The sequence below is a fragment of the Methylobacterium sp. Leaf94 genome (assembly GCF_001426045.1).
GTDB lineage: Bacteria > Pseudomonadota > Alphaproteobacteria > Rhizobiales > Beijerinckiaceae > Methylobacterium.
Genome location: NZ_LMRM01000006.1, coordinates 1 through 55,849 on the forward strand (window position 1 = coordinate 1; position 55,849 = coordinate 55,849).

A 55,849-nucleotide genomic window follows, 5' to 3' on the forward strand; every position below is an offset into this window, starting at 1 on the left:
GCAGATTGGCCTCGTCCCAGGTGATGCCGGGCTTTGCTAAACATGTTTTCATACGCCTTCGCGCTCCTGCTGCCGGGCTTTGCTAAACATGTTTTCATACGCCTTCGCGCTCCTTGACCTGACCGGTATTTTGGACCGAGCCGATTGAGAGGCTACTGCATGGTGGCGGCCATGGGTAGCTGGAAGGCCAGATCCGGGAGGGTGACAGGCGCCGGTGGCCGGTAGCCCAACGACGAATGCGGCCGAACACGGTTGTAGGTATTCTGCCAGATCCCAATCACGGTCTGTGCCTCCTTGAGCGCGTAGAAGATTTCTTGGCGTAGGCACTCGTCTTTCAGCTTGCCATTGAAGCTTTCGCAGTCGCCATTCTCCCACGGCGATCCTGGTGCAATGTACTGGATCTGCGGGCCGGTTTTGGCGACCCACTTCCGCAAAGCCTTCGCGATCATCTCTGGGCCGTTGTTGCGACGGATGTTCCCCGGGATGCCATGCAGACACATCGCATCGGCCAGGGCCTCGATCACGCCCAGGCTGTTGATGCGCCGGGCCACCTTCAGGGCGAGACAAGCCCGGCTGTGCTCGTCAATCAGCGTCAGGATGCGCAGGCTTCGCCCGTCGTGGGTCTGGCCTTGCACGAAGTCGAAGCTCCAGACGTGATTGCGATGGAGCGGCCGCAGCCGCACACAGGAGCCGTCGTTCAACCACAACCGGCTTCGCGGCCGATGCTTTTGCGGGAGCTTGAGCCCCTCACGACGCCAGATCCACTGAAGCCGGTTCTTTCCCCACCTGCCACCCCGCTGCCTGCAGCAGCGCGGTGACGCGGCGGTAGCCGTAGCGTCCGTACTCGGACGCCAAGGCGACGATGGCGCGGGTCAGCGCATCCTCGTCAGCCGGCACGGTCGGTATGTAGCGTTGCGTGCCCCGGTGCTGGCCGACGATCCGGCAGGCATGGCGTTCTGAGAGACCATACTTCTCCCTGATGCCGTCGGCGGCCTGCCGGYGTCGCTCCGGGGCTAGATGGGGTATTCGGGGTGCGTCGCGCGGTGGAAGCGGCATGATGGTGCTCTGAACCAACCTCGGAGCCCTGCCATGGACCAGCAGCACCACGTCGGCCTCGATGTCTCCGTGAAGGAGACCGCGATCTGCATCGTCGATCCCCACGGCAAGGTCGTACACCGCGCCACGGTCGAGAGCCATCCCGAGGTTATCAGCCGGCATCTCAGCGACCTCGGACACAGCTACGGGCGTGTCGGCCTGGAGGCGGGGCCGCTCTCGCCTTGGCTCTACGCCGGCCTGGTCGAGGCAGGGCTCCCGGCGATCTGCGTTGAGACCCGTCACATGCACGCTGCCCTCTCGGTGCGCATCAACAAGACCGACCGCAATGACGCCATGGGCATCGCCCAGATGATGCGGGTCGGCCTGTTCAAGCCGGTTCACGTCAAGACGCCGGCCAGCCAGCAGCGCCGCCTGCTCCTGACCTCGCGCAAGCTCCTGCAGCGCAAGGCCTACGACATCGAGAGCGACCTACGCGGCCAGTTGCGCAACTTCGGCCTCAAGGTCGGCGTCGTGGGGGCTGCCGGGTTCGAGCAGCGCGTGCGCGACCTCGTGCTCGATCTGCCGTTCGTCGCGGCCGTGGTCCTGCCGCTGCTAGAGGCACGCTCCGCGCTGCGGACCCAGCTCGCCAAGCTGCACAAGATGCTGCTGGACCAGGTCCGTACCGATCCGATCTGCCGGCGGCTGATGACCGCGCCTGGCGTCGGGCCGATCGTGGCGTTGACCTACCGCACCTGCGTCGACAATCCGGCTCGGTTCGGGCGCTCGCAATGCGTTGGGGCACATTACGGTCTGACGCCGCGGCTCTACCAGTCCGGCGAGACGATGCGGATCGGACGGATCTCGAAGTGCGGGGACACGATGATGCGTGCCGCGCTGTATGAGGCCGCGCTCGTGCTGCTAACCAGCCCGCGCGGCCGGTGGTCCTCGCTGAAGGTCTGGGGACTGGCGGTGGCCAAGCGGCGGGGCATGCAGAAGGCGCTCGTGGCCGTCGCCCGCAAGCTGGCGATTGTGCTGCACCGCATGTGGCGCGACGAGACGGACTTCCGCTGGTCGGTCGCGACCGCTACGGCGGCCTGAGGCCCGCACACCAGCATAACGTAACACCGAGCTCCTCCGGCGTGGAGGAGGTCCCTGTGGGGACGACGGGAGCGGGTGAGACCGAGGAAACTCGAGCGTCGGTTCTGCCGAGCGCGCGGCTTAGATGGCTCCACTCACTCCCTCTGATCCCATCATGAGGCGGCCCACGTCGACCTCGGAGAGAAGCAAGAGCTCCACAGGACCGTTCACGCGCCGAACCAGGATGCGCACGAAAGGGAGTTGACCGATGAACCCCGAATCGAGAAAAAGTTTCCCGCGGCGACGTCCGCCAGCACCTGCTTCTCCAACGATAAGTCAGCCACGAGCCGGCGCAATCGCGCGTTCTCGCGCTCCAGATCCTTCATCCGGCGCGCCTGGTCGATTTTGCAAGCCGCCGTACTCCTTGCGCCAGCGTGAGTCGCTTTGCTCGGAGATCTCGACCTCCTTGCAGGCCAGGGCTAAACTCTTGCCCTGCGCCGTCTGAACCTCGATCTGGCGAAGCTTCAGCACCACCTGCTCCGCACCCGTCTTCTGACCTCGCCGCATGTCCAGCTCCTTCAGTCCTGGCTGATCCTCTCAATCAGCCCGGTCCAAAGCCAGCCAGTCAGGTCAGGTGCTCCGCACCCGTCTTCTGACCTCGCCGCATGTCCAGCTCCTTCAGTCCTGGCTGATCCTCTCAATCAGCCCGGTCCAAAGCCAGCCAGTCAGGTCACTTCGAAGACGACCCACCCGGCGACTTCCACATCGATCTGGCTGAGGTCCACGCGGCGGAACGGCGGCTCTACCTGCTCGTCGCCATCGACCGCACGACCAAGTTCGCCTTCGTGAAATTGCATGAGAAGGTACCGCGGAGGGTTGCGGGTGACTTCCTCCGCCATCTCATCGATGCGGTGCCGTACAAGGTGCACACGGTGCTCATCGACAACGGCACTACGACACCCGGCAACGTTGCCTTGGCCCCCTCCATCATCAGGCAGGCGATTGCCGCCGGAGAGACCTTCCGAGCCGACAGCTTCGAGTCTGCCTGCGCCCGAAACGATATCAACCATCGTCTGACCAAGCCGCGGCACCCCTGGACGAATGGGCAGGTCGATCGGATGGACCGCACGATCAAGGACGCGACGGTCAAGCGCTACCACTATGAAAGCCACGAGCAGCTCCGCGCCCGTCTGGCCGACTTCGTCAGCACCTACAACTTTGGCCGGCGCCTGAGTCGCTGCAGGGTCTCACGCCCTACGAGGCCATCTGCAAAGCATGGTCCGCAGAGCCCGGTCGCTTCAGGTCAAACCCGCTTCACCAAATGCCGGGGCCAAATAACTAGGGCGACGCCGTTCTTTAAAATCCTACTTAAGATCCTTTCGATTTTGCTTCTGGCGGCGGGCTCACTTGTTATGCAAATGCCCCGCCCTCCATCGCCCGAACCAGCGCCGTCAGCACCTGATTGACCGGCGTGGCGATCCCGGCCGCCTGGCCTTTGTGCAGGATGAACCCGTTGAGATGGGCGATCTCGCTGGGCCTGCCTCGTGCCAGATCCTGGGCGGTGGAGGAGATCTGGTCCGGCATGGTCGCCGCGAGGGCGAGGACCTGGATCAGGATGTCGGGCGCCACCGCGATGCTCGAGGCTTGCGCGACGGCGACGCATTCGGCCACGAGGTCCGTCATCACGGCGTCGATGCCCGGTACTCCGAGAAGCCGGCCGTAGGGCAGCCGCGTGATCGCCGAGAGGGCGTTGTAGGCGCAGTTGACGATCAGCTTGCCCCAGAGGGCGTCGAGGGCGCGGTCGGAGACCTCCGTCGGGATGCCGGCGGCGGCGAAGAGCGCGGCCACCTCGGCGCTGCGGGGGAACGGACCCATCACCACGTCGCCCCGGCCGTAATGCCGGACATGGCCGGGGCCCGGCATCCCGGTCGCGACGTAGACCGCCACCGGCACCACCGGCCGGCCGAGAACCGCCTGGAGCCGCTCGGGGTTGTCGACGCCGTTCTGAAAGCTCAGCACCGCTGCGTCGGGCGTCAGGAACGGGGCGATCGTCCGGCCGACCGTCTCGGTGTCGCCGGACTTGACGCAGACCAGCACCACGTCGGCGCCGGCCACCCCCGCCGCTTCGGTCGTGGCCTGCAGGCGCACCGCCTCCTGCCCGGCCGCGGTCTCCAGGAGGAGGCCGCGCGCCTGGATCGCGTCCACGTGGACCGCCCGTCCGACCAGGGTGACGGTGGCCCCGGCGCGCGCCAGCAGGGCGCCGTAATAGCACCCCACCGACCCCGCCCCCATCACGGCGACCTTCATCACAGGCTCTCCCTCTATGCGATCCAGGCGGGTGGCTTACGGCAGGGCGACGCGCAGGGCCAGCGTCGCCCCCGCGAGGCTCCCGGTCGGGACCATGATGCGGGGCGTCGAAGTTCGCCCGCGCGGTCCGCGCCGATCACCGGGACCTCCGTTCTCGGCAGGGCCGGCCCGCGCTCGGGCGCCTGCAGAATCCGCAGGCCCGCCTCCACCAAGGAACGGCCGAGCAGGGGCCGCCCGAGACCACCGGTCACCGCCGCCCGGACGCCCATCGGCGTGATCGCCGTGCAGGCGGCGCCCCCGGATGCCGTGCCGAGGCAACGGAACCCCGAAAAAAATTGGTCGCGGCCCGGAACCGCACGCAAACGACGACGTTTCGCGCGTGCGGGGCTCGATGGCCCGCGATCAGGGCGCCGGCGCACGCGTCCGGCGTCCCTCGTCATCACGTTGCTCAACGGAGGATGTGGTCATGAGGACTTACGATGTGTCACCCCTGTTCCGGTCCTCGGTCGGCTTCGACCGGCTGTTCGATCTGCTGACCCAGGCCGAGCGGGTTGAGGCCTCGACGGCCTGGCCGCCCTACAACATCGAGAAGGCCGCCGAGGACAGCTATCGCATCACCATGGCGGTGGCCGGCTTCACGCCGGACGAGATCGACCTCGTCCAGCACGACACCACCCTGCTGGTCTCCGGCCAGAAGACGGGCCCGGAGGGCGAGCGGCAGTATCTCCACCGGGGAATCGCGTCTCGGTCGTTTCGCCAGACCTTCAACCTCGCCGAACACGTCACCGTGCTCGGGGCGTCCCTGGAGAACGGGCTCCTCACCGTCGACCTCAAGCGCGCGGTTCCCGAGGCTCTGAAGCCGCGCCGCATCGCCATCGGCGGGGCCCCGGGCGCCGTCGGACAGGATAACGCGCCGGCCCGGATCGGGGAACCCGAGCCGAGGGAAACGCAAGAGCCCGGCGCTCGGAGCGTCGAAAGCCAAAGGACAGGCGAGAGCACCCACGGCCAGGGACAGCCCGAGGCCGCCTGATGCCCCGCCCGGTCGCCGGGCGATCCGAATCCGGCCCCGTTCGGACATCCGATCCCTCGCGGACCCGTGGTGCCGTGAAGACCTCCGGGCCCGCGAAAAACCTTTGGACGTCAACCCTGCTGATGGAGTGCACATGAGTGTGAGAGATCTTCTTCCCTGGACGCGCAACGCGGGGGCCGCCGTGCTCGGGCCGATGCGGTCCGAGCCGCTGAGCCCCGTCCTGACCCTCCACCGCGAGATGAACCGCCTGTTCGACGACGTCTTCAGCGGCCTGAACGGCGCCTCCGCCCTCGGCCGGGGCGCCGCCGGCTGGCCCAGCGTCGAACTCGTCGAGACGGACCAGGGCCTGCGGGTCTCGGCCGAGCTGCCGGGCCTCGACGAGAAGGATGTCGAGGTGCTGATCGAGGACGGTGTCCTCACCCTGCGCGGCGAGAAGCGCTCGGAGACGAGCGACGCGGCCCGCGGCTACACGGAGCGCGCCTACGGCCGCTTCGAGCGGACGATCGCGCTGCCGTTCGCGGTCGAGAAGGACAAGGCGGAGGCTACCGTCCGGAACGGCGTCCTCAGCGTGACCCTGCCCCGCTCGGCCCAGGTTCCGGCCTCGGCGCGCCGCATTGCGATCACCGGCGGCGTGCAGACCGGGACGGCCCATTGACCGGCGCCCGAGCCCGGGCGGCCTGACGCGGCGGGCGCGGACCCTCGGGTCGCGCCCGCCGATCCCGCGCTCCCGAGGAGATCCCCGTTCACCCAGAGACTCTTGCTCACGAAGAGACCCTTGCTCACGAAGAGGAGGATGTCATGCAGTTGCTGGACACACCCATCGAGCGCCTGGGGCCGCTGGCCTCGGCGACCCTCCGGGCGACGGCCGTCGATCCGTTCGAGGCCTTCGTCGCGCCGGGCGACGTCTTCCGGCACCCGCGCGAGGTGCTGACCTATCCGGGCCTGTCGCTCGCCGAGAAGCGCGCCGTCCTGGCCTCCTGGGCCTCGGATTCGCGCGCCGTCGAGTCCTGCCCGGCCCTGCGGTGCCTCGAGGGCTGCCGGGCCGAGCCGGTGCCCCTCGACGCGGTGCTGGCCGCGCTCCAGGCCCTGGACGCGGTACCGGTGGCGGGGATCTGCGCCCGCGACGGCCAGGCGGGCGAGGCCGCTGCGGCGGACGGTCTGAACTGAGGGCGGAGGTGCGGCATGCCGACCTTTCCGCTGAAAAGCCCGCCCCATCGGCCGGACGGGCACCGCCGGGCCGGGATGCCGTGGCACGGCGCCGACGTGACGCGCCTTGTCGACGGGGTCGTCACAACAGGCCTCTGCGTCGGGCTCGCCGTGCTCCTGCGGGCGTGGCTGGCCGGGCCGGCCCTGGCGGGCGCGACCCTGGCAGGGCTCCTCACGGGCGCCGGCTATGTCTGGCTCGCCGTGGCGATCACCGGGGACGACGCACCCGGCGATACCCGGCGCGCGACGCCCTGGGACGTCACTGCCTGGCATGTGACCGCCTGGGATGTGGCCCTGGTGATCCTCGCCGCCAGCGTCGCCGTGCAGGCCGCGGCGCCGCTCGGTGCCTGATTGGAGCGCGAGACCCCCATGCGTGACACCATCCTCGCCGTCGGACACAGGTCGCCGCCCGTAGCTCCGGACCCTGGACGCCGCGACCCGGACTGGGAGCGTGCGCTCGTCAACCCGGCCGCGGTGTTCGGCACCGTCCGGGCCGTCCTCGATCACCCGCGCCTGATGCGCGGCGTCAAGCGGGAGATCCTGCGGCGCTGGGCCTGGGACGAACACCTCAAGGAGGTGGCGGCCTCCGAGGGCATGGCGGAGGGGGAGCCCTCGTGCCTGGACGAGGTCCGGGCCGCCCTCCTCAGCCTCGACGCGGCGTGGCGGCCGAAGCCCTCCGCCCCCGCGGCGGCCATCCCGCTCCTGCGGGAAGCGGACGACCGCCTCGCCGCCTGATTCCCCCATCGCGGCCGGCCCCTCCCCGCAGGTACCGTTCGGGCCTGTTCGGCCGACGCGCTCCGGCGCGGGTCAGTCGATGACTTCGACCACGCGGCGGGTGCCCGGCTCGACCAGCACCGGGTGGTCGTTGACGATGGTGTAGTTGTAGCCCTTCAGCGCGAATTCCGACGGGACGTCGTAGTAGACCACGCCGTCTTCGGGCAGCACGGCGCCGACCCGGACGGTGCCCTGATAGGCGTAGGACGGCCGCCGCTCGGCGCTGGCGTAGATCCGGAAGCGTTCGCGCCGGTCGACGCCGAGGATACCGTTGGCCGTGCCGACGGCGGCGCCGATCGCGCCGCCCACCACCGCGCCGAGGGGGCCGGCCGCCAGCTCGCCCCGCGCGGCCCCTTCCTGCGCGCCCTGGACGAGGCCTTGCGCCTGGACCGGGCCGAGGCTCGCCAGGACGAGGGCCGAGGCGGCGAGGATCTTGAGGGTCATGGGGCGGGTCTCCGGTGCGGATGGATGCGGCTGCGAGCGGGCAACGCGGCCCGGCCCGTCCGGTGCCGGTGGTCGTACCGACAAAGCCGACCCGTGTCGCGCCGGACACAGCGGCGTCACGAGGCGTCTCCATGAGGGGCCAGGTTTCGCGCGTACAGATCACGAGGATGGGACAGGAAACCGATGGCGGCCGTCGAGACGATCGAAAAGCTGGAGCGCATCTACGGAGCCCCCGGGGCCGTCGGGGAGGCCTCGACCACCAAGGTCGCGGACCACATCACCCCGGATTACGGGCGCTTCATCGCGGTCGCGCCCTTCGTCGCCCTGGCGACCGTCGGCCCGGAGGGGCTGGACTGCTCGCCGCGCGGCGATGTCCCGGGCTTCGTGCGCGTCGCCGATCCCCGCACGCTGATCCTGCCGGACCGGCGCGGCAACAACCGGATCGACAGCCTGCGCAACGTCGTGCGCGACCCGCGGGTGGGGCTGATGTTCCTCATCCCGGGCATCGGCAACGCCCTGCGGGTCAACGGCCGAGCCGTGGTGGAGGACGATCCGGCCCTGCTCGCCAGCTTCGCGGTGGACGGCAAGGCGCCGCGCACCGCCCTCGTGATCACCGTGGGCGAGGTCTACTTCCAATGCGCCCGCGCGTTGATTCGCTCGGGCCTGTGGCGCCCGGACAGCCACGTCGATCCGAAGACCCTGCCGAGCCCCGGCGAGATCCTGGCCGGGTTGAGCGGGGGGCGCGTCGGCGGCGAGGCCTACGACGCGTCCTGGGCCGAGCGGGCGCGCCAGACGATGTGGTGACCTCCGGGGCCCGGGTCCGCGGATGCGAAAACGGCACGGCGTCTGGCCGGCTTGGCGCTGATGATGCATCTGAGCCGCCTCCCGTTCCGAAATCCCCTGCCCTGAAGTTCCCCGCCCCGAACTCCCCTGCCCCGAAGTTCCCCGGACCTAATGATCGCCCTCCTCCCGCCCCGCCACACCGCCGACCCCTCCGCCCGCCCTGCCCCGCCCCGGACCGGGACGGCGGCGCGCCCGGCGCGCGGCACCGTGAGGCGGGTATGAGCGAGCTCGACGGCTGGGCCGAGCGCCGGCGCATCGCCGAGCAGGGGCGCGGCGAGCGGCCCTGGTCCCTGTGGGGCCCGTATCTCAGCGAGCGCCAGTGGGGCACCGTGCGGGAGGATTACAGCCGGGACGGCAATGCGTGGCGCTCGCTGCCGCACGACGAGGCGCGCTCGCGGGCCTATCGCTGGGGTGAGGACGGGCTCGCCGGCCTCTGCGACGAGCGCGGGCAGATGTGCCTCGCCCTCGCCCTCTGGAACGGGCGCGACCACATCCTGAAGGAGCGCCTGTTCGGCCTCGCCAACGAGGAGGGCAACCACGGCGAAGACGTCAAGGAGGTCTACCACTACCTCGATGCGGTCCCGAGCCATGCCTACCTGAAGTTCCTCTACCGCTACCCGCAGGGGGCCTACCCCTACGACGACCTCGTGCGCGAGGGGCTGCAGCGCGGCCGCGACCAGCCGGAATACGAGATCGAGGACACCGGGCTGTTCGCCGAGAACCGCTTCTTCGACGTCACGGTGGAATACGCCAAGGAGGACGTCGAGGACATCCACGTGGTGATCACGGCGGTGAACCGCGGCCCCGAGACGGCGGACCTGCACATCATCCCGCAGATCTGGTTCCGCAACACCTGGTCCTGGTGCGAGGCGGCGGCGCACCGGCGCCCGGCTCTCACCCTGCGCCCCGACGGCGGCATCGCCTGCGAGCACCCCCGCCTCGGGCTCTACCGCCTCAGCTTCGACGGCTATCCCGACCCGCTGTTCTGCGAGAACGACACCAACCTGCGCCTGCACGGCTGGGAGCCCGACGCTCCGGGCCCGTTCAAGGACGGCCTGCACGCGGCGATCGTGGACGGCGACGACGGGGCCGTGCGGCGCGATGCCGGCACCAAGCTCGGGCTGCACTACTTCCGCCAGTTGGAACCGGGCGAGACCACCCGGGTGACCTTACGCCTCGCGGCCGGCCCGCGCCTGCGCCCCGTGGACCGCGAGGGCACCATCGTCCATCGCCGGATCGCCGAGGCCGATGCCTTCTACGAGGCGCTGCAGGACGGCATCGGGGATGCCGATTCCCGCGCCATCTACCGGCAGGCCGCCGCCGGCCTGATCTGGTCGAAGCAGCTCTATGCCTACGACGTCCGGCTCTGGCTCAAGGGCGACCCGCTGCAGCCGGTGCCGCCCAAGGAGCGCGACAACGGCCGCAACGCGCATTGGCGCCACTTCGCCGGAGCGGACGTGCTCTCGATGCCGGACAAGTGGGAATACCCCTGGTTCGCCGCCTGGGACCTCGCCTTCCACTGCCTGCCGTTGGCGCTGCTCGATCCGGACTTCGCCAAGAAGCAGCTCCTGCTCCTCACCCGCGAATGGTACATGCACCCGAACGGCCAGCTGCCGGCCTACGAGTGGGAGTTCGGCGACGCCAACCCGCCGGTCCATGCCTGGGCCACCTACCGGGTCTTCGAGATCGACCGGGACCGGCGCGGCGGGCGCGGCGACCTCGCCTTCCTGGAGGGCGTGTTCCACAAGCTCCTCATCAACTTCACCTGGTGGGTGAACCGCAAGGACGCGGACGGCCGCAACGTCTTCCAGGGCGGCTTCCTCGGCCTCGACAATGTCGGGGTGTTCGACCGCTCGCGCCCGCCGCCGGGCTTCGGCCGCATCCACCAGGCGGACGGCACCGCCTGGATGGCGATGTACGCCCTCAACATGATGCGCATCGCCCTCGAGCTGGCGCTCCACAACGACGTCTACGAGAGCACCGCCTCGAAGTTCTTCGAGCACTTCCTGCTCATCGCCGAGGCGATGACCGACATGGGCGGCGAGGGCTTCGGCCTCTGGGACGAGGAGGACGCGTTCTACTACGACGAGGTCGACATCCCCGGCGGCGGCATGCTGCCCCTGCGGGTCCGCTCGGTGGTCGGCCTGGTGCCGCTCTTTGCCGTCGAGGTGATCGAGCCCTGGGTGCTGCAGCGCCTGCCCGATTTCGCGCGGCGCCTGAACTGGCTCCTGGAGCACCGCCCCCACCTCGCCTGCCTCGTCTCCCGCTGGGACGAGGGCGGCGTGCAGGACCGCAAGCTGCTGTCGCTCCTGCGCGGCCACCGGATGAAGGCGCTCCTGCGCCGGATGCTCGACGAGGCCGAGTTCCTCTCGGCCCACGGCATCCGCTCCCTGTCGAAGGCCCACCGCGACCAGCCCTACGCGCTGAACGAATTCGGCGCCTCCTTCACGGTGCGCTACGACCCGGCGGATTCCACCTCGAACATGTTCGGCGGCAACTCGAACTGGCGCGGGCCGGTCTGGATGCCGATGAACTACCTCATCATCGAGGCCCTGCGCCGCTTCCACACCTATTACGGCGACGACTTCCTGGTGGAGTACCCCACCGGCTCCGGCGACCACCGGACCCTGGCCGCCATCGCGGACGCCCTGGAGGACCGGCTGATCGCCCTGTTCACCAAGGATGCGGAGGGCCGCCGCCCGGCCTTCGGCGACCGGCCGCCGATCCCGCCCGCCCCCGGCGCCGAAGAGGCCCTGCTGTTCCACGAGTTCTTCGACGGCGACACCGGCCGCGGCCTCGGCGCCTCGCACCAGACGGGCTGGACCGCGCTGATCCTCAACCTGCTGCACACCCGCGCCCGGCGGCCGGCGGGATAGGAAGCTGGGGAGCGCCGTGGGGGACCGACCCCTCAGGCGATGGGCTGGCTCAGATAGGCCACCATCATCTCGGCGACGGCGCGGTCGGCGTAGTCCGACACGCTCTCGCGCCAGGCGACCGGGAAGGCCTCGACCACGCTGCGGCCGGCCAGGACCTCGGCGAGTTCGTGCGGCAGGAGCCCGTTCTCGATCGCCGCGGCGGCCGCCGCCCGACCGTAGCTTCGCCGGACGTTGTGCGGTCCGGCCAGGATCGCGGGGTTCGCGGCCCCGGTCGGCTCAAAGGCTGTGGTGTGAAAGCTCATGGTCGTTATCCCCGCCGAACTGTTGCCCTGTCTGCGTCGCGTTGCGTCCTACGCAGCGGCGACAGGGGGCGGGGCGGAAGGCGCGGCGGCGGTGATGCTGGGACGGCTGGCTCATGGCGTCGGCTCCGATCGTCGGCGTATCCGTGCGGCCGATGGAAGAGACGATAGCCGCATCGCCCGGGAATGTGCTCCCAAAGATCCGGCGCGGCGGAGAGGGGCGTCTCACCGAAGACCGTTTCGGCGAAAGGCTCAGGCGGCCAGGCGGTCGCCGAGCTGGTCGGCCACCGCCCGGGCCAGGGGGCGGGCCGCGTCGCGGATGTCCGGCACCGCGATGCATTCCCAGACCACGCCGCGCAGCATCGGCCCGAAGGCCCAGATCGGGGCGTCGTGCGACGCGCCAGCGACCCGGCCCCCGGGGCTCGCCGCGATGCCGAGGCCGAACGGGCCGGGCCGGACGAGGCCGCGCGCCAGCAGGTTGCGGATCAGCGGGTCGTCAGTCTCGGCGAGCCGGCTGAAGCCGGTGGCGTCGAGGATGCCCTGGACCGCGATCCGCTCGCGTCCGTCGGTGCCGCGCGGGCGCAGCGTCACCACCGCTCCATCCGGGGCCTCGTCGATGGCGAGGATGCGCCCGGCCCGGACCACGAGGCCGCCGCTGCGGATCTCGGCCACGATCGCCTCCGCCGCCGGGGGCGCCGTGCGGTGGCGGTGCACGTCCCAGTAGGGGCGGACATGGCGCAGGATTCGCGCCTGCTCGGCCCGCGGCAGCCCGGCCCAGAGGGCGTCGGTGATCGGGCGCAGGGCGTCGATGACCCCGCGCCAGTCGGCGTCGGCGGCCTGGGCCACCGCGATCTCGCGCCGGATGGCGGCGACGAGTGCGCGGGCGGAGCTGCGGATTTCGGGGGTGAGCTCGGGGCGCCGCGCCGCCGGGACGGCGGCGTGGGGCTTCGGCAGCAGCCCCCGGCGGGACACGGCGACGATGCGGCCGGCGAACCCTTCGCGGCGCAGGGCCGCCACCGAATCCATCATGGTCAGGCCCGTGCCGATCACCAGCACGTCGCGCGCCGGGTCGAGGGTGCCGAACGCCTCCGGGTGCCACGGATCGAGCCGGTGCCGGCCCGGCGCGAGCGCCGGGCCCGGAAGGTTGCCCATCGCCAGGACCAGGCCCGCCACGACCCGGGGCGGCACGCCCGCGCCGTGCAGCCGGAAGCCCTCCGGCACCGGCTCCACGTCGCGGATCGCCGCGCGCAGGGGGATCAGCCGGTCGCCGGCCCCGGCCGCCACGCGGTCCCAGCGCTCGGCGAGGTAGCGACCGTAGAGCCCGCGCGCCGCAAAGGTGCCGGCCTCGGTCTCGCGAATTCCCTGCCGCTCCGCCGCACCCAGGGGCGTGCACGCCAGCCAGTCCGCGAAGTCCTCGGGCCGCTCCGGGTCGGCGCTCATCTGGCTCGCCCGAAGGTTCAGGAGATGGTCCGGGTTGGGGGTGGCGTAGGCGAGCCCGAGGCCGAAGGGGCGGCTGCCCTCGCAGAGCAGCACAGGGCGGTCCACCGGCAGTGCGCGCAGCAGTTGCTCCGCCGCCATCAGGCCGCTGAAGCCGCCGCCGATGATCGCGATGGGAAGCGGCCGGTGGGTGGAGGTCATGGCGATGGGCTCCCGGGTGGTACTCCACTGGGCTCTTACGGGCGTTCGTTTTAGAGAACAAGCGTGTATTCGGGCGGCGACGCAGTCGGAAGGCATGCGGCGATTTCCGCCGAAACGGAGGCTGCGGGGAGCATAGACGCAGGATATTCCAGGATACCGATGCGACGTGGGATGGTCTCCTCCGTCAATTGGTTCTTTAAAAAGAACGTTCTCGTTGACTCGCGGGGCAGTGAACGGGACGATGCAGGCGGCTCGGCGAGCCCTGGCCGAGCCCGGCCGCCCGTCGCCGACACATACCCTTGAGAGGGACGTCATGAGCTTCCTCGAACCGGACGCCGTCGAGTTCATCGGCTTCGCCGCCCCCCGCGAACAGTCGGAGATCCACGCGCCTACGGGCCCGGCCATCGACCGGGACTACCTGCGCCTGCTGGCCCAGGCCCATGAATGGGGCGGGTTCGACCGCATCCTGGTGGCCTTCTACGCCACGGCGCCCGACGCGCTCCTGCTCGCGGCGCAGGTCGCGGCGGTGACGGAGCGCATCGGCCTGATGATCGCCCACCGCACGGGCTTCACCGCGCCCACCGTGGCGGCGCGCCAGTTCGCCACCCTCGACCAGCTCACCGGCGGGCGCGTCGCGCTCCACGCGATCAGCGGTGGCGACGACCGCGAGCTGGCCCGGGACGGCGACCACCTGACCAAGGACCAGCGCTACGCGCGCACCGACGAGTTCCTGGCCATCGCCCGGCAGGTCTGGACCGCCGCGCGCCCCTTCGATTTCGCCGGCGCGCACTACCGGGTCGCGGGCGGTTTCTCCGAGGTGAAGCCCGTCGATCCGCGTGGCATCCCGGTCTATTTCGGCGGCGCCTCGCCGCCCGCCATCGCGGTGGCGGGCCGGCACGCCGACACCTACGCCCTCTGGGGCGAGAGCCTGGATCAGGTCCGCGAGGCGATTCGGACGGTCCGCGCCGCGGCGGCGCCCCACGGGCGGTCCCCGCGCTTCAGCCTGTCGTTCCGGCCGATCCTGGCCGACACCGAGGAGGCCGCTTGGGCCCGGGCGGAGGACATCCTGGCCCGGACCCGCGCCACCCGGGCCGCGCAGGGGCTCGGCCCGGCGGCGACCCCGGAGAACGAGGGTTCGCGCCGCCTCCTGGCCGCAGCGGCGCAAGGGAACCGCCTCGACACCCGGCTCTACACCGCCATCGCTCGGGAAACCGGGGCGTCCGGCAACTCCACCGCCCTGGTGGGCACGCCCGAGCAGGTCGCCGAGGCGCTGCTGGCCTATCACGACCTCGGGGTGCGCACCTTCCTGATCCGCGGCTTCGACCCCCTGGAGGACGCCCTCGCGTATGGCCGCACCCTGATCCCGGCGGTCCGCCGGCTGCTGGCCCGGCGCGGTCCCCGGGCGGAGGCGGCGTGATGCGGCTTCCCCTCGCGGTCCTCGCGCTTCTGGCCCTCGCCGGTCTCGCCCGCGCCGACGAGGCGGTGCTGCGCGTCGGCGACCAGCGCGGCAATGCCCGCGCCCTGATGGAGGCGGCCGGCGTGCTGGCCGACCTGCCCTACCGCCTCGACTGGAGCGAGTTTCCCGCCGCCGCGCCCCTGCTGGAGGCGCTGAATGCCGGGGCGATCGATGCCGGCGGGGTGGGCGACGCGCCCTTCACCTTCGCGGCCGCCGCCGGGGTGCCGGTGAAGGCGTTCCTCGCCTTCCGCAACCGGCAGGACGGCCTCGCCATCCTGGTGGCGAAGGATTCGCCGATCCGGACGGTCGCGGACCTGAAGGGGAAGAGCATCGCCACCAATCGCGGCTCCATTGGCCATCAGGTCGTGCTCGCGGCCCTCGAAGAGGCGGGTCTGCCGGCCAGCGCCGTGACCCTGCGCTTCCTGCCACCGGCGGACGCCAAGATCGCCCTGGCCAGCGGCAGCGTCGACGCCTGGGCGACCTGGGAGCCCTACACCTCCACCGCCGAGCTCGCCGGCCTCGCCCGGGTGGTCCGGGACGGCAACGGCATCACGCCGGGCCTGAGCTTCGCGGTGGCGAGCGACGCCGCCCTGACGACCAAGCGGGCGCAGCTCGCCGATTTCGGGCGGCGCCTCGTGGCGGCCCGGGACTGGGCCCTGAAGGATCCCGCCCCCTACGCCGCCGTCTGGTCGAAGCTCATCGGCCTGCCCGAGGCGGTGCCCCTGCGCTGGTTCGCCCGGGCGCAGTACCGGGCCGTGCCGATCGACGAGGCCGTCATCGCCGACGAGCAGCGCAACATCGACCTCTACGTCCGCTCCGGGCTGATCCCGCAGGCCCGCGCGCCGAAGGCCGCGGCGATCCTCGATCGCAGCTTCGAACCGGGAGCCGCTGCGGTACGATAGGCCGCGAAGTCCAGCGCGAGAGGCGAGCCATGCACGGCGACCACGACCACGACCACGACGACAACCACGATCATAACCACAGCCACCACGACCACGCCCACGCGGCGGCCGAGCGCTGGAAGCACGACGGCGTGCGGGTGATCCCGGGCGACAAGCTCGACGCCAACACGGCCCAGACGCCGGGCATGTTCCGGCAGGCGGCGATCAACCAAGCCCGGGTCGGCGCCCAGAAGATCTGGGCCGGCACCGTGGCGATCGCCCCCGACGCCAAGACCGGCGTCCACCACCACGGCGCCCTGGAGAGCGTGATCTACGTGGTCTCGGGCCGCGCCCGGATGCGCTGGGGTGACCGGCTCGAATACGTGGCCGAGGCCGGCCCCGGCGACTTCATCTTCGTGCCGCCCTACGTGCCGCACCAGGAGATCAACGCCGATCCGGACCAGCCCCTGAACTGCGTCCTCGTGCGCTCCGACAACGAGGCCGTGGTGGTCAACATCACCGAGGTCGAGCCCGTCGAACGGCCCGAGACGGTCCACTGGGTCGACCCCATCCACAAGCATCCCTGACGAGACGAGACCCCATGATCCATCGCCGCCACGCGTTGCGCGCCGCCGCCGCGCTCAGCCTGTTCGCCCTGACCCTCGCCCCCGGCTCCGGCCGGGCCGCCGAGGGGGGCAAACTCCGCATCGGTTTCCAGAAATCCTCGACGCTGATCGCCCTGCTGAAGGAGGAGTCCGCCCTGGAGAAGGCCCTGGCGCCGCTGAACGTCACCGTCACGTGGCACGAGTTCACCAGCGGCCTGCCGATCATGGAGGCCCTGAATGCCGGGCAGATCGACGTGTCGGCGGATGTGGCCGACACCGTGCCGATCTTCGCCCAGGCCGCCCAGGCGCGGATCGCCTACATCGCCCAGGAGGCGGCCTCGCCGACCGCGCAGGCGGTCCTGGTCGCGGCCGATTCGCCGATCAGGACGGTCGCCGACCTGAAGGGCCGCAAGGTCGCGGTGACCAAGGGGGCCGGCAGCCACTACCTGCTCCTGGCCGCCCTCGCGGCCGAAAAACTGCCCTTCAAGGCGATCAGCCCGGCCTACCTGACGCCGTCGGACGGGCGCGCGGCCTTGGCCAGCGGCAGCGTCGAGGCCTGGGTCGCCTGGGACCCGTTCCTGTCGGCGGCCGAGCAGCAGACCGGCGCCCGCGTCCTGCGCGACGGCACCGGCCTGTCCCAGTACAAGCGCTACTACCTTGCCGGGGCCGACTATGCGACGCAGCGCGCGGACGTGCTCGCGCTGCTTTTCGGCAAGCTGCGCGAGACCGGGGCCTGGGTGAAGGCCAACCCGGACGCCGCCGCCGCCCGGCTCGGCGCCCTGTGGAAGCTCGACCCGGCCATCGTCCGGCAGGCGAATGCCCGGCGCAGCTACCAGGTCGAGCCCGTCACCCACGCCGCCCTCGCCGAGCAGCAGACCATCGCAGACGCCTTCCGCGCCGAGGGCCTGCTCCCCCGCGCCGTCGACGCCGCTTCCCTGCCGATCTGGGCGCCGCCGGGTCTCTGATCGGGCCGGCCTCGCAACGCCCCGTCGGGGCGCCCGAGGCCGGACCGTTCAGCGGATGCCGCCGCTGGCGGTGATGTTCTCGCCGGTGAGCCAGCGGGCCTCGTCCGAGGCCAGGAAGGCGACGACGTCGGCGATGTCGCCCGGGTGGCCGGCACGGCCCAGCGGCGTCTGGGCAACGAAGCCGGCTTCCATCTCCGAGCCGGTGATGCCGGCCGTGTGCGTGCCCTCGGTGACCACGTAGCCCGGGCTGACCGTGTTGACGCGGATGCGGCGCGGGGCGAGCTCGTTGGCGAGGACGCCCGAGATCGCGTTCACGGCGCCCTTGGTCCCGCTGTAGACCGCGGCGGCCGGGGTGCTCACATGGGTGATGGCCGAGGAGATGTTGACGATGCTCCCGCCCTCCCCGAGGTGCTTGGCCGCCGCCCCGGAGGCGAGCAGGACGCCCAGCACGTTGACGTCGAAGAGCCGGCGGTAATGCGCCTCCGTGACCTCCTCGATCGGGGCGAATTCATAGACGCCGGAATTGTTGACCAGCACGTCGAGCCGGCCGAACTGCGCCACCGCCGCCTCGATCAGGGCCTGCGCCTCCGCGGCCTTCGAGACGTCCGCCCGCACCGCGATCGCCCGCCCGCCCGCGGCGGTGATCCCCGCCACCACCGCCTCCGCGCCCGCCTGGCTCGACGCGTAATTGACCACCACCGCCGCGCCGTCCCGTGCCAGCGCCGTGGCGATTCCCGCGCCGATGCCCTTCGACGCGCCGGTCACGACGGCTACCTTGCCCTGAAGCTTCGACATCTCAGCATCCTTCGACCCTGGGCCGGCGCCGCCATGGCGCCCTGCGTCCCATAGTTCTGAAGTTCGGAACTTCCGAAGCTGGGATCAAGCCCCTAGACGTCGAAACCATGAGACCGATGTTTCACCCCGCGCCCGAGGACCTGCAGGCAAGTGCGATCCTGCACGCCCTGGCCGACCCGAACCGGGCCGCGATCTTCGCCAACATCATGCGGGCGGGCTGCGTCGAGGCCTGCACGTCGCTCGCGGCTTTGGGCGACCGGGTGATCCCGAAATCCTCGCTCTCCAACCACTTCAAGGTGCTGCGCGAGGCTGGGCTGATCCGCAGCGAGCGCCACGGCATCGAGATGCGCAACCACGCTCGCTGGGACGAGGTGGAGGCCCGCTTTCCGGGCCTGCTGCGGTCGATTCTGAACGCCTATGCGGGCGAGGGGCCACGGGGGGAGCCGCCCCTGCCTGCCTCCGATCCCGACTAGCTGCGGGCGTTCCGATCGCCGACAAATCCGCGCCGTCATTCCGGGGCGCCGAAGGCGAGCCCGGAATCCAGAGCCGCCGACAGTGCAGGTCCTTGCACCACATGTGTTTCTGGATCCCGGGTTCCGCTGCGCGGCCCCGGGATGACGGGGTGCTTCAGGTGGAGGGCACGGGGGGTGATGGAGCTGCCCCTCGGCCGACCCCCTCACCCTGCGGCCGCCAGCGCCTTCTGGAACTCCGCCTCGGGCAGGAGCGCCCCGCCGGTGGTCCACACCACCTGGGTGGCGTCGCGCCAGTCCGGCCGGGTCGCGAGCGTCGGGCGGACCGCTGCGAAGGCGGCGGCGGCGGAGGGTTCGAGGCGCAGGGCCGCCCGCTGCCAGAGGTCGCGGACCCCGGCGAAGAGCGCGGAATCCGTCACCGTGACGATTCCCGCGACGAGCGGGCCGACGGTGCCGGCGACGAGGAGCGAGGCGCTCGACACCGCGAGGCCGTCGGCGGCGGTGCGGTTGTCGAGGCCGATGTCGTAGACGCTGACCGGCCGGTCGAGCCCGGCGGCGAGCTGCACCAGCATGCAGGGGGCGGCGACGGGCTCGACGAAGACGCAGTGCACCGCGTCGCCGAACAGGAGCTTCAGCCCGAGGGTGACGCCCCCCGGCGCCCCCCCGACCCCGCAGGGCAGGTAGACCACCAGGGGATGCGCGGCATCGACCGGGATGCCGGCCGCCGCCAGCTGGCGCTCCAGGTCGAAGGCCGCCGCGGCGTAGCCGAGGAACAGGTCGACCGAGCTCTCGTCGTCGACGAAATGCGCGTCCGCCCGGTCCCCGAAGGCCTCCCGCGCCGCCGCGACCGCGCTGCCGTAATCGCCCGCATGCTCCACCACCCGGGCCCCGATGTCGCGCAGGCGCTGCTTCTTCCAGGCCTTGGCGTCGTGGGACATGTGGACCTCGACCTGAAAGCCGAGCGCGCGGGCCATCACCCCGACGCTGAAGCCGAGATTGCCGGTGCTGCCCACCGCCACGGTGAAGGCTCCGAAAGCGGCCCGGATCTCGGGCTCGGCCAGGCGCGCGTAGGACTCGCCCGCGCGCAGCCAGCCCCGCGACAGGGCCAGCCGCTCGGCCGTGACCAGCACCTCGTAGACGCCGCCGCGCGCCTTGATGCAGCCCGTCACCGGCAGGTCGTGGTCGGCCTTCACCCAGACGGCCGGTGCCTCGCTGCCGCAGAGATGGGCGGCGACCTCCGGGGCCAGCGGCAGCAGGGGCGAATCGATCCGCCCGGTCTCCAGCTCGGGGAACAGCGCCTTCAGCAGCGGGTCGCACCGGCGCCAGCGCGCCTCCGCGTCGCGAACCTCGGCGAGGCCGAAGGTGAGCCCGGGCAGGACCTCGGCCGCCGACCGGACCTGCGGGTTGCACCAGACCGTCGGACGCCCTGCGCGCACGGCCTCCGGAATTCCCTGCGGTTGGTCGGACATGGGGGTGGACCTTTATCGGTGGTTGGAAGCGTGAGCGCGACGCAGCCCTCCTCCCCCTTGTGGGGAGGAGCTGAAGGTAAGGGTGGTTGGGCGACCAGCGATCTTAGGACACCAGTGGAGCCACCCCCCACCCCTGACCCCTCCCCACAAGGGGGAGGGGAACGCGCCCTGCGTCCGGGCCGTGCGTCGGGCGAAGCCGGCAGCCTTCTCAACAAGCCACGCGGCCCGGTCGCAACCGGTCTCAAATATCCAGCGGCGCATTGTCGACCACCTCCTTCATGACGAAGAAGGTCCGGGTCTGGCGGACCCCCGGCAGGGCGATCAGGGTCGCGCTGTGGAGGCGGTTGAAATCCGCCATGTCGGAGACGCGGATCTTGAGGAAGTAGTCGAAATCGCCGGCCACGAGGTGGCAGTCGAGCACCATCGGCATGGCCCGGGCCGCGGCCTCGAAGGCGGCGAAGCTCTCCGGTGTCGAGCGGTCCAGCACCACGCCCACCATCACCAGGGAGCCGCGCCCGACCTTCTCCGGCGCGATCTGCGCCCGCACGCCCCGGACGTAGCCCTCGTCGAACAGGCGCTGGATGCGCCGGTGGCAGGTGGCCGCGCTGGTGTTCACCCGCTTGGCGATCTCGGCATTGCCCATGCGCCCGTCGGCCTGGAGCAGGCGCAGGATCTTCAGGTCCATGCGGTCCAGCCCTGCGTCCATGAAAGATCCTTTCGCAAGGGGCACTATCGACGAAAGCGATGCCCGTCGCGAGGGGCTGCAAGCCGAACATTGCAAAATCCAAACCCCGATTTCGAGAGCACCTTTCGCAGCCTCTTTGCTAGCGTTTGTGGGCTGACCACGAAGGACCCCGCCCATGCTGTCGCAATTCGAGCGCTATCCCCTCACCTTCGGCCCGACCCCGATCGAGCACCTGCCCCGCCTGACCGCCCATCTCGGCGGCGACGTGCTGATCTACGCCAAGCGCGAGGACTGCAATTCCGGCCTGGCCTATGGCGGCAACAAGCTGCGCAAGCTCGAATACATCGTGCCCGACGCCATCGCGAGCGGGGCCGACACCCTGGTGACCATCGGCGGCGTCCAGTCCAACCACACCCGCATGGTGGCGGCGGTGGCGGCCAAGATCGGTATGAAGTGCCGGCTGATCCAGGAGGCTTGGGTGCCCCACGAGGACGCCGTCTACGACCGCGTCGGCAACATCATGCTGTCGCGCATCATGGGCGCGGAGACCCAGCTCGTGGAGGACGGCTTCGACATCGGCATCCGCGAGAGCTGGACGAAGGCCATCGAAGACGTGAAGGCCAAGGGCGGCAAGCCCTACGCGATCCCGGCCGGCGCCTCGGTGCACAAGTTCGGCGGCCTCGGCTTCGTCGGCTTCGCCGAGGAGGTCCGGGCCCAGGAGGCCGCGATGGGTCTCCGCTTCGACTACGTCGTGGTCTGCACCGTGACCGGCTCCACCCATGCCGGCATGGTGGTGGGCTTCGCCGCCGATGGGCGCGCCCGCAACGTCATCGGAATCGACGCCTCCTGCACCCCGGCCCAGACCAAGGCGCAGGTGCTGGAGATCGCCCGCAACACCGCCGAGCTCATCGGCGCCCCGGCCATCACCGCCGACGACATCGTGCTCAACGCGGACTACGCCTACCCGGTCTACGGCGTGCCCTCGAAGGAGACGGTCGCGGCCATCCGCCTCTCGGCGCGCCTGGAAGGCATGATCACCGACCCCGTCTACGAGGGGAAGTCGATGCAGGGCATGATCGACCTCGTGCAGAAGGGCTTCTTCCCCAAGGGTTCGAAGGTGCTCTACGCCCATCTGGGCGGCGCCCCGGCGCTCAACGGCTACAGCTATACCTTCCGGAACGGCTGAGTTGCCCGGTTCGTCATGGGGCTGACACCTCCGCCCCCGTTGAAAGCCGGGTGCTTCCTTTCGGGGCGGCCGCACGACATGGTCCGTCCCCGACGATCGAACCCGCGCGACCTCAGCCAGGAACAGTCTCCCCCATGCCGGAATCCCTGCCGGACCGCGACGCCCTCGCCCCCTTCGAGGCCCTGCTGGGCTCCGGCGGGGTCCTCACCGACCCCGCCCTGACCGGGCGCTACACCCGCGACCAGCGCGACCTGATGCAGGGCGAGACCCCCGCCGTGCTGCGCCCGCGCAGCGTGGAGGAGGTCCAGGCGCTCGTCGGGCTCGCCCGGGCCCAGGGCTTCGGCCTCGTGCCCCAGGGCGGCAACACCGGCTATGTCGGCGGGGCGACGCCGGAGCCCGGCCGGCGCCAGCTCGTGGTCAGCCTGGAGCGGATGACCCGCATCCGCGCCGTCGACCCCCTGAACTTCACCCTTTCGTGCGACGCCGGCACCATCCTGGCGGACGCCCAGAAAGCCGCCGAGGCCGACGGGCTGTTCCTGCCGCTGAGCCTCGGCTCCGAAGGCAGCTGCCGCCTCGGCGGCAACCTCGGCACCAATGCGGGGGGTCTCCAGGTCCTGCGCTACGGCATGGCCCGCGACCTCGTCCTCGGCCTGGAGGTGGTGCTGCCGGACGGGACGCTGTTCTCCGACATGCGGACCCTGCGCAAGAACAACATCGGCTACGACCTGAAGCAGCTCTTCATCGGTGCCGAGGGGACGCTGGGCATCATCACCGGGGTCGTCCTCAAACTCTGGCCGGCCCAGGGCCAGCAAGCCACCGCCTGGCTCGAACTCGCCCCAGGGGCGCCGATCCCCGAGATGGCCGCCCTGGTGCGCCGGGAAACCTCCGACCTCGCCTCGACCTTCGAGCTGATCTCCGCCTCCTCCCTCGGCCTCGTCACGGAGATGCGCGGCGCCGAGACCGGCCTGAAGGCCGGCCCCGGCGGGGCGGTGCTCCTCGAGCTCACCGCCTCCTCGGACCGCATCCCCCTCGACGACGTGCTGATGGGATGCCTGGAGGCCCTGATGGAACGGGGCTGGGTGGTCGACGCGGTGCTGGCCCAGTCCGAGACCCAGCGCCGGGCCTTCTGGGCGGTGCGCGAGACGATTCCCGAAGGGGAGAAGCATGCCGGCGGATCGGTCAAGCACGATATCGCCGTGCCGATCTCCCGCCTGACCGATTTTCTCGCCCGCGGGGCCGCCCTGCTCGCCGAGCGCCTGCCGGACGTCCGGCTCTCGGTCTACGGCCATGTCGGCGACGGCAACCTGCACTACAACCTCGTCGTGCCGGCGGGCCGCGACCGGGTCGCGTTCACGCGCGAGATCGAGGCGGATTTTGCCCACGACCTCTACACGATCGCGCTGGAATACGGCGGCGGATACAGCGCGGAATATGGCATCGGTCGCTTTAAGCGCGACCTGCTGGAACGCTACTCGGATCCCGCCCGCCTGCGCCTGATCGCGGCGGTCAAGCACAGCCTCGACCCGGACGGGATCATGAACGCGGGCGCGCTGGTCTAGGGACGCCTCAGTGCTGGAAGGAGAGCGTCGCCCGGGTGCCGATCGGACCGCCGCCATAGACCAGGGCCGAGCGCAGGTTCGTCGCCATCGCCCGGATGATCCGAGAGCCGAGGCCGGTGCCCCGCGGCTGGCCCTCGCCGGTCCAGCCGATGCCGTCATCCTCCACGGTCAGGGTCAGGCCATCGCTGCCCTGCCGAGCGATGGAGACCCGAATTTCCCCTGACGCCTCAGGAGGATAGGCGTATTTATAGGCGTTGGTCACGAGCTCGGTGACCACGACGCCGACCGAGACGGCCTTGTCGGTGGCGAGCCGCACCGGCGCCGCGTCGAGGCGGATGGCGTGGTCGCGCCCGGCCGCCTTCATGGCCGCCTGGAGCTCCTCCACGAGGCTCGCCAGGTAGGCGTCGAGGTCCACCGCTTCCACGTCGTCGGAGGTGTAGAGCCGGCGGTGGATGCCCGCGATCGCCGAGATCCGGGCCTGCATCTCCTGGAGCGCGGCCTTCGCCGCCGGGTCCGTTACCGCGTTGGTCTGCATGTGGGTCAGGGCCGCCACCAGCGCCAGCGAGTTGGCGACGCGGTGGTTCACCTCCCGCAGCATGATCTCGGCCCGGTCGCGCGCCTCCCGCACCGCCTGCTCGGCCCGCTCCTTGTCCCGCCGCAGAGCCTCCTGCCGCAGAGCGGTATCGATGGCCTCGCCGAGGAGCTCGCGGAACTGGCCCTGCAGGTCCTTCCAGACGTAGTCGACGGCCCCCGCCTTCAGGGCCGCCACCGCGACGCGGCTGTCCTCCGAGCCGGTGACGTAGACCACCGGCGGCGCCTCCGGCAGGGCGCGGATGGCCGGCAGGATGTCGAGACCGGTCTGGCCGGGCATGTGATGATCGAGGGCGACGACGTCGATGTCGCCCTGTCCGAGACGCGCCAGTCCGGCATCGCCGTCGAGGGCGAGCTCCACGGCGTAGCCCCGCGCCGCGAGGGCGCGCTGCACGAGCCGCCCCAGGCCGGGGTCGTCGTCGATGTAGAGGACGCGACCGCGGCCTGGAGGCGCGGGCTCGGTCATGTGCGGTCCGATGTCATGGGTTTTCCGGCACCTGCATCACGGAGAAGAACAGCCCGAGCTGCCGGATGGCGTTGGCGAAGCCCTCGTAGTTGACGGGCTTGGTGATGTAGACGTTCGCGCCGAGGTCGTAGCAGCGCTGGATCTCGCGCTGGTCGTCCGTCGTGGTGAGGACGACGACGGGCGAGCGCTTGGTGTGGGTGTTCGCCTTCACCTTCTCGAGGATGTCGATGCCGGTCATGTCCGGCAGGTTCAGGTCGAGAAGGATCAGCAGGTGGCGCTTGGCGCTCGCCTCGCCGGTGCCGTCGGCGCCGAGGAGATATTCGAGCGCCGACGTCCCGTCCCGGAAGGGCAGGATGGTGTTGTTCACACCGGCGCGGCGGATGTTACGCTCGATCAGGCGCGCATGGCCCTCATCGTCCTCGATCATGACGATTTCGACGGCGTTCACGCTTCGCTCCGCACCTATTCGGCGGCGAGCCGCATCGGCGGCCCGTCCTGTCCCTGACCTGTAGCGGTCTCGCGCGGCAGCGTCACGCTGAAGGTTGTGCCCACCCCCAGTTCCGACGCGACCTCGATCCGGCCGCCGAGGGACCGGACCAACGCCTTGACGTGGGCAAGCCCGATGCCCTCTCCCGGCCGATCCTGCGCTCCGGAGCGTCGGAACAGTTCGAACACCCGTGCATGGTCCCGCTCGGCGATGCCCCGGCCATTGTCTGCGACGCTGTAGCGGACGCGGCCACCCCCCAGCACTTGTGCCTTGATCTCGATCCGCCCCGGCCGTGCCGGGTCGAGATACTTGACCGCGTTGTCGATGAGATTGCCGAAGATCTGCTCGATCGCCAGCCGGTCGGCGACGAGACGCGGTAGGTCCGGCGCGATGACGACGCGGGCGCCCACCTGCTCGGTCTGGTGGTGCTGTGCGTCGGCGAGGCGGCACAGCAGGCTCGTCATGTCGAGGCGTTCCGGCGTGAAGCTGCGCCGCCCTTCCCGCGACAGCTTCAGGATGGCGGCGATCAGGCGCTCCATGCGCGTCACCGCGGCCTTGATGAAGCCGAGAGCCTCGCCGAGATCCGCGTCGATCCGCTCTGCCTGCGGATGCCCCTGCAGGGCGGCGCGCACGTCCTCGCGGGTCGTTTCCAGCTCGCTCGTGAACCCCATGACATTCACGAGGGGCGCGCGCAGGTCGTGGCTCACGATGTAGGCGTAGCGCTGGATCTCCTCGTTGGACTCGCGCAGTTCGGCTTCGGCTTGGCGCTGCTCGGTGATGTCGGTGTGGACGCCCACCCATTCCCGGATCGACCCGTCATCGTGAAAGACCGGCACGGCGCGGATGGCGTAGTGGCGCCAGGCGCCATCGGCGGAGCGCACCCGGTGCTCGTGAACGAAGGTCCGCCGCGCCCGCACGGTCTCGTTCCACGCTTCGATGCTGGTCTGCTGATCGTCGGGGTGGACGGCCTTGGCCCAGCCGTAGCCTTCGTACTCGGCCCGGCTCTGCCCCGTGATGGCGCTCCAGCCCGGCTGCTCGCCGAGCATCCGGCCCTCCGCATCGTTGGTCCAGAGCACGCCACGCACGGCCTGTACCGCGGCGCGGAAGCGCCCCTCGCTGGCCTGGAGGTCGCCCTGGACCCGCTGCTGGTCGAAGGAGGAGGCGAGCATCGCCAGGAATAGGATCAGGAAGGTCGCGCCGGCCACGGCCAGCGCGAGGTTCTGCTGCACGGTGCCGAGACCGATCGCATGCGCACCGGCGCCTTCGGGCGAGAAGGTCGCCGCGGCCATGCCGGTGTAGTGCATGCCCGCCACCGCGAGGCCCATCACGGTGGAGGCGATGAGCGTCTGCCACACGCTGTTCCGGCGCAGGGTGAGCCAGAGGGCCGCCGTCGCTGCCGTGACCGCGATGACGACCGACAGCGCCACCAGCGGCCAGGCATAGGTGAGATGGCCCGGCATCTGCATTGCTGCCATGCCGGAGTAGTGCATCGCGGCCACCCCCAGGCCCATGACAGGGCCGGCGACGAACAGGTCGCGTCGCGTCGCGCCCGGCCGGCTGATCCACGCGAAGGCGGCACCGGTGCAGGCGATGGCCAGCGCGAGGGACAGGGCCGTGGTGCCGAGGTCGTAGGCGACCGGCATTCCCATCTCGAAGGCCAGCATGCCGACGAAGTGCATCGACCAGATCCCGCCGCCCATCGCGCAGGCGGCGGCAGCGATCCAGGCCCAGCGGCGCCTGCCCGCCGAGCCCCGGCCGCGGCCACCGAGATCCAGCGCGGTGTAGGAGGCGAAGATCGCGATCGTGACGGACAAGGCGACGAGCGCCGGATTGTAGCCGGTGTGGACCATCGGGGGCGCGGAAAGACCGTTCTGACCGTGAAAGCGCCAGCCTAGCGGGTCTTCGCCTCGAGGACCATCGGCGCCGAACGCGGAGGACGCGCCGGCCCGGTGCCGGGCTGCACTACCCCTCGGGGCGCACATGCCGTAAGGCCGCAGCACCCGCCCGAACCTCCGTGAGCCCGTGATCCGCATCCCATGATCCGCCTCGAAAAAATCGGCAAGCAGAACGGCCGCCAGATCGTCTTCATCGAGGCCTCCGCCGCCCTCCAGCGGGGCGAGAAGGTCGGTCTGGTCGGCCCCAACGGTGCCGGCAAGACCACTCTGTTCCGGATGATTACCGGCGAGGAGCAGCCCGACGAGGGCCAGGTCGCCGCGGATCGCGGCATCACCATCGGGTATTTCAGCCAGGACGTCGGCGAGATGTCCGGCCGTACCGTCGTCTCCGAGGTGATGAACGGCGCCGGCCCTGTCAGCGAGATCGGCGCCGAGCTGAAGGAGGTCGAGCAGGCCCTGGCCGACCCCGACCGGGCCGACGAGATGGAGGCGCTGATCGAGCGCTACGGCGAGGTCCAGGCCCGCTTCGAGGAACTCGACGGCTATGCCCTGGAGGGGCGTGCCTACGAGGTGCTGGCGGGCTTGAGCTTCTCCCAGGAGATGATGGACGGCGACGTCGGCAAGCTCTCGGGCGGCTGGAAGATGCGCGTGGCGCTCGCCCGCATCCTCCTGATGAACCCCGACGTCATGCTCCTCGACGAGCCGAGCAACCATCTCGACCTGGAGAGCCTGATCTGGCTCGAAGCCTTTCTCAAGGGCTATGAGGGCGCCCTGTTGATGACTTCGCACGACCGCGAGTTCATGAATCGCATCGTCACGAAGATCGTCGAGATCGACGGCGGACAGCTCACCACCTACTCGGGCGACTACGCCTTCTACGAGCAGCAGCGGACGCTCAACGAGACGCAGCAACAGGCCCAATTCGAGCGCCAGCAGGCGATGCTCGCCAAGGAGATCAAGTTCATCGAGCGTTTCAAGGCGCGGGCCTCCCACGCTGCCCAGGTGCAGAGCCGGGTGAAGAAGCTCGACAAGATCGAGCGGGTGGAGCCGCCCAAGCGCCGCCAGAGCGTCGCCTTCGAATTTCTGCCCGCCCCCCGCTCCGGCGACGACGTCGTGATGCTCAAGAACGTGCACAAGCGCTACGGCAGCCGCACCATCTACGAGGGTCTCGACTTCTCGATCCGGCGGCGCGAGCGCTGGTGCGTGATGGGCATCAACGGGGCCGGCAAGTCGACGCTCCTCAAGCTCGTGACCGGAACCGCCAAGCCCGACGACGGCAACGTCGCGGTCGGTGGCAGCGTCAAGCTCGGCTACTTCGCGCAACACGCCATGGACGTGCTGGACGGCGACCGCACGGTGTTCGGGTTCCTGGAGGATTCCTTCCCGCAAGCGGGCCAGGGCTCTCTCCGGGCGCTGGCCGGCTGCTTCGGCTTCTCGGGAGACGACGTGGAGAAGCGCTGCCGCGTGCTCTCAGGTGGCGAGAAGGCCCGCCTCGTGATGGCGCGAATGCTCTACGACCCGCCGAACTTCCTCGTCCTCGACGAGCCCACCAACCACCTCGACATGGGCACCAAGGAGATGCTGATCGCCGCCCTTGCGAACTACGAGGGGACGATGCTGTTCGTGAGCCACGACCGCCACTTCCTCGCCGCCCTGTCGAACCGCGTCCTCGAACTCACGCCGGACGGAATCCATCAGTATGGCGGCGGCTACACCGAGTACGTTTCACGCACGGGGCAGGAGGCGCCGGGACTGCGGAGCTGATGGTCGACGCGATGGGACGGCCGGCATTGTGGCTGATCCGATGCTGGCTCGCAGCGGACAGGTCGACCTCGCTCGCATCACGAGCCTGCAGGCAGCGCGTGGAGGAGGAATTGTCGTACGGACGGCCCCTTGAGGCTGCCATCGGACCCAAGGCGACCGTTGGAAGCGAGGCGCTCGCCATCCCTGAACTTGAAATGAACAAAAAGTCTGATTAACTGAATATGAACGAACAGCCTTCCACACTCGGCTGCCACTCACCAACCAGGAGTACGGATATGTCCAGCGGACTGTTCCAGAACCTGCCGGGCGCTCATGAAATGGGAGGGCTTCAGGCCCTTCCGAGTGAGCCGTGGCTTCTCCCGATCTCGGACCGAATGGACGCCGCGACGACGGATACCGATCGACTGGAAGCGACTGTGCGGCTGTCCGTTCGTCCCTTCCAGCGGGCTGCGAACGCCCTTATGGCGGCGCTCCTGCTTCTCCTGTCGGTGCAGATCTGTGCGGATTTGATGAACGCTCGAACCCCGCATCCGACCACAAACCAGATCGCGGACGCGACGCCGCCGGACATGCCGGTGACGAAGGCCACGCTGACCATCAACAACTGAGCGCTTTTCGGGCCGGTCGCATGACCGACCCGCTACCGAGCTGGTCGTGAGGCCGCCCACTTATTCGTCGCGGCGGCGGGATCGACCCCTCCTTCGGAACGACCTCAACATCGTGAGATCGTTGTTCGCCGGCCGCGTCATCCCTTGATGTGCGAGACGATCGGCACCTTTCAACCGCCCCCCTCTAAGGTTCCCTGATCGCGTTCTGAGCCCAGTCAACGGCCGGGTGTCGGCGCGCGGTTAGGCCGGGTCAAGCGGTGACCGAAGCCGGCTGCAAAGCTGCGGTCGATCGCGGGTCACCATCCTCCTCCTCGGCCAGTCCGGGCTTTCGCCGCGAAAGCGTGAGGATGAGCACCGGCAGGATCAGCAGGATGAGGAGCGGCGCCAGGCTCATGCCGCCGACGACGACCAGCGCCAGGGGCTTCTGAACCTGCGATCCGACACCATTCGAAAAGGCGGCCGGCAGGAGGCCGACGCCGGCGACCACGCAGGTCATCACCACCGGCCGGAGCTGCGTGTGACAGGTCCGCAGCATCGCCCGCACCCGCTCCTCTCCCTCGTTAATCAGACCGTTGAAGTGCGACAGCACGATGATGCCGTCCATCACGGCGATGCCGAGGAGCGCGATGAATCCGATCGCCGCCGAGACGCTGAACGGTGTGTCGGTGATCACCAGGGCGAGCACGCCGCCGGCCGCTGCCATCGGGATGACGCTGAGCGCAAGCAGCATGTCGATCGCGGAGCCGAAGTTCATGAACAGCAGGATCGCGATGAGGCCGATGGCGATCGGGACCGTCACCGACAGGCGCGCCAGGGCACCCTGCATGTTGTTGAATTCGCCCACGAGTTCGAGGCGGTAGCCCCGCGGCAGGGCCACCTCGGCGTTCACGCGCTCACGTGCCTCCAGGATCGCGCTGCCGAGGTCGCGGTCGCGGACGCTGAACTTCACCGGAAGGTAGCGCTCCTGGCCCTCCCGGTAGATGTAGGCCGGCCCTGAGACGAGGGCGACCTGGGCGACCTCGCTCAGGGGCACCTGCATCAGCGTGCCGTTCGGCCCCTGCCCGGAGATGCGCAGGTTGCGGATGGAGGCCACGCTCTGGCGGAACTGCTCGGCGAGGCGGATGACGATCGGATAGTGACGATCCGAGCCGCTGTCGTAGAGGTCGCCAGCGCTGTCGCCGCCGATGGCGGTGCGGACCGTGGCATTGATGTCGCCGGGGGTGAGGCCGTAGCGTGCGGCACGGACCCGGTCGACGTCGATCTGCACCGTGGGCTGACCGAGCGACGTGAACACGCCGAGATCGGTGACGCCGGGCACCTTGCGGAGCACGGCCTCGACCCGATTGGCGACCGCCGTCAAGGTTTCGAGGTCGGATCCGAACACCTTGAACGAGTTCTCGCCCTTGATGCCGGAGACCGCCTCGGCGACGTTGTCCTGCAGGTACTGCGAGACGTTGAACTCCACGCCGGGGAAATCGGTGCGCAGCCGGTCGAGGAGATCGCCGACCATCCGGTCCTTGGTCATGCCCGGCCGCCACTTCTCGGCCGGCTTGAGCGGCGCGAAGAACTCGCCGTTGAAGAAGCCGGCGGCATCGGTGCCGTCATCCGGGCGGCCGTGCTGCGAGACGACGCTCTCGACCTCCGGCACCGCTGCGATGATGCGGCGGATCCGGTTGACGTAGAGGTTTCCCTCCTCCAGCGAGATCGTCGCCGGCATGGTGGCACGCAGCCAGAGATTGCCCTCCTCGAGCTTGGGCAGGAATTCCAGGCCGAGCTGGCGCCCCGCCACGCCGACTCCGGCGGTGAGCAGCAGCGCGAGGCCGAGGGTTAGGATGCGATTGCCCAGGGCGGCGCGGATGGCGGGCCGGTAGAGCCGGTCCAGGGTCCGCACGAGGATCGTCTCGACCTCTTCGACATGGGCTGGAAGGAGGTAGGCGGAGAGGACTGGCGTCACCGTGAAGGTGGCGATGAGCCCGCCGAGCAGCGCGTAGGCGTAGGTCTGCGCCATCGGCCCGAAGATGTGGCCTTCCACCCCCGTCAGGGTGAAGAGCGGCAGGAAGCCCGTGACGATGATGATCGCCGCGAAGACGATCGAGCGACTGACGTCCCCGGAGGCTTGGCGGATCCGCAGGAGCTTGCCTGCGAGGCCCGGCCGGACCACCTCCCCTGTCGGTGTCCCGTGACCGGAGAGCCGCCGGAAGATCGCCTCCACCATGATCACCGTGCCATCGACGATCAGTCCGAAATCCAGGGCGCCGACGGAGAGCAGGTTCGCCGACTCGCCGCGCACCACCAGAATGATGACGGCGAAGAACAGCGCGAAGGGGATGGTCGCGACCACGATGAGGGCGCTGCGCAAATTGCCGAGAAAGAGCCACTGCACGATGAGGATCAGCACGATGCCGACCAGCATGTTGTGCAGCACGGTGTGCGTGGTGACCGCGATGAGGTCGGCCCTGTCGTAGATCCGCTCGATCCGGACGCCCGGCGGCAGCAGGCCCATGGCCTCGATGCGCCCCACCTCCGCCTGCACGGCAGCGATGGTCGGCGTGCTCTCCTCGCCCCGCCGCATCAGCACGATGCCCTGGACGATGTCATCGTCGTCGTTCATGCCGGCGATGCCGAGGCGTGGCTGGTGCCCGATCGTGACGGTGGCGACGTCCTTGACCAGCACCGGTGCGCCGCCCGACTGTGTCAGCACCGTCTCGCCGATGTCGTCGGTGGAGCGAATCAGGCCGACACCGCGCACCACAGCCGACTGGGTGCCGAGATTGATCCGGTTGCCGCCGACGTTCAGGTTGCTGTCGTTCAGGGTCTTCACGACGCCCGACAGGGTCAACCCGTAGGCGGTGAGCCGGTCGAGGTCGACGGCGATGTCGAAGGTCTTGGTCTTGCCGCCCCAGCCGATGACGTCGATGACGCCCGGCACGGCGCGGAAGCGCCGACGCAGCACCCAGTCCTGCAGGGATTTCAGGTCGAGGACGCTGTAGCCCGCCGGCGCCGTCAGCTTGTAGCGAAAGATCTCACCGATGGGGCTCACTGGCGAGATGGTCGGCTTGGCGCCGTTGGGAAGGGCGTCGAGCTGGGCCAGCCGGTTCAGCACCTGCTGCTCGGCCTCGCGGTAGCTGAACTCGAAGCCGAACTGCAGCTTCACGTCCGACAGCCCGTAGAGGGAGACCGAGCGGACCTGCTTCAGGTTCGGCAAGCCGGAGGTGATCACCTCGATCGGCACGGTGACGTAGCGCTCGATCTCCTCGCCCGACAGACCATTCGCTTGCGTGATCACGTCGATCATCGGCGGGGTCGGGTCCGGATAGGCCTCGATGTTCAGGGTGCGGAAGGCGACCAGCCCGCAGGCCAGCAGCAGAACGAAAGCGAGAACCACCAGGGCACGCTGGCGCAGCGCGAGATGGACGAGGCCGGTCATGCGTTGGGTTCCTGCTGACGGGAGCCGACGGATCAGCCCCGGGTCACCATCCGGTCGATGAAGAGGGAGCCGCGCGAGATCACACGCTCGCCGGTCGCCAGACCTTCGAGGATCTCGATCTTGCTTCCGTCGATGATGCCGGGTTTGACCCGGCGGCTCTCGACCGTGTTGTCGGCCTTCAACACCCAGACGCTCGCCTTGCTGCCCTCCAGCACGACCGCTGCACGGGGGACCGATTGCGACAGGGTTTCGCGCTCGTTGATGATGCGCACGGTGGCGTACATCTCGGGCTTCAGCAGATTCTGTGTGTTGTCGATATCGGCCCGAACCGTGATGCGACGGGTCGTCGGGTCGACGGACGATCCGATGAAGTTGATCCGCCCCTCGAAGACCTTGTCGGGATAGGCGAGTACGCGGAACTTGAGCCGATCGCCGAGATCGACCTTCGCCGCGTCCGGCTCACGCAGCTGCGCGATGAGCCAGACCTTGGACAGGTCGCCGATAATGTACGAGGGGTCGCTGCCCCCGGTGCCGACATACTGACCCGGTCCGATCTTGCGCTGGATGATCGTTCCCTTGAGGGGCGCGTTGATCGCCGTTTCGGGGTTGATCGAGCCCTTCTGTAGATTGGCGACCTCGTCGTCGCGCAGGCCCAGGATGCGCAGCCGGTTGCGCACGGCCTCCAGACCGACCTCGGCCGTCCGGGCATCGTTGGTGGCCGTGTTCAGATCGTTCTGCGCGGATTGGAGCTCGCGCAGCGTGGTGACCCGCGAATCATAGAGATCGTGCAGGCGCTTCTCGGCGGCCTGGGCGTAGCCGAGCTGTGACCGTGCCTTGGCCAGGACGTTCAAGGCCGCAAGATAGTCGTTCTGGGCCTGGACCATCTCGTTGGCCTGGATCGAGAAGAGGCGCTCACCCTTCTGCACCTGCTCGCCGGTGCGCGCGAAGATGGCGATGACCCGACCCGGATAGGGGGAGAACACCGGGGTGGCCTGATACTCGTCGACGCCGATCTTACCCTCGGTGGTGATCTCCTCGTAGAAGAGGCGCTGCTCCACCGTCTCAGTGTCGATGGCGGCCAGCTGGTCCGGGCTGAGGACGAAATCGCCGTTGCTCGGTGGTGTGACCGTGACGGCTGCCGGCGTCGGCGTCGTTGCAGCACCCGCGAGCGTACTGGGCAGCCACAAGAAGCCAGCAACGCAAAGACTTGAGGCGACTAAGAGAATGGAAACCTGAGTGCGATGCTTCAACCCGACGAGTGGAGCGAACGAACCCTGAGGCTCAATCATCGAATCAATCTCGCGTGTCTTCGCATTTGTGCACTCATCCGGTCCAGCCGGATGGTGCGTCGGTCTGTAGAAGGCCGTCACCTGAGATACAAGCGTGGCCAGTTCACGATTTGGTCGCGTCGTCCATCGCGTGATCGGTGTGGCTTCCCGGCCCCGAGAAACGGGTCGCTCCGACAGATCGCGCGGCTTCCCAATATTGGGCTGCCGCCCGTCGTTCGGCCCGTGTAGGAGCTCGAAGTTCGGACGAGAAAACCCCGCGGACCCGAAGGCCTGCGGGGTTAAAGTTGCGTCACATGAATCCCTGGGAGGGACCTCTGGTATACTACATGCCAATTAAAACGCAGCAAGGGGTATTGTTCCCAATGGCGATTTATTCTGCCAGCGGCACTGCGGGGCGCGGAGAAATTTTTCTCATCGGTCCACGTCTGCCCCTCATTCCCACTCGATCGTTCCGGGCGGCTTCGAGGTGATATCGTAGGTCACGCGGTTGATCCCCTTGACCTCGTTGATGATCCGCGTCGCCACCCGGCCGAGGAAGGTCATGTCGAACGGATAGAAATCGGCGGTCATGCCGTCGACCGAGGTTACGGCGCGCAGGGCACAGACGTGATCGTAGGTGCGTCCATCGCCCATCACCCCGACGGTCTTCACGGGAAGGATCACCGCGAAGGCCTGCCAGATCGTGTCGTAGAGGCCCGCGTTGCGGATCTCCTCCAGGTAGATCGCATCGGCCTTGCGCAGAGCTTCGAGCTTCTCGGGGGTGATCGTACCGGGGCACCGGATGGCAAGGCCCGGACCCGGGAAGGGGTGGCGTCCGACGAAGGCCTCCGGCAGCCCGAGCTCCTTGCCGAGCACACGGACCTCGTCCTTGAACAGCTCGCGCAGGGGCTCGACGAGCTGCATGTTCATGCGCTCGGGCAGGCCGCCGACATTGTGGTGGGACTTGATCGTGACCGAGGGACCACCGGTGAACGAGACGCTCTCGATCACGTCCGGGTAGAGGGTGCCCTGGGCCAGGAAGGCGGCGCCGCCGATCTTCCTCGACTCTGCCTCGAACACGTCGATGAACAGGCGCCCGATGGTCTTGCGCTTCTGCTCCGGGTCGCTGACACCGGTCAGCTCGCCGAGAAACAGGTCCTGCGCCTCCACATGGACGAGGGGGATATTGTAGTGGTCGCGGAACAGGCGCACGACCTCCTCGGCCTCGCCCATGCGCAGGAGGCCGTGGTCGACGAAGACGCAGGTGAGCTGCTCGCCGACCGCCTCGTGGATCAGCACCGCCGCCACCGCTGAGTCGACGCCGCCGGACAGGCCGCAGATCACTCGCTCCTTGCCGACCTGCGCTCGGATCTTCTCGATCGCCTCCTCGCGGTAGGCGCCCATGGTCCAGTCGCCGGAACAGCCGGCGATGTCGCGCACGAAGTTGCGGATCAGGAGGGCGCCATGCGGCGTGTGCGCCACCTCCGGATGGAACTGCACCGCGTAGTACTTGCGCGCTTCGTCCGCGACCGCCGCGAAGGGGGCGTTCTTCGACATGGCGACGGTCGTGAAACCGTCCGGCAGCTTCGTGACGCGGTCGCCGTGGCTCATCCAGACGGGGTAGTGCTCGCCCACGTGCCAGACGCCCTTGAACAGGGGGCAATCCGACAGGATCTCGATCTCCGCCCGACCGAACTCCGCGTGGTGCCCGCCCTCGACCTCGCCGCCGAGCTGGGCCGCCATGATCTGCTGACCGTAGCAGATGCCGAAGACCGGCACGCCGGAATCGAACACGATCTGCGGGGTCCGGGGCGAGGCGTCGGTCGTCACCGATTCGGGACCGCCCGAGAGGATCACGCCCTTGGGCTTGGTTTCGGCGAAGGCTTCGGCCGCCTTGGTGAAGGGGACGATCTCACAGTAGACGCCCTCCTCGCGAACGCGGCGTGCAATGAGCTGCGTCACCTGGCTGCCGAAATCGACGATGAGGATCTTATCGTGCTCTGTAGTCATGGAACCGGAGTTAGACGAGGCCTCGGTCCGGTGCAACGGATCACCCCGCAGAGCCGCCCCGCGGCGGGCATCGGGCTGGGGATGCGGCGCAAAGGACCGTTAACCCGGTGTTCACAGCCGGGCGTCGACACCGTGCGCCCCCAGCAACGAACAGGAGCCTCAGCCATGAGAGCCACCATCTTCGGGATCGCCACCCTCGCCCTCGCCGGCTTCGGAGCCACCTCGGCCTCCGCCTTGCCCGTTCCGGCCGGCATCGCACCCACCAGCGGGATCCAGCAGGTCCGCGTCGTCGAGCGCACGGTGATCCGCGGCCCCCGTTGCAAGACCGTCGTCACCAAGCGCCGTGGGCCGATGGGCCGGATGGTCGTGGTGCGGAAGCGCCGCTGCTTCTAAAACTGCGCCGCTGATTCGAGAACGGCGCCGCTGCTCCTGAGCAGATGTCTGGAATGGCCCCCATGCGGGGCCATTCCTCGTTTCAGGCCCGCCGCTCCAGGGTGGCGACGTAGAAGCCATCGGTGCCGGTCCGGGCGGGACTCATCTGGAGGCCGTGCCGGGTCAAGCGGACGACAGAGCCGAGATAGGGAGCGTGCTCGGCGAGAATCTCGGAGGCTGAGACCACCGCAAAGTCGTCCGACCGACGCGCGAGGAGGTCGGCGACGGCCGCGTCGTTCTCCTCGGGGAGCAGCGAGCAGGTGATGTAGGTGATGCGACCGCCGGGGCGCACCAGCCTTGCGGCCCGGTCGAGTACCGTGGCCTGGTCGGCGACGCGTGTGCTCAGGGCATTCGGGCGCATCCGCCACTTGGCATCGGGATTACGCCGCCACGTGCCGGAGCCGGTGCAGGGGGCATCGACGAGGACGCGGTCCGCGCGGCCGTCGAGGTCTGCGAGGACGTCGGCGCGGGCCTTGCCGGCACGGGGCGTGCGGATCTCCGCGACGGCGCCGGCGCGCCGTAGGCGCTCGTGCATTGGGGCGAGCCGGCGCGGATCGTCGTCACTGGCGATCAAACGGCCGGAGTTCTCCATCATCGCGGCCAGGCTCAGGGTCTTTCCCCCGCCGCCGGCGCAGAGATCGATGACGGTTTCGCCGGGCCGTGCGCCGCTGAGAAGGCTTGCGAGCTGCGAGCCCTCGTCCTGGATCTCGTACCAGCCGTCGATGAATTCCGGCTCGACATGGAGGGCCGGGCCGCGTCCGTCGTCGCCGATGGGGATGCGCAGGCCATTGGGCGCGTGCGGGGTCGGTTCCGGTGTGAGGTGGGTGAGGCCCGCCAGGGCCTCTGCGCGTCTGCGCTTGAGGGTGTTGACACGGATGTCGAGGGGCGCGCGTCGGCCGAGGGCCCGTAGTTCGTCGAGGATAGCGGATCCGAAGGTCGCCTCGAGGGAGGGGAGCACCCATTCGGGAACATCGCCGGCGACATGGAGCGGGGCGTCGACCAGGGTGCCGTCCGTCAAGCGCGTCCGTTCGTCTGCGGTCAGTGGCTCCGGGGCGAAGCGTTCGCCGCTGAACACCTCTACGATGGTCGGGGCAGCGAGACCGTACTGGAGCCGCAGCGTGCCGATGACGAGGCTGCGCGGGCTCTCGTCAGCCATGATCCAGGCGGCGGAGGCGCGCCGGCGCAGGGTGTCGTAGACGAGGCTGGCGATGGCGGCCCGGTCGCCCGATCCGGCGAAGCGATGGGCGAGGCCCCAATCCTTCAGGGCGTCGGCGGCGGGGCGGCGGCGCGCGGCGATATCGGCGAGGACCTCGATGGCGGCGGAGAGGCGGGCGGGGGGCGTCAGGGCAAGATCCTCGGGTTCTGGGCAGTCGCTTTCGGCGGGCGCCGCGATACGGCCACGCTTCGGGCGGCGGCCGGACACAATACAGTCGAGCTTCCGGCGCGTTTACGGCTCAGCTTGCGCCACGGTGCCGCGCGGAGCGGACGCCTGGAGCTTTAGAGAACCCCATGTCTCCCGTCATCCATCTCAGCCTCGCCGGCCTCGTCATGCTAGCGGTCGCCGCCTGTTCCACGGCGCCGGACGCCCCCGACCTGTCGGCGCCGCCCCCGCGCCGGCTCGATGCCAAGACCCAGCTCGAATACGGCGCGCCTCCGCCCCCGCCGCCCGGCCCGCGCTACTGAGGGTTCGCGGCCGCCGACTCGCGGGCGCGGCGGTTCTCGTAGGCCTTCAGGTGTGTGTAGACGCGGTCGAGCACCGGATGCCCGGCCGCATCGGGGGCCCGCGCGATCAGGTCGCCGATGATGTGGTCGGCCTCGATCCGGGCGCCGCCCTCGATGTCGCGCAGCATCGAGGCGGTGAAGGCCGAGCCCTCGGCGGTGAGCGTCCTGCGCGTGTTGTCCATCACGGTCGACCGCGGTGCGTAGCCGGCGGCTTCGGCGATGGCGCGGCACTCCTCCATCAGCGCCGTGATGAAGGCGAGCCCGCCCGGAGCGGCCATGATGTCGCCGATGGTGGCGCGCATGAGGCAGGTGGCCCCGGCCAGGGTCGCCAGGAAACTCCATTTCTCCCACATTTCCAGCAGCATATGCTCGCTGAGGCGGGGCTGGAAGTTCACGCCCTGCATCAGGGCCTCGATGGCCTCGACGCGGGCGGAGCGGCCGCCGGCGCGCTCCCCGTAGGTCAGGGTGTGGAGCGGGTTCATCTGACGGATCTCGCCCGCGGGGCCGAGAGTCGCCACGATGGCGCAGGAGCCGCCGAGCACACGGTCCGCACCGTATACCACGTCGAACGCGTCGAGGTGGCGCATCCCGTTGAGCAGTGGCAGGATCGCGGTGTCGGGTCCGACGGCCGGCGCGACGTCGGCGATGGCGCTGTCGAGATCGTAGGCCTTGCACGAGAACAGCACGAGGTCGAAGGCGCCGCCCTTGCCGGCGGCGAGGTCGGCGGCGGTGACGGTCTGCGGCGCCGGAATGTGCAGGTTGCCGGCGGGACTCTCGACCCTCAGCCCGGCCGCGGCGAGCTTCGCCGCGCGGGCGGGACGGACCAGGAAGGTGACGTCGCGGCCGGCCTCGGCGAGGCGTGCGCCAAAGTATCCGCCGGTGGCCCCGGCGCCGACAACGAGCACGCGCATGGTCTGATCCCTTTCGTCGTTCGCGGATCGCGGCCCGATGCGGCCACCCATCCGTCAGGCCGCGTCATCGTCCCGGGTCAGACGCCGATCGGCGCCAGGAAGATCCGGAACGCGAAGAGGATCCACATCACCAGCAGCACCAGCGTGCCGACGGCATAGGCGCGGAAGCGGTGCGGGATGTGGTTCGTGGTGAGATAGACGCCGGCATGGACGACGCGCGTGGCCACGAAGACCCAGGCCAGGATCACGAACAGGAGGTCGGCCTTGCGGGTGGCCAGGGCGAACCCGACGAGGACGTAGAACAGCACCGGGATCTCGAACTGGTTCGAGAAGGTGTTGGCGGCCTGCTGGGCCGGGGCCGGCCAGTCGCGCTGGCCCAGTGTCAACGCGCGGTCCTTCACGGCGCCGCCGCGCACCGCCGAGAGGCGCATCCGCCCGGTCCAGAACAGCAGCGCGAAGGTGAGGAGGACCTGGGCGAAGACGGGCGCCAGGATGGCTTGGACGGTCACGGCGATTCCTATCGGGCGGCGACCCGTGCCGGACGTCCGGCACGGGCGCGCGCGGCGCGGGTCAGGCGCGGCCGGGGTAGTTCGGGCTCTCGCGGGTGATGGTCACGTCGTGGACGTGGCTCTCGCGCAGGCCCGCATTGGTGATGCGGATGAACTGCGCCCTCTCCTGGAACTCGGGGATCGTCGGGGCGCCGACATAGCCCATGGCGGCCCGCAGGCCGCCGGCGAGCTGGTGGAGCACCGCCGCCACCGGGCCCTTGTAGGGCACCTGCCCCTCGATGCCCTCGGGCACGAGCTTGTGGGTGTCGCTGACCTCGGCCTGGAAGTAGCGGTCAGCGGAGCCGCGGGCCATGGCGCCCACCGAGCCCATGCCCCGGTAGCTCTTGTAGGAGCGGCCCTGGTGCAGGAACACCTCTCCGGGCGCCTCGTCGGTGCCGGCGAGGAGCGAGCCGAGCATGGCCACGGAGGCGCCGGCCGCGATCGCCTTGGCGAGGTCGCCCGAGTACTTGATGCCGCCGTCGGCGATGACCGGCACGTCGGCGCTCTGCGCCGCCTCGACGGCCTCCATCAGGGCGGTGAGCTGCGGCACGCCGACGCCGGCGACGATGCGGGTGGTGCAGATGGAGCCCGGGCCGATGCCGACCTTGATCGCGTCCGCGCCGGCATCGATCAGCGCCTGGGCGCCGTCGCGGGTCGCGACGTTGCCGGCGACGATCTGCACGGTGTTGGAGAGCTGCTTCACGCGGCGCACGGCGTCGAGCACCTTGATCGAGTGGCCGTGGGCCGTGTCGACCACGATGACGTCGCAGCCGGCATCGATGAGGCGCTCGGCCCGCTCGAAGCCGCTGTCGCCCGTGGTGGTGGCGGCCGCGACCCGCAGGCGGCCCTGCTCGTCCTTGACCGCGCCCGGATAGGCGACCTGCTTCTCGATGTCCTTGACCGTGATGAGGCCGATGCAGCGATAGTGGTCGTCGACGACGAGCAGCTTCTCGATGCGGAACTGGTGCAGCAGGCGCTTGGCCTCGTCCTGGCTCACGCCCTCGCGCACGGTGATGAGCCGGTCGCGGGTCATCAGGTCGGCGACGGTCTCGGACGAGTTGGTGGCGAACCGGACGTCGCGGTTGGTGAGGATGCCGACGAGCTTGCCGCGGGAGCCGTTGGGGCCGCGCTCCACCACCGGGATGCCGGAGATGCGGTTCTGCTTCATCAGCGAGAACGCATCGGCCAGGGTCTCGTCCGGGTGGATGGTGATGGGGTTCAGCACCATGCCCGACTCGTACTTCTTGACGAGGCGGACCTGCTCGGCCTGCTCGGCCGGCTCGAGGTTGCGGTGGATGACGCCCATGCCGCCGTTCTGCGCCATGGCGATGGCCATCGGGGCCTCGGTGACGGTGTCCATGGCCGAAGCCAGGATCGGCAGGTTCAGGTGGATCGAGCGGGTGAGCCGGCTCGCGATCTTGACGTCGCTGGGCATCACCGAGGAGGCCGCGGGGCGCAGCAGGACGTCGTCGAAGGTCAGGCCCTCGATGATGGAATCAGCGGTGATGCGGGCCATGAACCAACTCCGGAACGGGTGCTGCGTCGGGCGCTCGCGGGCGTTCCGACGTCACTGGGTTGGCACGGGCCAGTATCATGCACGGGGAACCGGCGCAAAGCCGCCGGTGCGCGCGTCCGACAGGAAAATGCGCCCGGGACGCCGTTCTCCGGTGGGGGTTGCGCCTAGCGCACGCCTCGGGGCGCGCCCGGCAGGCCCTCGGCCGGCCCCCTGTCGGTCCATTCCGGCGGCGCGCCGACGTAATCGCCGAGGATGCCGTCGAGGCCCGGGGCACGGCCGAACGCCTCGCAATCGGGGTCGAGGGGCGCTTCGCCGAGGGTCGTGATGCGGACGCGGTCGTAGGTCGGCAGCGTGAGCGGCGCCTTGAACGGGTCCTGGCCGGTGGCGAGGTAGAAGCCGAAATCCTGGCCGAACTCGCCGGCGAGGTCGTAGGCGTCGCTGGCCGGGGAGAACCGGGCCTGGTTGGTGAAGGCGTTGCTGGCCCCGCCCCAGACCATGGCGGCCCGCTGCACGTTGCGGCTGTCGAGGGCCTCGGCCTCGACGGTCAGGCTGCCGAGACCGATCGGGATGCGGGGGATCGGGACGCGGCCGACGGCCGTCGCGAAGCCGGCGCCGAGCTGGGACGCGATGGTGATGCCCGCTGAGGTCGCCACCGTGGCGCCGGCCGCCGGCACGTTGGTGAGATCGATCCGGGTCACGGCCGAGCGCACCGTGAGGTCCGCCTTCCGGCCCGAGACCACGTCGTAGCGCAGGGAGAGTTCGTAGCAGAGCGCCCGGTCGGCCGCGTTGGCCACGAGCTTGCGCTCGGCCGGCGTCAGGCCCGGGGCCACCACCTCGGAGAAGGCGGTGGGGACGATCCGCACGGTCCGGGTGGCCGCGAGGGCCGCCGGATCGACGAAGATCCGCGAAGAGCTGGCCGTCTCGTCGCTGCCGGCGAGGCGGTCGTACCGGGTCAGGGCGCCGGATTCCGTGAGCACCACGGTCCCGCAGCCGGCGACGGCAGCCGCCAGGGCGAGGCAGGAGACGAAGCCCGCCAGCCTGCGTCGATGTTCGAACCTCGGAAGCATCGGTGACTTTCTTGGGGACACGGTGGGGAGTGCCCGGCACGGCTCCGAAGCGGAGTCGAGCGGCACCCGATCATGCCGTCGAGCTTAGCGGCTCCAGCAACATTGTGGAAAGGTGAGCGAGGCCGTCGCCGGTTCGATGCTGGGCCGATGTGGCCGCAGGGCCACGCCGTCGAAAGGCCCGGGCCCTGCACGTGCGGCATGTCCCTTTCATCCCGAGCCATTCGTCATTGCATACGCGCTTGCCGCGGCATCGCTTTTTGTCGGTATGAGGCATCCGAAACGCCCGACCGGACCGATGTCTCGCCGATGCGCACGTCCCAGATCGTCCCCCTCGTCGTCGCCACCGCGCTGTTCATGGAGAACACCGATTCCACCGTGATCGCCACCGCGCTCCCGGCCATCGCCCAGAGCCTGAACGAGGACCCGATCGCCCTCAAGCTCGCCCTCACCGCCTACCTCGTCAGCCTGGCGATCTTCATTCCGATCAGCGGCTGGATGGCGGACCGGTTCGGGGCCCGCACGGTGTTCCGGGTCGCCCTCGGGGTGTTCATGGCCGGTTCGCTGGCCTGCGCCGCCTCGAATTCCCTGGCGGGCTTCGTCGCCGCACGGTTCTTCCAGGGGCTCGGCGGCGCCATGATGGTGCCGGTGGGGCGCCTCGTGATCCTGCGCAGCGTGCCCAAGAGCGAACTCGTCAGCGCGCTGGCCTACCTGACCATCCCCGCCCTGATCGGGCCGATCTTCGGTCCGCCGCTGGGCGGCTTCATCACGACCTATTTCGACTGGCGCTGGATCTTCTTCATCAACATCCCGATCGGGATCGCCGGCATCGTGCTGTCGACGCTCTACTTCGAGAACATCCGCGAATCCGAGCGCCCACCCCTCGACGTCCTCGGCTTCCTCCTCTCCGGGCTGGGGCTCGCCACGCTGATGCTCGGCCTCGCCTCCACCGGCCGCCCCCTCCTCCCGGAGGGCGTCTCCTGGGGCTGCCTCGCCGCCGGAGCGATCCTCCTGGGGCTGTATTTCCGGCATTCGCGCGGCCTGGCCAACCCGGTGATCCGCCTCGACCTGCTGCGCTACCCGACCTTCCGCGCGGCGGTGACCGGCGGCAGCCTGTTCCGGATCGGCACCGGGGCGATCCCCTTCCTGCTGCCGCTGATGCTCCAGATCGGCTTCGGCCTCGATCCCCTGCGCTCGGGCCTCATCACCTTCGCGGCGGCGGCGGGCGCGCTCCTGATCAAGCTCGTCGGCCCCCGTATCCTGCGCGCCTACGGCTTCCGGCGGGTGATGCTCGTCAACGCCCTGGTCGCCTCGGCCTTCCTCGCGGTGAACGGCCTGTTCACCGCCGAGACCCCGCACGCGATCATCATCTGCGTGCTGCTGATCGGCGGCTGCGTGCGGTCCCTGCAATTCACCTGCGTCAACGCCATCGCGTATGCCGAGTTGGAGACCCGGGAGATGAGCGCGGCCACGAGCCTCGCGAGCGTGGCCCAGCAGCTTTCGCTCAGCCTCGGAGTGTCTTTCGGGGCGCTGGCCCTGGAGGGCGCCGCGGCGTTCCACGGCCGCACCGAGATCGTGGCGCAGGATTTCGCCCCGGCCTTCCTGGCGGTGGCGCTGATCTCGGTGATGTCCTTCTTCTCCTTCCGGCGGCTCAACCCGGAGGCCGGCGCCGAGGTCTCGGGGCACCGGCTCGCCGCCGCCGCCCCGCGCAACGCGATGCCGTAGGATGTCGTGGGCTTAGAATGTGATGCCCCGGGACGCGGGGCGCCTCCGCGAGTTCAGGCGGCGGCCCGGGCCGCCGCCCGTCCGGGGGCGCGCTTGGGCTTCTGCCCGCCCCGCGCGGTAGCCGAGGCCTTGGCCGGGGCCTTCGCGGGGCTCGAGGCCGCGCGTGCGCCCTGGCGCCAGCCCTGCCAGCTCCAGCGGCCGGGGCCGGTCATCGCGTAGATGAGGAAGCCGCCGGCGAGGCCGAAATCGGCCAGCATCAGGGTGCGCTCGGCCACCGCGCTCGGCCCGGAGAACTGCCAGAACGGGTGCAGGAGCACGGCCATCACGCCGACGAAGACGGCAAGCGCCAGGCCGCTGAGGCGCGGCAGCACGCCGAGGATCAGCGCGACGGGGCCGAACACCTGGACGATCACGGCCGCGGTGGCGACGGCGTTCGGGGACGGCAGGCCTGTGGCCGCGAGGGTGACGGCGAAGCCGGAGACGTTCAGGGCCCGGGCGACCCCCGTGGGCAGCAGCGCGGCGGCGAGCAGCAGCCGGGCGAGGAAGAGCAGTCCGTCTTGGGCACGGCCGGTCACGTCTGGGGCTCCGTCAGGGATCCTGGGAGACCGAGCTTTGTCGCGACGGCCTGAAGACGGCGTTAAGGCTGCGGTGTCCTCAACCGGAGACGCCGCCGCGGAAGAGGCGGCCCCGCTCCGTCCAGGCCACCACCGCGAGGGCCAGGCCCCCGAGGAGGGCGTAGCCGATGCCGATGGGCAGCACCGAGCCGTCGAAGGCATGCCCGATCAGGAAGCCGCAAAACGCGCCCAGGATCGTGGTGTAGAAGCCAAGGAAGGACGAGGCCGTGCCGGCGATCTCGCCCAGGGGCTGCAGCGCCAGGGCGTTGAAGTTCGGCATGGCGAAGCTGATCAGGAACTGGTTGGCAGCCAGGATCGCGAGGAACAGCCCCAGGGGCGGGTGACCGTGATAGGCGAGCCCCGCCACCACCTGCCCCACCGCCACGACGACGAACAGGCTCAGACCCGCATGGGACAGCGGGCGCATGCCGAGGCGCCGGACGAGGCGGGCGTTCACCAGGGTGGCGGCCCCCATGGCGCCGGCGACGAGGCCGAAGGCCAGGGGGAACAGGCCCCCGAGATGGTAGAGCCCCGTGTCGAAGACCTGCTGGGCCGAGCCGACATAGCCCATGATGCAGCCGGTGAGCAGGCCGAGCGCCGTGGCGTACCCCACCGCCACGCGGTTGCGGAAGGTGATGGCCACCGCCTGGGCCACCGCCGCGAGGGAGAAGGGGCGCCGGTATTCCGGATGCAGCGTCTCGGGCATCCGCCAGGCGAACCAGATCACCAGGATGCCGGCGAGCGCCAGCATCGAGACGAAGACGTAGACCCACGAGCCGAACAGCAGCATCGCGCCGCCGATGGCCGGCGCGATCATCGGCACGATCAGGAACACCATCATGATGAGCGACATCACGCTCGCCATCTCGCGCCCCGCGAAGCGGTCGCGCACGATCGCCGTCGAGAGGACGCGCCCGCTGGCGGCGCCGATGCCCTGGATGATGCGCGCCGCCAGGAGCCAGCCGAAGGACGGGGCCACCATGGCGAGGCCGGTGCCGACGACGTAGATCGCCAGGCCCGCCAGCAGCACCGAGCGCCGCCCGTAGGTGTCCGAGAGCGGCCCGTAGACGATCTGCGCCGTGCCGAAGCCGATCATGTAGACGTAGATGAGGAGCTGCAGGCTGTTCGGATCGACCACGCCGAAGCGGGCCTGGATCGCCGGAAACGCGGGCAGCAGGTTGTCGATCGAAATCGCCGTGACGGCCATCATCAGCGCGACGATGCCGACGAACTCGCCGAAGCCCGGGCCTGTCCACGGCCGGGCGGCCGGTTCGGAGACGGTGACGGGGATGGGGGCGGCCGGGGCGTGCGCGGCGGGGGCCTGCGCGATTTTGGCCGGGGTGGTGCTCACCTGGGACGGTCCTCGGGGGCTGGGGCGGCGCGGCGGATCATCAGTCGAGCCAGAACGTTTCGTCCGGCTCTTGGTGCCTTCGGCGCGGCGGGGCCATCGGGGGCGCTGCATGGCAGCCGCGCGGGGTCCTCGGCGCGCTCGCGCCACAATTTCGGAGAACCGTGACCGGGTGCCGGGATCGCGGCGGGTCGGGGAGCGGAACGGCGGCAGCATGCAGGAGACGCGTCGCCGCATCGTCCAGTTCGGGCTCCTCGGGGCCCTCCTGCCGGGCCGTCCGGCCCGGGCCGGCGCCGATTCGATCGCCTCGTCCGAGATCACCCCGCCCGACTTCGCCGCCCGGGCCGACGCCCTGGTGCGGCCCTACGCCCGAGCCGGGATCTTCTCCGGCGCCGTCATCGTGGCCCGCGACGGCGCGGTGCTGTTCCGGCAGGCCTACGGCGTTGCCCAGCGCGAATGGTCGGTGCCCAACACGCCCGAGACCCGCTTCCGGATCGCCTCCCTGACGAAGCAGTTCACCGCCGCCGCGATCCTGAAGCTGCAGGAGGCCGGGCGGCTCCGGCTCGACGACCCGGCCGCGCGGTACATGCCCGGCCTGCCGGCGACCTGGGCGCCGATCACCCTGCGGATGCTCCTCGATCACACCGCGGGCCTGCCCAACGTGACGGCCCTGCCCGATTACCCGACCCTCCTCGCCCGGACCGCCCGGACGCCCATGGACGTGGTGGGCCGGCTCTATCGCGAGGCGCTGCTGTTCCCGGCGGGCTCGGCGCAGGAATACAGCAACACCGGCTACATCCTGCTGGCGGCGATCGTGGAGGGGATCACCGGCGCGCCCTTCGCGGCCGCGCTGCACCGCCTGGTCCTCGCCCCCGCCGGCCTCGCCGAGACCGGCGACGCCGACCCGGCGGCGGTGATCCCGCAGCGGGCCGCCGGCTACCACCGGGCCGCCGGGCAGTGGCGCAACGCGCCCCCCGAGGTTCCGGCGGCCGTCCTCGGGGCCGGCGGCCTCGTCTCGACGCTCGACGACCTCGTGGCCTGGGACGCCGCGCTTTACTCCGGCCGGGTCCTGCGACCGGCCTCCCTGGCCGAGATGGTCCGCGACGGCGGCCACGGCTACGGGCTCGGCCTCTATGTCGGCCGCGCCTACGGCCAGCGGCTCCTGTCCCATGGGGGCTTCCTCGACGGGTTCTCGGCGATCAAGGACAGCTACCCGGATCTCGGCGTGACGGTCGTGGTCCTCGGCAACACCGAGACCACGCCGGCCCAGACCCTGTCCCGCCGCCTCGGCGCCCTCGCCCTCGGGCAGCCGGAGGTCAGCGAGATCGCGGTGCCGGCCACCGTGCTCGACCGCTATGTCGGGTTCTACCGGACGGGGCCGCGCGCCGTGGTCGCCCTCGTCCGGGAGGGCGACCGCCTCGTCGCTCGCGGGGCCGGTCCCGCGCGCCTTGCCCTGACACCGGAGAGCGACCGCGTCTTCGTGGCCGGGGACGGCACCCGCCTCGCCCTCGACATCGAGCCGGACGGCCGGGCGACAGGCCTCCTCCTCGACCTGCCCGGCGGCGCGCGTTCGGGTCCCCGGATCGACGCGCAGACGGCCCGGCGCATCGGCAGCCGGCGCCTCGCGCGCCTCGGGCCGCGCTGAGCGCCGCCCGGGTCGCCAACCCGCCCGAACGGGTCTAACATCGCCCCCGCGCCACGACGCCATCGGGCGCGCCGATCATCCGGGCCGCGCGCTCGCGCGACCGACCGTTGGCCAAAAGTCCATCTTGATTTGACGCTGCGTCTGGCTTTGGCTGCTGCCCATAAGAACAATCAGGAGGATACGCGATGAACAAGCCGGAATTTCTCGACCAGGGTACGAAGGCGCCGTTCTCGGCGCGCTACGACAACTTCATCGGCGGCCAGTGGGTCGCGCCCGTGGCCGGCCGCTACTTCGAGAACACGTCCCCGATCACCGGCCGGGTGATCTGCGAAGTCGCCCGCTCGGACGCCGCCGACGTCGACAAGGCGCTCGACGCCGCCCACGCCGCGAAGGAGGCCTGGGGCCGCACCGCGCCGGGCGAGCGCGCCCGCATCTTGAACAAGATCGCCGACCGGATGGAGGAGAACCTCGACCTGATCGCGCTGGCCGAGACCTGGGACAACGGCAAGCCGATCCGCGAGACGACCCACGCCGACATCCCGCTCGCCATCGACCATTTTCGCTACTTCGCCGGCTGCGTCCGCGCGCAGGAGGGCTCGATCTCCGAGATCGACCACGACACCGTGGCCTACCATTTCCACGAGCCGCTGGGCGTCGTCGGCCAGATCATCCCGTGGAACTTCCCCATCCTGATGGCGGTGTGGAAGCTCGCCCCGGCGCTGGCGGCCGGCAACTGCGTCGTGCTCAAGCCCGCCGAGCAGACCCCGGCCTCGATCCTCGTGGTGGCCGAGCTCATCGCCGACCTGCTGCCGGCGGGCGTGCTCAACATCGTCAACGGCTTCGGCCTCGAATGCGGCAAGCCGCTCGCCTCCTCGCCCCGCATCGCCAAGATCGCCTTCACGGGCGAGACGACGACGGGCCGGCTGATCATGCAGTACGCTTCGCAGAACCTGATCCCGGTGACGCTGGAACTCGGCGGCAAGTCGCCGAACATCTTCTTCTCCGACGTCGCCAACGAGGATGACGACTTCTTCGACAAGGCGCTGGAGGGGTTCACGATGTTCGCCCTCAACCAGGGCGAGGTCTGCACCTGTCCGAGCCGCGCCCTGGTGCACGAGTCGATCTACGACCGCTTCATGGAGCGGGCGATCAAGCGCGTCGAGGCGATCACCCAGGGCTCGCCCCTCGATCCCGCCACGATGATCGGCGCCCAGGCCTCCTCGGAGCAGCTGGAGAAGATTCTCAGCTACGTCGACATCGGCAAGCAGGAAGGCGCCCAGTGCCTCACCGGCGGCGAGCGCAACGTGAAGGAGGGCGAGTTCGCGGAAGGCTATTACATGAAGCCGACCGTGTTCCGCGGCCACAACAAGATGCGCATCTTCCAGGAGGAGATCTTCGGCCCCGTCCTCTCGGTGACGACCTTCAAGGACGATGCGGATGCTCTCAGCATCGCCAACGACACCCTCTACGGCCTCGGTGCCGGCGTCTGGACCCGCGACGGGACCCGCGCCTACCGCTTCGGCCGCGCCATCCAGGCCGGCCGCGTCTGGACCAACTGCTACCACGCCTACCCGGCCCACGCGGCCTTCGGCGGCTACAAGCAGTCCGGCATCGGCCGTGAGAACCACAAGATGATGCTCGACCACTACCAGCAGACGAAGAACATGCTGGTGAGCTACTCGGCCAAGAAGCTCGGCTTCTTCTAGGACCCGTTCAGGCCACGCAGACCCGCGTGAGACTTGCCCCGGCCGGATGACGGCCGGGGCTTTTTCGTCTTCCGCCCTATTTCTCCTGAAAGGCCTTTCCCGGAGACCGCCCCATGAGCGAGATCGCCCTCGACCCGACCACCGCCGACCAGGCCGGCGCCGACGGGACGCCCCTGCGCGTCACCGCGACCCCCGCCGCCATCGACCTCATCGCGGAATTGCGGGCCGAGCACGGTCCGGTGATGTTCCATCAGTCCGGCGGCTGCTGCGACGGCTCGTCGCCGATGTGCTATCCGGTGGGCGACTTCCTCACCGGCGACAGCGACGTCCATCTCGGTACCGTGGCGGGCGCCGATTTCTGGATCAGCCGGCCTCAATTCGCGGTCTGGAAGCACACGCACCTCATCCTCGACGTGGTGCGCGGCCGCGGCGGCATGTTCTCCCTGGAGAACGGGCGCGACAAGCGCTTCCTCATCCGGTCCCGGGTCTTCACCGAGGCCGAGAACACGGCGCTGGAGGGCGCCTGCCGGCTTTGAGGCGTCAGGAGCGCGGCTTCGGCGCCCCGCCGGCATTGCAGCGCTTCATCGCCGCGAAGGCGTCGGCGGCGCCGCTTAGGTCGAAGGCCGCCTTCCAGCCCTTGCCCTTGATGAGGATCTCTTCGGACTCCGCGGCCTTATCGGCGAGGTTGCCCGGCAACGTCCCGACGAGCCGGGTGCCGTTGCCGGTCCAGGTCGATTTGGCGTTCACGGTCTTGCGCCCCAGTTCGGTGGCGGCCGTGATCTTTTCGTCCCGGTCGTGCTGCCACCTGCCGTAGGTCAGCACCACGACGAGGGCCTTGTTCTCCAGCGCGAAGGTGATGGAATTGTCGGCGTCGTCATCGTCCTCGTCGACGTAGGAGCGCACGATCACGCAGGACGGACTGCCCGTGACGCTGGTGGCACGCTCGACCTGCCAGCCGTTCAGGCTCTCGAACAGGGGGCGCTCCGGGACAGGGCTTTCCTGGGCCTCCGCGGGCGCGAGGGAAACCAGACCGGCGACGAGGCCGAACAGGCAGGACCGAGCGGGCGATGGGCGCTTCATGACGGGATTCTCCGGTGGGAATGCGGACGGTCGCGGCTCAGAGCTTGGCGCCGGGCACCGGTGTCTCCGCCGGATTGGGGGGCGCCTTGGCGGCCTCGCGGGCATCCATGAAGGTGGCGAAGTCCTCGGGCGTCCGGGTCGAGAAGGCGACGATGGGCTGCGGGTCGTCCGACAGGTCGCGGAACGCCGCGCAGAGCTCCGTCGCCGGCTTCGCGAAGGTCGGCTGCAGCTTTGCCTGGATCTCCTCCATGACCGGGGCCATCTCGGGCGCCAGGGCCGCGAGCTTGGCTTCGAAGTCGGCCCGCTGCCGCGCCGTGGTGGGAATCTCGCAACTCGCGAGGACCTTCTGGAAGATCAGGCCCATCCCGTAGACCTTGATCCGGGTCTCCGGCGGTCGCGCCGCCGCCTTCTTCTCACTCTGGCGCCGCTCCGTCTCGGCCGCGAAGGCTTCCGGAGTCATGACGAGGTACTGGCCCAGGGCTGTGCTGAAAGCCGCCGCATCGTCCGGCTTGGGGCAGAACGGCGCCTTCGGGTCCGTGAAGCGCTTGCCGAGTTCGATGTCGATCAGCGCCTGGATCGGGCTCATCTCCGGGCGCATCGCCGCCAGTTTGGCCTCGAGCTCGGCGCGCTGCTTGCCCGTGCTCGCGACGTCGCAATCCTTCAGCGCCTTCTGGAAGAAGAGCCCGCTCGCGTAGTTGGCGATACGGCCCTGCGACGGAAGCTCCGTCGCGACTTCGTCCGGCGGTCCGCTGCAGCGCTTCAGGGCCTCGAAGGCTTCGGCGAAGGCCGGGATCTTGAAGTCGGCGTCGCCATCCTTGAAGCGCAGGACGATGGCGTCGGCGCCCAGGAGGTGCGGCAGGAGTGTGTCCGGGAACTCCCCGGTCAACTGGGTATCGTCGGCCTTCCACTTGGAGCGCGGAAGGACGACCTTGCCGCCGGCCAGGAGAACGACGGTGCGGTCGCCCTTGTCGTGCGACCAGCCCTGATAGCCCAGGGAGATGATCAGGAATCCCGGATAGGTCCCGATCGCTACCGCGCTGGCGTTCTCGTCGTCCGCATCCTGGTAGCCGCGCACCATCATGCACTTGGCCTTGGCGCCGTCGCCGCTGCGGCTGATGTCCCAATCCGCCACCTTCGCGAAGGGGACGTCCTTGGCCGTCGCCGCCGTCGCGGCGAAGCCGATCCCGGCCGCGAACAGGGAGACCAGACACCGGAAGACCATCGACAACTCCACACCGCCTGCCCGTCCGGGGCAGGCGCCCGGATCGCGTTCGGCAATCTGGACTGCGGAACATGGAGGATGTGTTGAAGTCCGCGACATCGCCGAGTGATCGTGGCGATCAGGGCTAATGAAAACGTAATGATCCGGCCCTGCAGATTGGAAAATTGCTGCTCCGCAAAGAAACCGCGCGAGAGCGCTGCGCATCGATCCTTCGATTCACGGAGCGCCGCGTCGGCCGGGATTGAAGATCGAAGGCGTCCTGAGCGTTCGGCGCAATGCTGCGAGCCGAACGGGGCACCGCGATGGATGCCGTAGTCTTACCCGACCTGTCCCGCCGGTTCGCCAACCGAGCCCCGGAACGCGGATCGCTCCCCGGGCGGTTCTGCCCGAGAAGCGATCCGGAGGGGGCGGCGCACGGGTTTCGCCGCCGCGTCGATGATCTCAGGCGCGGCTGACGCTGGCAGGCGTGATCTCGGCGAGCTTCGTCGCGCCGACCTGGCGCATGATCGTCTCGAACTCGCGCTGCATGATCGCCAGCACCGCCGTGACGCCGGGCTCGCCGAAGGCGGCCAGACCCCAGACGTAGGGACGCCCGATGCAGACCGCGTTGGCGCCGAGGGCCAGGGCCTTGATCACGTCGGTGCCGCGGCGGAAGCCGCCGTCGATGAGCACGGGCACCCGGCCGTTGACCGCCTGGACGACCTCCGGCAGCGCATCGATCGTCGCCTCGAGGCTCTCCTCGGCACGGCCGCCATGGTTCGACACGATCAGGGCGTCGACGCCATAATCGAGGGCCTTCCTGGCGTCCTCGTGGGTGACGATACCCTTGAGGACGAGCTTGCCCTTCACGATGCCGCGCAGGCGCTTCACGTAGTCCCAGGTCATGCCGGTGCCGTAGAGGTTCGTCACCTTCGAGACGTCGATGTCGTCGAACATCGGCTTGCGGCTGACCTCGTTCTTGAAGCCGGGCGTATGGCAATCCGAGCAGGTGCGGGTGTCGAGGCGGCGTTCCCGGAACAGCGTCTCGGTGTTGCGGCCGCCCTGGCGGTCCACGGTGAGGACGATGGCGGGGGCGCCGGCCTTCTCGGCCCGCCTCACCAGGGCTTCGGTCACGGCCCAGTCGTCGGTCGGATAGAGCATGTACCAGACCGGCGCGCCGCGCTCCTTGATCACGTCCTCGATCGACGTGCTGCCCACGGTCGACAGGATCATCTGGTGACCCTGACCTTGGCGCCGCGCGCCACGGCCGACTCGGCCTCGGGGTGGAAGGCGGCCTGGCTGCTCACCGGGGCGAGCATGATCGGGCTTGCCCAGGTCTCGCCGAAGATCTTCACCGTGGTGTCGATCTTGCGCACGTCGATGAGGCGGCGGGCACGGATGCGGATCTTCTCGAAGCCCGCGCGATTCGCCTTCAGGGTCTCGTCGCCGTCGACGCCGCTGGCGAGGTAGCCGTAATGGGCCGGGGGCAGGGCCTTCTTCGCGGCGGGCTCGAAATCGAAGACGTTGAGGGCCTGGCTCGGCGAATCGATGATCTCACCGACATTGCCGGGGGACTGCCGCAAGACGTCGTAGCTCTGGGCCATGGCGGCGTCGGTGCCGAGGGCCGACAGGCCGGCGAGCGCGCTCACCATCCCGGGCGCCACCACCGGGCTGGCCGACAGGAACTCCAGGAACTTGCGGCGGTGGAACAGTTTTTCCGTCTCGGCACCGGACTGAGGGTGAAACGTCTCGGACATTCAAATGGCTCGCAGCGATCTCGCGGAGATGCTGTCCTGCACCATTCATGTTGCAGCGCGCAAGATTGCTGTCCGGGACTATATTTCTACTTTGTCAGGCGAGATCCGTAAACTATAGTGCATAAATCCAAATTTTACTTCAAAAACGTCGCAACGGATCTTGAACAGGAAGTCGTCGGAAATAGAGAGGTCTGCGTCAGCCTTCACGCTGCGTTGCACGCAGTGCATTATGGTCACGCTTCCGCTAACCTGGGAGCTTCCCCTCCCCGGGAGGAGCTCGGCTCAGGGATCCCGCGGTTCGACGGCGGCCCCGGTCGGCCCGCGATAGCCCGTCGCCAGCACGTAGAGTTCGCTCGAATCGGCCCGGCTGGCATTCGGCTTGACGTGGCGCACGCTGGCGAAGTCGCGTTTCAGGTCGGCGAGCAGCGTCCCTTCCGTGCCGCCCTGGAACACCTTGGCGAGATAGGATCCGCCGGGTGCCAGGATCTCGCGGGCGAATTCGGCCGCCGTCTCGGCCAGGCCGATGATCCGCAGGTGGTCGGTCTGCTTGTGGCCGGTGGTGTTGGCGGCCATGTCCGAGAGCACGAGGTCGGCCGGACCCCCGAGGAGGTCGGTGAGCAGCGTCGGCGCCTCGGGGGCGAGGAAGTCGAGGGTGATGAAGTCGACCCCGACCATCGGCTCGATCTCGAGGAGGTCGATGCCGACGATCTTTCCGCTGGTCCCCACGATCTTGGCCGCCACCTGCGACCAGCCGCCGGGGGCCGCGCCGAGATCGACGATGCGCTGGCCGGGCTTCAGGAGCTTGAAGCGCTCGTCGATCTCGATGAGCTTGAAGGCCGCGCGCGAGCGGTAGCCCTCGCGCTTGGCCCGGGCCACGTAGGGATCGTTGAGCTGGCGCTCCAGCCAGCGCTTCTGGGAGGCGGTGCGGCCCCGCCCCGTCTTCACCCGCTGCTTGAGTTCGCCGCGCAGACCCGCGCCGGCACCACGCCTGTCACTCACCGGTAGCTCCCACGGCGCCAGACGCCGTCCTCACGCATCATGTTCATCAAGAGACCCTCGCGCAGGCCGCGGTCGGCGATGCGCAGGCGGTCGGAGGGAAACGCCCGGCGGATCGCCTCCAGGATGGCGCAGCCCGCCAGAACCAGGTCGGCCCGGTCGCGCCCGATGCAGGGATTGTCCGCGCGCTGTTCGAGCCGGGTGTCGAGGAGGTCGTCGATGGCCTCGCCCACGTCGGCGTCGCTCATCCAGAGACCGTCGACCCGCCGGCGCTCGTAGCGGGCGAGACGCAGGTGCATCGCCGCCAGCGTCGTCACCGTACCGGAGGTGCCGAGCAGGTGGAAGTGCCGGGCATTCGCGGCGGGCGCGGCCCGGATGGCGAAGCGCGCCAGGAGGTCGGCCACCTCCTCCACCATGCCCTCGAAGGTCAGGCGGGTGACGTCGGAACCGCCGTGGCGCTCGGCCAGGGTCACGACGCCCACGGGCAGGGAGTCCCAGGCGCGGATGCGCAGCGTCGGATCGGCCGAGGGGTTCGTCGCCGCACCGTCGAGCCAGGCGATCTCGGTGGAGCCGCCGCCGATGTCGAAGATGACCACCGACTCGGAATAGGGGTCCGCCAGGGCGGCGCAGCCCGTCACCGCGAGGTAGGCCTCGGTCTGCCGGTCGACGATCTCGAGGTCGAGACCGACCTCGTTGCGCACGCGCTCGACGAACTCGGCCCCGTTCACCGCGAGGCGGCAGGCCTCGGTGGCGATGATCTTGGCCCGCACCACGCCGCGGGCCTGCATCTTGGCCTTGCAGACCCGGAGGGCTTCGATGGTCCGCTCGATCGCGGCCTCGCTGAGCCGGTCCGAGTTGCCGAGCCCCTCCCCGAGACGGACGATCCGCGAGAAGGCATCGATCACCCGGAAGCCGTGCGAGGCCGGCTCGGCCACGAGTAGGCGGCAATTGTTCGTGCCGAGGTCGAGGGCGGCATAGGCGCTGCGCCGGCTTGGACGGCCGGCCGGACCCGGCGCATCGGCGCGCGCCACCGGTGCCGCCAGCGGCGTTGTCCCGCCGCTCGGGCGGGCCGGCATGGTCGCGGCGCTCTCGTCCCTCATCGGCTGAGCCGAAATCCTCGATCATGGTCCCAGGCGGACAGCTGGACCAACAGTCGCTCAAGACGCTACAGGTCTCCCCGGCAAACTGCAAAGCCTCGATCGCGAACACGATCGGATCCGGGATGATTTCGGCGGCTCGAACGGAGCCGGCCGGGCCTGCTCCGAGCGGGCTTCACCCGAGCTTGCCGGCCGCGGCCATGCGCGGCACGGGCCGGAGGAGGCTCTTGACCTGCGAGAACGGGCGCGGCCGGTTGATCACCTCGTCGAGGCGCGACCACAGGGTCTTGGGCGAGAACGGCTTGGCGATGATCTCGTTGACCCCCAAGGAGATCGCCCGATCGACCACGTTGCGGCGGGGCTGGGCCAGC

48 protein-coding genes and 4 pseudogenes (1 of these 52 cut by a window edge) are annotated in these 55,849 nt (G+C 69.7%); 24 read left to right on the forward strand and 28 right to left on the reverse strand.

Annotated features, from left to right (window positions below):
* Positions 1–152: 152 nt before the first annotated feature.
* Positions 153–1,017: pseudogene (locus ASG63_RS04985) on the reverse strand (IS3 family transposase); the annotation flags it as partial.
* A 72-nt stretch (positions 1,018–1,089) separates the two neighbouring features.
* On the opposite strand from ASG63_RS04985, the gene ASG63_RS04990 reads away from it, so the two are divergent.
* The gene (locus ASG63_RS04990) at positions 1,090–2,133 is read left to right on the forward strand and encodes an IS110 family transposase (RefSeq protein WP_056212722.1); all 1,044 of its coding nucleotides are present in this window, start codon (positions 1,090–1,092) and stop codon (positions 2,131–2,133) included.
* Positions 2,134–2,405: 272 nt separating this feature from the next.
* Here the strand turns inward: ASG63_RS04990 and ASG63_RS24990 are convergent.
* Positions 2,406–2,679: pseudogene (locus ASG63_RS24990) on the reverse strand (transposase); the annotation flags it as partial.
* Between the two features lie 167 nt (positions 2,680–2,846).
* Between ASG63_RS24990 and ASG63_RS23980 the strand changes: the two are divergent.
* Positions 2,847–3,454, forward strand: a pseudogene (locus ASG63_RS23980) (integrase core domain-containing protein); the annotation flags it as partial.
* Positions 3,455–3,522: 68 nt separating this feature from the next.
* Here ASG63_RS23980 and ASG63_RS05005 read toward each other — a convergent pair.
* On the reverse strand, positions 3,523–4,419 hold the full coding sequence (locus ASG63_RS05005; RefSeq protein ID WP_056212726.1) for a ketopantoate reductase family protein: 897 nt from the start codon (positions 4,417–4,419) through the stop codon (positions 3,523–3,525).
* 466 nt (positions 4,420–4,885) lie between these two features.
* Here ASG63_RS05005 and ASG63_RS05010 point away from each other — a divergent pair, with 466 nt between their 5' ends.
* The 5 genes from ASG63_RS05010 (at position 4,886) to ASG63_RS05030 (ending at position 7,390) form a co-directional block, all read left to right on the forward strand.
* Entirely contained in the window at positions 4,886–5,449 is a 564-nt protein-coding gene (locus ASG63_RS05010; RefSeq protein ID WP_056212728.1) for an Hsp20 family protein, read from the forward strand.
* A gap of 133 nt (positions 5,450–5,582) precedes the next feature.
* Positions 5,583–6,104: an Hsp20/alpha crystallin family protein gene (locus ASG63_RS05015; protein ID WP_056212730.1), complete on the forward strand. Its 522-nt coding sequence runs from the start codon at positions 5,583–5,585 to the stop codon at positions 6,102–6,104.
* A 143-nt stretch (positions 6,105–6,247) separates the two neighbouring features.
* Positions 6,248–6,616, forward strand: coding sequence for a hypothetical protein (locus ASG63_RS05020; RefSeq protein WP_244479569.1), 369 nt, complete (start codon positions 6,248–6,250; stop codon positions 6,614–6,616).
* Positions 6,617–6,631: 15 nt separating this feature from the next.
* Positions 6,632–7,006: a hypothetical protein gene (locus tag ASG63_RS05025; RefSeq protein ID WP_056212733.1), complete on the forward strand. Its 375-nt coding sequence runs from the start codon at positions 6,632–6,634 to the stop codon at positions 7,004–7,006.
* 18 nt (positions 7,007–7,024) lie between these two features.
* Complete coding sequence (locus ASG63_RS05030; RefSeq protein ID WP_244479568.1) at positions 7,025–7,390, forward strand: hypothetical protein; 366 nt, start codon at positions 7,025–7,027, stop codon at positions 7,388–7,390.
* A 72-nt stretch (positions 7,391–7,462) separates the two neighbouring features.
* Here the strand turns inward: ASG63_RS05030 and ASG63_RS05035 are convergent, their stop codons facing one another.
* Positions 7,463–7,873 (reverse strand): DUF1236 domain-containing protein, encoded by a 411-nt coding sequence (locus ASG63_RS05035; RefSeq protein ID WP_056212735.1) that lies wholly within the window; start codon positions 7,871–7,873, stop codon positions 7,463–7,465.
* A gap of 183 nt (positions 7,874–8,056) precedes the next feature.
* On the opposite strand from ASG63_RS05035, the gene ASG63_RS05040 reads away from it, so the two are divergent.
* Together ASG63_RS05040 and ASG63_RS05045 are read left to right on the forward strand one after the other, a co-directional pair.
* On the forward strand, positions 8,057–8,677 hold the full coding sequence (locus tag ASG63_RS05040) for a pyridoxamine 5'-phosphate oxidase family protein (protein WP_056212737.1): 621 nt from the start codon (positions 8,057–8,059) through the stop codon (positions 8,675–8,677).
* A gap of 257 nt (positions 8,678–8,934) precedes the next feature.
* Positions 8,935–11,592, forward strand: coding sequence for an MGH1-like glycoside hydrolase domain-containing protein (locus ASG63_RS05045; RefSeq protein ID WP_056212739.1), 2,658 nt, complete (start codon positions 8,935–8,937; stop codon positions 11,590–11,592).
* A gap of 32 nt (positions 11,593–11,624) precedes the next feature.
* Here the strand turns inward: ASG63_RS05045 and ASG63_RS05050 are convergent, their stop codons facing one another.
* Both ASG63_RS05050 and ASG63_RS05055 read right to left on the reverse strand, forming a co-directional pair.
* The gene (locus ASG63_RS05050; protein ID WP_056212741.1) at positions 11,625–11,894 is read right to left on the reverse strand and encodes a hypothetical protein; all 270 of its coding nucleotides are present in this window, start codon (positions 11,892–11,894) and stop codon (positions 11,625–11,627) included.
* Between the two features lie 249 nt (positions 11,895–12,143).
* Positions 12,144–13,529 carry an FAD/NAD(P)-binding protein gene (locus ASG63_RS05055; RefSeq protein ID WP_056212745.1) on the reverse strand — a complete coding sequence of 462 codons (1,386 nt, stop codon included), beginning with the start codon at positions 13,527–13,529 and terminating at the stop codon, positions 12,144–12,146.
* A gap of 313 nt (positions 13,530–13,842) precedes the next feature.
* Here ASG63_RS05055 and ASG63_RS05060 point away from each other — a divergent pair, with 313 nt between their 5' ends.
* Genes ASG63_RS05060 through ASG63_RS05075 form a run of 4 tightly spaced genes read left to right on the forward strand, consistent with a single transcriptional unit; the run spans position 13,843 to position 17,436 of the window.
* Positions 13,843–14,946: an LLM class flavin-dependent oxidoreductase gene (locus tag ASG63_RS05060; protein ID WP_056212747.1), complete on the forward strand. Its 1,104-nt coding sequence runs from the start codon at positions 13,843–13,845 to the stop codon at positions 14,944–14,946.
* On the forward strand, positions 14,946–15,887 hold the full coding sequence (locus ASG63_RS05065; protein ID WP_056212749.1) for an ABC transporter substrate-binding protein: 942 nt from the start codon (positions 14,946–14,948) through the stop codon (positions 15,885–15,887). The genes ASG63_RS05060 and ASG63_RS05065 overlap by 1 nt, the downstream gene beginning before the upstream one ends.
* A gap of 29 nt (positions 15,888–15,916) precedes the next feature.
* The gene (locus ASG63_RS05070) at positions 15,917–16,453 is read left to right on the forward strand and encodes a cupin domain-containing protein (RefSeq protein ID WP_056212751.1); all 537 of its coding nucleotides are present in this window, start codon (positions 15,917–15,919) and stop codon (positions 16,451–16,453) included.
* 14 nt (positions 16,454–16,467) lie between these two features.
* On the forward strand, positions 16,468–17,436 hold the full coding sequence (locus ASG63_RS05075) for an aliphatic sulfonate ABC transporter substrate-binding protein (protein ID WP_056212753.1): 969 nt from the start codon (positions 16,468–16,470) through the stop codon (positions 17,434–17,436).
* 48 nt (positions 17,437–17,484) lie between these two features.
* Here ASG63_RS05075 and ASG63_RS05080 read toward each other — a convergent pair whose 3' ends face one another.
* A complete protein-coding gene (locus tag ASG63_RS05080; protein WP_056212755.1) occupies positions 17,485–18,231 on the reverse strand; it encodes a glucose 1-dehydrogenase in 747 nt (248 codons plus the stop codon).
* Positions 18,232–18,338: 107 nt separating this feature from the next.
* Between ASG63_RS05080 and ASG63_RS05085 the strand changes: the two genes are divergently transcribed.
* Positions 18,339–18,704 carry an ArsR/SmtB family transcription factor gene (locus ASG63_RS05085; protein WP_056212757.1) on the forward strand — a complete coding sequence of 122 codons (366 nt, stop codon included), beginning with the start codon at positions 18,339–18,341 and terminating at the stop codon, positions 18,702–18,704.
* A 203-nt stretch (positions 18,705–18,907) separates the two neighbouring features.
* Here ASG63_RS05085 and ASG63_RS05090 read toward each other — a convergent pair whose 3' ends face one another.
* Positions 18,908–20,170: a D-serine ammonia-lyase gene (locus tag ASG63_RS05090; protein ID WP_056212760.1), complete on the reverse strand. Its 1,263-nt coding sequence runs from the start codon at positions 20,168–20,170 to the stop codon at positions 18,908–18,910.
* A gap of 241 nt (positions 20,171–20,411) precedes the next feature.
* Positions 20,412–20,876: an Lrp/AsnC family transcriptional regulator gene (locus ASG63_RS05095; RefSeq protein WP_055953482.1), complete on the reverse strand. Its 465-nt coding sequence runs from the start codon at positions 20,874–20,876 to the stop codon at positions 20,412–20,414.
* Positions 20,877–21,030: 154 nt separating this feature from the next.
* Here ASG63_RS05095 and ASG63_RS05100 point away from each other — a divergent pair, with 154 nt between their 5' ends.
* On the forward strand, positions 21,031–22,041 hold the full coding sequence (locus ASG63_RS05100; RefSeq protein ID WP_056212762.1) for a 1-aminocyclopropane-1-carboxylate deaminase: 1,011 nt from the start codon (positions 21,031–21,033) through the stop codon (positions 22,039–22,041).
* Positions 22,042–22,175: 134 nt separating this feature from the next.
* Entirely contained in the window at positions 22,176–23,600 is a 1,425-nt protein-coding gene (locus ASG63_RS05105) for an FAD-binding oxidoreductase (protein ID WP_056212763.1), read from the forward strand.
* A gap of 7 nt (positions 23,601–23,607) precedes the next feature.
* On the opposite strand, the gene ASG63_RS05110 is transcribed toward ASG63_RS05105, so the two are convergent.
* The 3 genes from ASG63_RS05110 to ASG63_RS05120 are packed head-to-tail and all read right to left on the reverse strand — an operon-like array spanning position 23,608 to position 27,177.
* Positions 23,608–24,657, reverse strand: a complete 1,050-nt coding sequence (locus tag ASG63_RS05110; protein ID WP_056212765.1) for a sensor histidine kinase — start codon at positions 24,655–24,657, stop codon at positions 23,608–23,610.
* Positions 24,658–24,670: 13 nt separating this feature from the next.
* The gene (locus tag ASG63_RS05115; RefSeq protein ID WP_056212883.1) at positions 24,671–25,084 is read right to left on the reverse strand and encodes a response regulator; all 414 of its coding nucleotides are present in this window, start codon (positions 25,082–25,084) and stop codon (positions 24,671–24,673) included.
* Positions 25,085–25,119: 35 nt separating this feature from the next.
* A complete protein-coding gene (locus ASG63_RS05120; RefSeq protein ID WP_338011806.1) occupies positions 25,120–27,177 on the reverse strand; it encodes an MHYT domain-containing protein in 2,058 nt (685 codons plus the stop codon).
* Between the two features lie 3 nt (positions 27,178–27,180).
* Here ASG63_RS05120 and ASG63_RS05125 point away from each other — a divergent pair, with 3 nt between their 5' ends.
* Both ASG63_RS05125 and ASG63_RS05130 read left to right on the forward strand, forming a co-directional pair.
* Entirely contained in the window at positions 27,181–28,803 is a 1,623-nt protein-coding gene (locus tag ASG63_RS05125) for an ABC-F family ATP-binding cassette domain-containing protein (RefSeq protein ID WP_056212767.1), read from the forward strand.
* A 275-nt stretch (positions 28,804–29,078) separates the two neighbouring features.
* A complete protein-coding gene (locus ASG63_RS05130) occupies positions 29,079–29,411 on the forward strand; it encodes a hypothetical protein (RefSeq protein ID WP_056212768.1) in 333 nt (110 codons plus the stop codon).
* Between the two features lie 250 nt (positions 29,412–29,661).
* Here the strand turns inward: ASG63_RS05130 and ASG63_RS05135 are convergent, their stop codons facing one another.
* The 3 genes from ASG63_RS05135 to guaA all read right to left on the reverse strand — a co-directional run bounded on the left by ASG63_RS05135 (position 29,662) and on the right by guaA (position 36,116).
* The gene (locus ASG63_RS05135; protein WP_056212769.1) at positions 29,662–32,838 is read right to left on the reverse strand and encodes an efflux RND transporter permease subunit; all 3,177 of its coding nucleotides are present in this window, start codon (positions 32,836–32,838) and stop codon (positions 29,662–29,664) included.
* 32 nt (positions 32,839–32,870) lie between these two features.
* Positions 32,871–34,025, reverse strand: coding sequence for an efflux RND transporter periplasmic adaptor subunit (locus ASG63_RS05140; RefSeq protein ID WP_244472763.1), 1,155 nt, complete (start codon positions 34,023–34,025; stop codon positions 32,871–32,873).
* Between the two features lie 534 nt (positions 34,026–34,559).
* Positions 34,560–36,116: a glutamine-hydrolyzing GMP synthase gene (guaA, locus tag ASG63_RS05145; protein ID WP_056212770.1), complete on the reverse strand. Its 1,557-nt coding sequence runs from the start codon at positions 36,114–36,116 to the stop codon at positions 34,560–34,562.
* 165 nt (positions 36,117–36,281) lie between these two features.
* On the opposite strand from guaA, the gene ASG63_RS05150 reads away from it, so the two are divergent.
* Entirely contained in the window at positions 36,282–36,509 is a 228-nt protein-coding gene (locus ASG63_RS05150; RefSeq protein ID WP_056212771.1) for a hypothetical protein, read from the forward strand.
* Between the two features lie 82 nt (positions 36,510–36,591).
* On the opposite strand, the gene ASG63_RS05155 is transcribed toward ASG63_RS05150, so the two are convergent.
* On the reverse strand, positions 36,592–37,893 hold the full coding sequence (locus ASG63_RS05155) for an RsmB/NOP family class I SAM-dependent RNA methyltransferase (RefSeq protein WP_056212885.1): 1,302 nt from the start codon (positions 37,891–37,893) through the stop codon (positions 36,592–36,594).
* A gap of 164 nt (positions 37,894–38,057) precedes the next feature.
* Here ASG63_RS05155 and ASG63_RS25900 point away from each other — a divergent pair, with 164 nt between their 5' ends.
* Complete coding sequence (locus ASG63_RS25900) at positions 38,058–38,231, forward strand: hypothetical protein (RefSeq protein WP_200927196.1); 174 nt, start codon at positions 38,058–38,060, stop codon at positions 38,229–38,231.
* Here the strand turns inward: ASG63_RS25900 and panE are convergent.
* The 4 genes from panE to ASG63_RS05175 form a co-directional block, all read right to left on the reverse strand.
* Positions 38,225–39,181 carry a 2-dehydropantoate 2-reductase gene (gene panE, locus ASG63_RS05160; RefSeq protein WP_056212887.1) on the reverse strand — a complete coding sequence of 319 codons (957 nt, stop codon included), beginning with the start codon at positions 39,179–39,181 and terminating at the stop codon, positions 38,225–38,227. The two genes, ASG63_RS25900 and panE, sit on opposite strands and share 7 nt — an antisense overlap.
* 77 nt (positions 39,182–39,258) lie before the next feature.
* Positions 39,259–39,690 (reverse strand): MAPEG family protein, encoded by a 432-nt coding sequence (locus ASG63_RS05165; protein WP_056212774.1) that lies wholly within the window; start codon positions 39,688–39,690, stop codon positions 39,259–39,261.
* Between the two features lie 61 nt (positions 39,691–39,751).
* Positions 39,752–41,245, reverse strand: a complete 1,494-nt coding sequence (gene guaB / locus ASG63_RS05170; RefSeq protein ID WP_056212776.1) for an IMP dehydrogenase — start codon at positions 41,243–41,245, stop codon at positions 39,752–39,754.
* A 164-nt stretch (positions 41,246–41,409) separates the two neighbouring features.
* Positions 41,410–42,312: a DUF3313 domain-containing protein gene (locus tag ASG63_RS05175; RefSeq protein ID WP_056212782.1), complete on the reverse strand. Its 903-nt coding sequence runs from the start codon at positions 42,310–42,312 to the stop codon at positions 41,410–41,412.
* A 306-nt stretch (positions 42,313–42,618) separates the two neighbouring features.
* Here ASG63_RS05175 and ASG63_RS05180 point away from each other — a divergent pair, with 306 nt between their 5' ends.
* Positions 42,619–44,034: an MFS transporter gene (locus tag ASG63_RS05180; RefSeq protein WP_056212784.1), complete on the forward strand. Its 1,416-nt coding sequence runs from the start codon at positions 42,619–42,621 to the stop codon at positions 44,032–44,034.
* A gap of 53 nt (positions 44,035–44,087) precedes the next feature.
* Here the strand turns inward: ASG63_RS05180 and ASG63_RS05185 are convergent, their stop codons facing one another.
* A complete protein-coding gene (locus tag ASG63_RS05185) occupies positions 44,088–44,609 on the reverse strand; it encodes a DoxX family protein (RefSeq protein WP_056212786.1) in 522 nt (173 codons plus the stop codon).
* Positions 44,610–44,688: 79 nt separating this feature from the next.
* On the reverse strand, positions 44,689–45,858 hold the full coding sequence (locus ASG63_RS05190; protein WP_082487816.1) for a multidrug effflux MFS transporter: 1,170 nt from the start codon (positions 45,856–45,858) through the stop codon (positions 44,689–44,691).
* 352 nt (positions 45,859–46,210) lie between these two features.
* Between ASG63_RS05190 and ASG63_RS05195 the strand changes: the two genes are divergently transcribed.
* The 3 genes from ASG63_RS05195 (at position 46,211) to ASG63_RS05205 (ending at position 49,883) form a co-directional block, all read left to right on the forward strand.
* A complete protein-coding gene (locus ASG63_RS05195; RefSeq protein WP_082559184.1) occupies positions 46,211–47,641 on the forward strand; it encodes a serine hydrolase in 1,431 nt (476 codons plus the stop codon).
* A 185-nt stretch (positions 47,642–47,826) separates the two neighbouring features.
* Positions 47,827–49,347 carry an aldehyde dehydrogenase gene (gene adh, locus ASG63_RS05200; RefSeq protein WP_056212788.1) on the forward strand — a complete coding sequence of 507 codons (1,521 nt, stop codon included), beginning with the start codon at positions 47,827–47,829 and terminating at the stop codon, positions 49,345–49,347.
* 113 nt (positions 49,348–49,460) lie between these two features.
* On the forward strand, positions 49,461–49,883 hold the full coding sequence (locus ASG63_RS05205) for a DUF779 domain-containing protein (protein ID WP_056212790.1): 423 nt from the start codon (positions 49,461–49,463) through the stop codon (positions 49,881–49,883).
* 4 nt (positions 49,884–49,887) lie between these two features.
* Here ASG63_RS05205 and ASG63_RS05210 read toward each other — a convergent pair whose 3' ends face one another.
* The 6 genes and pseudogenes from ASG63_RS05210 to ASG63_RS05235 form a co-directional block, all read right to left on the reverse strand.
* Complete coding sequence (locus tag ASG63_RS05210; RefSeq protein ID WP_056212793.1) at positions 49,888–50,427, reverse strand: hypothetical protein; 540 nt, start codon at positions 50,425–50,427, stop codon at positions 49,888–49,890.
* A gap of 37 nt (positions 50,428–50,464) precedes the next feature.
* Complete coding sequence (locus ASG63_RS05215) at positions 50,465–51,649, reverse strand: hypothetical protein (protein ID WP_056212795.1); 1,185 nt, start codon at positions 51,647–51,649, stop codon at positions 50,465–50,467.
* 441 nt (positions 51,650–52,090) lie between these two features.
* Positions 52,091–53,385: pseudogene (locus ASG63_RS26995) on the reverse strand (alpha-hydroxy acid oxidase).
* 282 nt (positions 53,386–53,667) lie between these two features.
* Entirely contained in the window at positions 53,668–54,384 is a 717-nt protein-coding gene (locus ASG63_RS05225; RefSeq protein ID WP_056212797.1) for an RlmE family RNA methyltransferase, read from the reverse strand.
* On the reverse strand, positions 54,381–55,481 hold the full coding sequence (locus ASG63_RS05230) for a Ppx/GppA phosphatase family protein (RefSeq protein WP_056212799.1): 1,101 nt from the start codon (positions 55,479–55,481) through the stop codon (positions 54,381–54,383). Before ASG63_RS05230 ends, ASG63_RS05225 begins: the two co-directional genes overlap by 4 nt.
* Before the next feature lie 172 nt (positions 55,482–55,653).
* Positions 55,654–55,849, reverse strand: the end of a protein-coding gene (locus tag ASG63_RS05235; RefSeq protein WP_056189093.1) for a response regulator. It continues 275 nt past the right edge of the window; the window shows 196 of its 471 coding nt (coding positions 276–471); its start codon lies beyond the right edge, outside the window; it ends in the stop codon at positions 55,654–55,656.

What these genes read in the sequence shown, in the direction of transcription:
- ASG63_RS05110 (WP_056212765.1), bottom strand. Translation starts at nt 24,657, where the DNA reads ATGACCGAGCCCGCGCCTCCAGGCCGCGGTCGCGTCCTCTACATCGAC.
- ASG63_RS05035 (WP_056212735.1), bottom strand. Translation starts at nt 7,873, where the DNA reads ATGACCCTCAAGATCCTCGCCGCCTCGGCCCTCGTCCTGGCGAGCCTC.
- ASG63_RS05065 (WP_056212749.1), top strand. Translation starts at nt 14,946, where the DNA reads ATGCGGCTTCCCCTCGCGGTCCTCGCGCTTCTGGCCCTCGCCGGTCTC.
- ASG63_RS05150 (WP_056212771.1), top strand. Translation starts at nt 36,282, where the DNA reads ATGAGAGCCACCATCTTCGGGATCGCCACCCTCGCCCTCGCCGGCTTC.
- ASG63_RS05195 (WP_082559184.1), top strand. Translation starts at nt 46,211, where the DNA reads ATGCAGGAGACGCGTCGCCGCATCGTCCAGTTCGGGCTCCTCGGGGCC.
- ASG63_RS05105 (WP_056212763.1), top strand. Translation starts at nt 22,176, where the DNA reads ATGCCGGAATCCCTGCCGGACCGCGACGCCCTCGCCCCCTTCGAGGCC.
- panE (WP_056212887.1), bottom strand. Translation starts at nt 39,181, where the DNA reads ATGCGCGTGCTCGTTGTCGGCGCCGGGGCCACCGGCGGATACTTTGGC.
- ASG63_RS25900 (WP_200927196.1), top strand. Translation starts at nt 38,058, where the DNA reads ATGTCTCCCGTCATCCATCTCAGCCTCGCCGGCCTCGTCATGCTAGCG.
- ASG63_RS05175 (WP_056212782.1), bottom strand. Translation starts at nt 42,312, where the DNA reads ATGCTTCCGAGGTTCGAACATCGACGCAGGCTGGCGGGCTTCGTCTCC.
- ASG63_RS04990 (WP_056212722.1), top strand. Translation starts at nt 1,090, where the DNA reads ATGGACCAGCAGCACCACGTCGGCCTCGATGTCTCCGTGAAGGAGACC.
- guaB (WP_056212776.1), bottom strand. Translation starts at nt 41,245, where the DNA reads ATGGCCCGCATCACCGCTGATTCCATCATCGAGGGCCTGACCTTCGAC.
- ASG63_RS05060 (WP_056212747.1), top strand. Translation starts at nt 13,843, where the DNA reads ATGAGCTTCCTCGAACCGGACGCCGTCGAGTTCATCGGCTTCGCCGCC.
- ASG63_RS05125 (WP_056212767.1), top strand. Translation starts at nt 27,181, where the DNA reads ATGATCCGCCTCGAAAAAATCGGCAAGCAGAACGGCCGCCAGATCGTC.
- ASG63_RS05015 (WP_056212730.1), top strand. Translation starts at nt 5,583, where the DNA reads ATGAGTGTGAGAGATCTTCTTCCCTGGACGCGCAACGCGGGGGCCGCC.
- ASG63_RS05075 (WP_056212753.1), top strand. Translation starts at nt 16,468, where the DNA reads ATGATCCATCGCCGCCACGCGTTGCGCGCCGCCGCCGCGCTCAGCCTG.
- ASG63_RS05095 (WP_055953482.1), bottom strand. Translation starts at nt 20,876, where the DNA reads ATGGACGCAGGGCTGGACCGCATGGACCTGAAGATCCTGCGCCTGCTC.
- ASG63_RS05135 (WP_056212769.1), bottom strand. Translation starts at nt 32,838, where the DNA reads ATGACCGGCCTCGTCCATCTCGCGCTGCGCCAGCGTGCCCTGGTGGTT.
- ASG63_RS05190 (WP_082487816.1), bottom strand. Translation starts at nt 45,858, where the DNA reads ATGATGGCCGTCACGGCGATTTCGATCGACAACCTGCTGCCCGCGTTT.
- ASG63_RS05210 (WP_056212793.1), bottom strand. Translation starts at nt 50,427, where the DNA reads ATGAAGCGCCCATCGCCCGCTCGGTCCTGCCTGTTCGGCCTCGTCGCC.
- adh (WP_056212788.1), top strand. Translation starts at nt 47,827, where the DNA reads ATGAACAAGCCGGAATTTCTCGACCAGGGTACGAAGGCGCCGTTCTCG.
- ASG63_RS05115 (WP_056212883.1), bottom strand. Translation starts at nt 25,084, where the DNA reads ATGATCGAGGACGATGAGGGCCATGCGCGCCTGATCGAGCGTAACATC.
- ASG63_RS05050 (WP_056212741.1), bottom strand. Translation starts at nt 11,894, where the DNA reads ATGAGCTTTCACACCACAGCCTTTGAGCCGACCGGGGCCGCGAACCCC.
- ASG63_RS05100 (WP_056212762.1), top strand. Translation starts at nt 21,031, where the DNA reads ATGCTGTCGCAATTCGAGCGCTATCCCCTCACCTTCGGCCCGACCCCG.
- ASG63_RS05120 (WP_338011806.1), bottom strand. Translation starts at nt 27,177, where the DNA reads ATGCGGATCACGGGCTCACGGAGGTTCGGGCGGGTGCTGCGGCCTTAC.
- ASG63_RS05005 (WP_056212726.1), bottom strand. Translation starts at nt 4,419, where the DNA reads ATGAAGGTCGCCGTGATGGGGGCGGGGTCGGTGGGGTGCTATTACGGC.
- ASG63_RS05030 (WP_244479568.1), top strand. Translation starts at nt 7,025, where the DNA reads ATGCGTGACACCATCCTCGCCGTCGGACACAGGTCGCCGCCCGTAGCT.
- ASG63_RS05230 (WP_056212799.1), bottom strand. Translation starts at nt 55,481, where the DNA reads ATGAGGGACGAGAGCGCCGCGACCATGCCGGCCCGCCCGAGCGGCGGG.
- ASG63_RS05025 (WP_056212733.1), top strand. Translation starts at nt 6,632, where the DNA reads ATGCCGACCTTTCCGCTGAAAAGCCCGCCCCATCGGCCGGACGGGCAC.
- ASG63_RS05215 (WP_056212795.1), bottom strand. Translation starts at nt 51,649, where the DNA reads ATGGTCTTCCGGTGTCTGGTCTCCCTGTTCGCGGCCGGGATCGGCTTC.
- ASG63_RS05180 (WP_056212784.1), top strand. Translation starts at nt 42,619, where the DNA reads ATGCGCACGTCCCAGATCGTCCCCCTCGTCGTCGCCACCGCGCTGTTC.
- ASG63_RS05070 (WP_056212751.1), top strand. Translation starts at nt 15,917, where the DNA reads ATGCACGGCGACCACGACCACGACCACGACGACAACCACGATCATAAC.
- ASG63_RS05010 (WP_056212728.1), top strand. Translation starts at nt 4,886, where the DNA reads ATGAGGACTTACGATGTGTCACCCCTGTTCCGGTCCTCGGTCGGCTTC.
- ASG63_RS05045 (WP_056212739.1), top strand. Translation starts at nt 8,935, where the DNA reads ATGAGCGAGCTCGACGGCTGGGCCGAGCGCCGGCGCATCGCCGAGCAG.
- ASG63_RS05205 (WP_056212790.1), top strand. Translation starts at nt 49,461, where the DNA reads ATGAGCGAGATCGCCCTCGACCCGACCACCGCCGACCAGGCCGGCGCC.
- guaA (WP_056212770.1), bottom strand. Translation starts at nt 36,116, where the DNA reads ATGACTACAGAGCACGATAAGATCCTCATCGTCGATTTCGGCAGCCAG.
- ASG63_RS05130 (WP_056212768.1), top strand. Translation starts at nt 29,079, where the DNA reads ATGTCCAGCGGACTGTTCCAGAACCTGCCGGGCGCTCATGAAATGGGA.
- ASG63_RS05090 (WP_056212760.1), bottom strand. Translation starts at nt 20,170, where the DNA reads ATGTCCGACCAACCGCAGGGAATTCCGGAGGCCGTGCGCGCAGGGCGT.
- ASG63_RS05080 (WP_056212755.1), bottom strand. Translation starts at nt 18,231, where the DNA reads ATGTCGAAGCTTCAGGGCAAGGTAGCCGTCGTGACCGGCGCGTCGAAG.
- ASG63_RS05055 (WP_056212745.1), bottom strand. Translation starts at nt 13,529, where the DNA reads ATGACCTCCACCCACCGGCCGCTTCCCATCGCGATCATCGGCGGCGGC.
- ASG63_RS05085 (WP_056212757.1), top strand. Translation starts at nt 18,339, where the DNA reads ATGAGACCGATGTTTCACCCCGCGCCCGAGGACCTGCAGGCAAGTGCG.
- ASG63_RS05020 (WP_244479569.1), top strand. Translation starts at nt 6,248, where the DNA reads ATGCAGTTGCTGGACACACCCATCGAGCGCCTGGGGCCGCTGGCCTCG.
- ASG63_RS05040 (WP_056212737.1), top strand. Translation starts at nt 8,057, where the DNA reads ATGGCGGCCGTCGAGACGATCGAAAAGCTGGAGCGCATCTACGGAGCC.